The 55,587-nt window shown below is 69.3% G+C and carries 54 protein-coding genes (2 of these 54 running past the window's edge); 19 read left to right on the top strand and 35 right to left on the bottom strand.

The window, feature by feature from the left end; genetic code table 11:
* A protein-coding gene (locus tag ACH54P_RS16860; RefSeq protein WP_489913760.1) for a xanthine dehydrogenase family protein molybdopterin-binding subunit crosses the window boundary here: on the top strand, window positions 1-209 show its 3' portion. 1,996 nt of this gene lie to the left of the window's left edge; the window shows 209 of its 2,205 coding nt (coding positions 1,997-2,205); its start codon lies beyond the left edge, outside the window; it ends in the stop codon at window positions 207-209.
* 139 nt (window positions 210-348) lie between these two features.
* Here ACH54P_RS16860 and ACH54P_RS16855 read toward each other — a convergent pair whose 3' ends face one another.
* Window positions 349-867 (bottom strand): CGNR zinc finger domain-containing protein, encoded by a 519-nt coding sequence (locus ACH54P_RS16855; protein ID WP_489913758.1) that lies wholly within the window; start codon window positions 865-867, stop codon window positions 349-351.
* Between the two features lie 120 nt (window positions 868-987).
* On the opposite strand from ACH54P_RS16855, the gene ACH54P_RS16850 reads away from it, so the two are divergent.
* Window positions 988-3,066 (top strand): glycine/betaine/sarcosine/D-proline family reductase selenoprotein B, encoded by a 2,079-nt coding sequence (locus tag ACH54P_RS16850; protein WP_489913756.1) that lies wholly within the window; start codon window positions 988-990, stop codon window positions 3,064-3,066.
* A gap of 82 nt (window positions 3,067-3,148) precedes the next feature.
* Here ACH54P_RS16850 and ACH54P_RS16845 read toward each other — a convergent pair whose 3' ends face one another.
* The gene (locus tag ACH54P_RS16845; protein ID WP_489913754.1) at window positions 3,149-3,961 is read right to left on the bottom strand and encodes a FadR/GntR family transcriptional regulator; all 813 of its coding nucleotides are present in this window, start codon (window positions 3,959-3,961) and stop codon (window positions 3,149-3,151) included.
* A 343-nt stretch (window positions 3,962-4,304) separates the two neighbouring features.
* On the opposite strand from ACH54P_RS16845, the gene ACH54P_RS16840 reads away from it, so the two are divergent.
* From ACH54P_RS16840 to ACH54P_RS16830, 3 genes are read left to right on the top strand one after another with little or no spacing between them, the layout of a single operon-like run.
* Window positions 4,305-5,090: an MOSC domain-containing protein gene (locus tag ACH54P_RS16840; protein ID WP_489913752.1), complete on the top strand. Its 786-nt coding sequence runs from the start codon at window positions 4,305-4,307 to the stop codon at window positions 5,088-5,090.
* On the top strand, window positions 5,083-6,015 hold the full coding sequence (locus tag ACH54P_RS16835; RefSeq protein ID WP_489913750.1) for a PDR/VanB family oxidoreductase: 933 nt from the start codon (window positions 5,083-5,085) through the stop codon (window positions 6,013-6,015). The genes ACH54P_RS16840 and ACH54P_RS16835 overlap by 8 nt, the downstream gene beginning before the upstream one ends.
* 31 nt (window positions 6,016-6,046) lie before the next feature.
* Entirely contained in the window at window positions 6,047-7,483 is a 1,437-nt protein-coding gene (locus ACH54P_RS16830; protein WP_489913748.1) for an aldehyde dehydrogenase family protein, read from the top strand.
* 82 nt (window positions 7,484-7,565) lie between these two features.
* Here the strand turns inward: ACH54P_RS16830 and ACH54P_RS16825 are convergent, their stop codons facing one another.
* Genes ACH54P_RS16825 through ACH54P_RS16795 form a run of 7 tightly spaced genes read right to left on the bottom strand, consistent with a single transcriptional unit; the run spans window position 7,566 to window position 14,618 of the window.
* Window positions 7,566-8,453 (bottom strand): ACP S-malonyltransferase, encoded by an 888-nt coding sequence (locus tag ACH54P_RS16825; protein WP_489913746.1) that lies wholly within the window; start codon window positions 8,451-8,453, stop codon window positions 7,566-7,568.
* Window positions 8,454-8,455: 2 nt separating this feature from the next.
* A complete protein-coding gene (locus tag ACH54P_RS16820) occupies window positions 8,456-9,070 on the bottom strand; it encodes a malonate decarboxylase holo-ACP synthase (RefSeq protein WP_489913744.1) in 615 nt (204 codons plus the stop codon).
* The gene (gene mdcD, locus ACH54P_RS16815; RefSeq protein WP_489913742.1) at window positions 9,067-10,776 is read right to left on the bottom strand and encodes a biotin-independent malonate decarboxylase subunit beta; all 1,710 of its coding nucleotides are present in this window, start codon (window positions 10,774-10,776) and stop codon (window positions 9,067-9,069) included. The genes ACH54P_RS16820 and mdcD overlap by 4 nt, the downstream gene beginning before the upstream one ends.
* Window positions 10,773-11,090, bottom strand: a complete 318-nt coding sequence (gene mdcC / locus ACH54P_RS16810) for a malonate decarboxylase acyl carrier protein (protein WP_489913740.1) — start codon at window positions 11,088-11,090, stop codon at window positions 10,773-10,775. Before mdcC ends, mdcD begins: the two co-directional genes overlap by 4 nt.
* Before the next feature lie 35 nt (window positions 11,091-11,125).
* Window positions 11,126-11,962, bottom strand: coding sequence for a triphosphoribosyl-dephospho-CoA synthase (locus ACH54P_RS16805; RefSeq protein WP_489913738.1), 837 nt, complete (start codon window positions 11,960-11,962; stop codon window positions 11,126-11,128).
* Between the two features lie 6 nt (window positions 11,963-11,968).
* Window positions 11,969-13,630, bottom strand: a complete 1,662-nt coding sequence (mdcA, locus tag ACH54P_RS16800; RefSeq protein ID WP_489913736.1) for a malonate decarboxylase subunit alpha — start codon at window positions 13,628-13,630, stop codon at window positions 11,969-11,971.
* Between the two features lie 46 nt (window positions 13,631-13,676).
* A complete protein-coding gene (locus ACH54P_RS16795; protein WP_489913734.1) occupies window positions 13,677-14,618 on the bottom strand; it encodes an AEC family transporter in 942 nt (313 codons plus the stop codon).
* Between the two features lie 148 nt (window positions 14,619-14,766).
* On the opposite strand from ACH54P_RS16795, the gene ACH54P_RS16790 reads away from it, so the two are divergent.
* The gene (locus ACH54P_RS16790) at window positions 14,767-15,687 is read left to right on the top strand and encodes a LysR family transcriptional regulator (RefSeq protein WP_489913732.1); all 921 of its coding nucleotides are present in this window, start codon (window positions 14,767-14,769) and stop codon (window positions 15,685-15,687) included.
* Window positions 15,688-15,916: 229 nt separating this feature from the next.
* Here the strand turns inward: ACH54P_RS16790 and ACH54P_RS16785 are convergent, their stop codons facing one another.
* Window positions 15,917-17,290, bottom strand: coding sequence for an SMP-30/gluconolactonase/LRE family protein (locus tag ACH54P_RS16785; protein WP_489913730.1), 1,374 nt, complete (start codon window positions 17,288-17,290; stop codon window positions 15,917-15,919).
* Between the two features lie 20 nt (window positions 17,291-17,310).
* The gene (locus tag ACH54P_RS16780) at window positions 17,311-19,152 is read right to left on the bottom strand and encodes a ricin-type beta-trefoil lectin domain protein (protein ID WP_489913728.1); all 1,842 of its coding nucleotides are present in this window, start codon (window positions 19,150-19,152) and stop codon (window positions 17,311-17,313) included.
* A gap of 422 nt (window positions 19,153-19,574) precedes the next feature.
* On the opposite strand from ACH54P_RS16780, the gene ACH54P_RS16775 reads away from it, so the two are divergent.
* A complete protein-coding gene (locus tag ACH54P_RS16775; RefSeq protein ID WP_489913726.1) occupies window positions 19,575-20,876 on the top strand; it encodes an RICIN domain-containing protein in 1,302 nt (433 codons plus the stop codon).
* Between the two features lie 167 nt (window positions 20,877-21,043).
* Here the strand turns inward: ACH54P_RS16775 and ACH54P_RS16770 are convergent, their stop codons facing one another.
* The 5 genes from ACH54P_RS16770 to ACH54P_RS16750 all read right to left on the bottom strand — a co-directional run bounded on the left by ACH54P_RS16770 (window position 21,044) and on the right by ACH54P_RS16750 (window position 26,595).
* On the bottom strand, window positions 21,044-21,892 hold the full coding sequence (locus tag ACH54P_RS16770; RefSeq protein ID WP_489913724.1) for a 3-hydroxybutyryl-CoA dehydrogenase: 849 nt from the start codon (window positions 21,890-21,892) through the stop codon (window positions 21,044-21,046).
* Window positions 21,893-21,895: 3 nt separating this feature from the next.
* Window positions 21,896-22,699, bottom strand: a complete 804-nt coding sequence (locus ACH54P_RS16765) for a crotonase/enoyl-CoA hydratase family protein (protein ID WP_489913722.1) — start codon at window positions 22,697-22,699, stop codon at window positions 21,896-21,898.
* Window positions 22,696-24,831, bottom strand: a complete 2,136-nt coding sequence (locus tag ACH54P_RS16760; RefSeq protein WP_489913720.1) for an acetate--CoA ligase family protein — start codon at window positions 24,829-24,831, stop codon at window positions 22,696-22,698. Before ACH54P_RS16760 ends, ACH54P_RS16765 begins: the two co-directional genes overlap by 4 nt.
* 7 nt (window positions 24,832-24,838) lie before the next feature.
* Window positions 24,839-25,603: an enoyl-CoA hydratase/isomerase family protein gene (locus ACH54P_RS16755; RefSeq protein WP_489913718.1), complete on the bottom strand. Its 765-nt coding sequence runs from the start codon at window positions 25,601-25,603 to the stop codon at window positions 24,839-24,841.
* 113 nt (window positions 25,604-25,716) lie between these two features.
* Window positions 25,717-26,595: a MurR/RpiR family transcriptional regulator gene (locus ACH54P_RS16750; RefSeq protein ID WP_489913716.1), complete on the bottom strand. Its 879-nt coding sequence runs from the start codon at window positions 26,593-26,595 to the stop codon at window positions 25,717-25,719.
* A gap of 149 nt (window positions 26,596-26,744) precedes the next feature.
* Between ACH54P_RS16750 and ACH54P_RS16745 the strand changes: the two genes are divergently transcribed.
* The 3 genes from ACH54P_RS16745 (at window position 26,745) to ACH54P_RS16735 (ending at window position 30,292) form a co-directional block, all read left to right on the top strand.
* Window positions 26,745-28,154: an amino acid permease gene (locus ACH54P_RS16745; RefSeq protein WP_489913714.1), complete on the top strand. Its 1,410-nt coding sequence runs from the start codon at window positions 26,745-26,747 to the stop codon at window positions 28,152-28,154.
* Between the two features lies 1 nt (window position 28,155).
* Window positions 28,156-29,310: an acetyl-CoA C-acetyltransferase gene (locus ACH54P_RS16740; RefSeq protein ID WP_489913712.1), complete on the top strand. Its 1,155-nt coding sequence runs from the start codon at window positions 28,156-28,158 to the stop codon at window positions 29,308-29,310.
* 199 nt (window positions 29,311-29,509) lie between these two features.
* Entirely contained in the window at window positions 29,510-30,292 is a 783-nt protein-coding gene (locus ACH54P_RS16735; protein WP_489913710.1) for an SDR family NAD(P)-dependent oxidoreductase, read from the top strand.
* Window positions 30,293-30,396: 104 nt separating this feature from the next.
* Here the strand turns inward: ACH54P_RS16735 and ACH54P_RS16730 are convergent, their stop codons facing one another.
* Both ACH54P_RS16730 and ACH54P_RS16725 read right to left on the bottom strand, forming a co-directional pair.
* A complete protein-coding gene (locus ACH54P_RS16730) occupies window positions 30,397-31,257 on the bottom strand; it encodes an NADP-dependent oxidoreductase (RefSeq protein ID WP_489913708.1) in 861 nt (286 codons plus the stop codon).
* Window positions 31,254-31,697 carry a nuclear transport factor 2 family protein gene (locus ACH54P_RS16725; protein ID WP_489913706.1) on the bottom strand — a complete coding sequence of 148 codons (444 nt, stop codon included), beginning with the start codon at window positions 31,695-31,697 and terminating at the stop codon, window positions 31,254-31,256. Before ACH54P_RS16725 ends, ACH54P_RS16730 begins: the two co-directional genes overlap by 4 nt.
* A 120-nt stretch (window positions 31,698-31,817) precedes the next feature.
* Between ACH54P_RS16725 and ACH54P_RS16720 the strand changes: the two genes are divergently transcribed.
* Complete coding sequence (locus ACH54P_RS16720; protein ID WP_489913704.1) at window positions 31,818-32,618, top strand: LysR family transcriptional regulator; 801 nt, start codon at window positions 31,818-31,820, stop codon at window positions 32,616-32,618.
* 130 nt (window positions 32,619-32,748) lie between these two features.
* On the opposite strand, the gene ACH54P_RS16715 is transcribed toward ACH54P_RS16720, so the two are convergent.
* From ACH54P_RS16715 to ACH54P_RS16675, 9 genes are read right to left on the bottom strand one after another with little or no spacing between them, the layout of a single operon-like run.
* On the bottom strand, window positions 32,749-33,420 hold the full coding sequence (locus tag ACH54P_RS16715; protein WP_489913702.1) for a histidine phosphatase family protein: 672 nt from the start codon (window positions 33,418-33,420) through the stop codon (window positions 32,749-32,751).
* On the bottom strand, window positions 33,417-34,139 hold the full coding sequence (locus ACH54P_RS16710) for an HAD-IA family hydrolase (protein WP_489913700.1): 723 nt from the start codon (window positions 34,137-34,139) through the stop codon (window positions 33,417-33,419). Before ACH54P_RS16710 ends, ACH54P_RS16715 begins: the two co-directional genes overlap by 4 nt.
* Complete coding sequence (locus tag ACH54P_RS16705) at window positions 34,105-35,928, bottom strand: PEP-utilizing enzyme (protein ID WP_489913698.1); 1,824 nt, start codon at window positions 35,926-35,928, stop codon at window positions 34,105-34,107. The genes ACH54P_RS16710 and ACH54P_RS16705 overlap by 35 nt, the downstream gene beginning before the upstream one ends.
* A 9-nt stretch (window positions 35,929-35,937) precedes the next feature.
* Window positions 35,938-36,993 (bottom strand): PEP/pyruvate-binding domain-containing protein, encoded by a 1,056-nt coding sequence (locus ACH54P_RS16700; RefSeq protein ID WP_489913696.1) that lies wholly within the window; start codon window positions 36,991-36,993, stop codon window positions 35,938-35,940.
* Complete coding sequence (locus ACH54P_RS16695; RefSeq protein WP_489913694.1) at window positions 36,990-37,238, bottom strand: EutN/CcmL family microcompartment protein; 249 nt, start codon at window positions 37,236-37,238, stop codon at window positions 36,990-36,992. The genes ACH54P_RS16700 and ACH54P_RS16695 overlap by 4 nt, the downstream gene beginning before the upstream one ends.
* Window positions 37,235-37,573 (bottom strand): BMC domain-containing protein, encoded by a 339-nt coding sequence (locus tag ACH54P_RS16690; RefSeq protein WP_489913692.1) that lies wholly within the window; start codon window positions 37,571-37,573, stop codon window positions 37,235-37,237. Before ACH54P_RS16690 ends, ACH54P_RS16695 begins: the two co-directional genes overlap by 4 nt.
* A gap of 1 nt (window position 37,574) precedes the next feature.
* Complete coding sequence (locus ACH54P_RS16685) at window positions 37,575-37,871, bottom strand: BMC domain-containing protein (RefSeq protein ID WP_489913690.1); 297 nt, start codon at window positions 37,869-37,871, stop codon at window positions 37,575-37,577.
* Window positions 37,871-38,710, bottom strand: a complete 840-nt coding sequence (locus ACH54P_RS16680) for a DODA-type extradiol aromatic ring-opening family dioxygenase (RefSeq protein ID WP_489913688.1) — start codon at window positions 38,708-38,710, stop codon at window positions 37,871-37,873. Before ACH54P_RS16680 ends, ACH54P_RS16685 begins: the two co-directional genes overlap by 1 nt.
* Window positions 38,703-39,632 (bottom strand): DODA-type extradiol aromatic ring-opening family dioxygenase, encoded by a 930-nt coding sequence (locus tag ACH54P_RS16675; protein ID WP_489913686.1) that lies wholly within the window; start codon window positions 39,630-39,632, stop codon window positions 38,703-38,705. The genes ACH54P_RS16680 and ACH54P_RS16675 overlap by 8 nt, the downstream gene beginning before the upstream one ends.
* Window positions 39,633-39,734: 102 nt before the next feature.
* Between ACH54P_RS16675 and ACH54P_RS16670 the strand changes: the two genes are divergently transcribed.
* Entirely contained in the window at window positions 39,735-40,508 is a 774-nt protein-coding gene (locus ACH54P_RS16670; protein WP_489913684.1) for an IclR family transcriptional regulator, read from the top strand.
* Between the two features lie 46 nt (window positions 40,509-40,554).
* On the opposite strand, the gene ACH54P_RS16665 is transcribed toward ACH54P_RS16670, so the two are convergent.
* The 6 genes from ACH54P_RS16665 to ACH54P_RS16640 all read right to left on the bottom strand — a co-directional run bounded on the left by ACH54P_RS16665 (window position 40,555) and on the right by ACH54P_RS16640 (window position 46,553).
* Window positions 40,555-40,971, bottom strand: a complete 417-nt coding sequence (locus ACH54P_RS16665) for a RidA family protein (protein WP_489913682.1) — start codon at window positions 40,969-40,971, stop codon at window positions 40,555-40,557.
* Entirely contained in the window at window positions 40,964-41,680 is a 717-nt protein-coding gene (locus ACH54P_RS16660) for a 2-keto-4-pentenoate hydratase (protein WP_489913680.1), read from the bottom strand. The genes ACH54P_RS16665 and ACH54P_RS16660 overlap by 8 nt, the downstream gene beginning before the upstream one ends.
* Complete coding sequence (locus ACH54P_RS16655; protein WP_489913678.1) at window positions 41,677-43,116, bottom strand: 2-hydroxymuconic semialdehyde dehydrogenase; 1,440 nt, start codon at window positions 43,114-43,116, stop codon at window positions 41,677-41,679. Before ACH54P_RS16655 ends, ACH54P_RS16660 begins: the two co-directional genes overlap by 4 nt.
* On the bottom strand, window positions 43,106-43,747 hold the full coding sequence (locus ACH54P_RS16650) for an NADPH-dependent F420 reductase (protein ID WP_489913676.1): 642 nt from the start codon (window positions 43,745-43,747) through the stop codon (window positions 43,106-43,108). The genes ACH54P_RS16655 and ACH54P_RS16650 overlap by 11 nt, the downstream gene beginning before the upstream one ends.
* Before the next feature lie 293 nt (window positions 43,748-44,040).
* Window positions 44,041-45,426, bottom strand: coding sequence for a C4-dicarboxylate transporter DctA (gene dctA / locus ACH54P_RS16645; protein ID WP_489913674.1), 1,386 nt, complete (start codon window positions 45,424-45,426; stop codon window positions 44,041-44,043).
* Between the two features lie 14 nt (window positions 45,427-45,440).
* Window positions 45,441-46,553 carry a PrpF domain-containing protein gene (locus ACH54P_RS16640; RefSeq protein WP_489913672.1) on the bottom strand — a complete coding sequence of 371 codons (1,113 nt, stop codon included), beginning with the start codon at window positions 46,551-46,553 and terminating at the stop codon, window positions 45,441-45,443.
* 132 nt (window positions 46,554-46,685) lie between these two features.
* On the opposite strand from ACH54P_RS16640, the gene ACH54P_RS16635 reads away from it, so the two are divergent.
* The 5 genes from ACH54P_RS16635 (at window position 46,686) to ACH54P_RS16615 (ending at window position 52,025) form a co-directional block, all read left to right on the top strand.
* Window positions 46,686-47,612: a LysR family transcriptional regulator gene (locus ACH54P_RS16635; protein WP_489913670.1), complete on the top strand. Its 927-nt coding sequence runs from the start codon at window positions 46,686-46,688 to the stop codon at window positions 47,610-47,612.
* A 120-nt stretch (window positions 47,613-47,732) separates the two neighbouring features.
* Window positions 47,733-48,977 carry an alpha/beta hydrolase gene (locus tag ACH54P_RS16630; RefSeq protein ID WP_489913668.1) on the top strand — a complete coding sequence of 415 codons (1,245 nt, stop codon included), beginning with the start codon at window positions 47,733-47,735 and terminating at the stop codon, window positions 48,975-48,977.
* Between the two features lie 709 nt (window positions 48,978-49,686).
* Window positions 49,687-49,980, top strand: a complete 294-nt coding sequence (locus ACH54P_RS16625) for a hypothetical protein (RefSeq protein WP_489913666.1) — start codon at window positions 49,687-49,689, stop codon at window positions 49,978-49,980.
* An 81-nt stretch (window positions 49,981-50,061) separates the two neighbouring features.
* Window positions 50,062-51,555, top strand: coding sequence for a tRNA (N6-isopentenyl adenosine(37)-C2)-methylthiotransferase MiaB (gene miaB, locus ACH54P_RS16620; RefSeq protein WP_489913664.1), 1,494 nt, complete (start codon window positions 50,062-50,064; stop codon window positions 51,553-51,555).
* On the top strand, window positions 51,552-52,025 hold the full coding sequence (locus tag ACH54P_RS16615) for an Rv2732c family membrane protein (RefSeq protein ID WP_489913662.1): 474 nt from the start codon (window positions 51,552-51,554) through the stop codon (window positions 52,023-52,025). The genes miaB and ACH54P_RS16615 overlap by 4 nt, the downstream gene beginning before the upstream one ends.
* Before the next feature lie 19 nt (window positions 52,026-52,044).
* On the opposite strand, the gene ACH54P_RS16610 is transcribed toward ACH54P_RS16615, so the two are convergent.
* The gene (locus ACH54P_RS16610; RefSeq protein WP_489913660.1) at window positions 52,045-52,449 is read right to left on the bottom strand and encodes a hypothetical protein; all 405 of its coding nucleotides are present in this window, start codon (window positions 52,447-52,449) and stop codon (window positions 52,045-52,047) included.
* Window positions 52,450-52,692: 243 nt separating this feature from the next.
* On the bottom strand, window positions 52,693-54,006 hold the full coding sequence (locus ACH54P_RS16605) for a DUF349 domain-containing protein (RefSeq protein ID WP_489913658.1): 1,314 nt from the start codon (window positions 54,004-54,006) through the stop codon (window positions 52,693-52,695).
* Window positions 54,007-54,222: 216 nt separating this feature from the next.
* Between ACH54P_RS16605 and miaA the strand changes: the two genes are divergently transcribed.
* Both miaA and dapF read left to right on the top strand, forming a co-directional pair.
* Entirely contained in the window at window positions 54,223-55,134 is a 912-nt protein-coding gene (miaA, locus tag ACH54P_RS16600; protein WP_489913656.1) for a tRNA (adenosine(37)-N6)-dimethylallyltransferase MiaA, read from the top strand.
* Window positions 55,135-55,144: 10 nt separating this feature from the next.
* Window positions 55,145-55,587: the 5' portion of a diaminopimelate epimerase gene (dapF, locus tag ACH54P_RS16595; RefSeq protein WP_489913654.1), read on the top strand. Its footprint extends 385 nt past the window's final position; only the first 443 of its 828 coding nucleotides appear in the window; its start codon is at window positions 55,145-55,147; the stop codon falls past the right edge of the window.

Raw genomic sequence — 55,587 nt, 5'->3', positions numbered from 1 at the left:
ACGCCGACATCCCGGCCGACATCGACGTCGCATTCGTTGAAGAGTTCGACGAGCACGCGGGCCCGCTCGGGGCCAAAGGCATCGGAGAGCTGTCGGCTACCGGCACCGCTGCGGCCGTCGCGAACGCTGTCTACGACGCAGTGGGAGCACGGATCCGCGACTTGCCGATCACTCCCGCCCGGCTGTTCGAGGCGTTGCGCGCACAGTAGCCCTAGGCGGCCCGGATTCCGGGACCAGGCTGCGCAGGGGCGGCCTGGTCCCGGTCCCGCTGCTGCGACCGGGCGCGATGCTGTGGCCGGTCACGCCGCGGTCCGATTCGATGTCGTCATGGCGGAGTGGTTGCGCTGCTCAGTCGAGCCCGTCGTCGTCCTCGCTGCGCCGACGGGCCCGGTACGCGGCGGCGTGGGTGCGGTTGCCGCAGGCGCGGGAACTGCAGAAGCGTCGTGAGCCGTTGCGGGAGAGGTCGGCGAATACGTTCCGGCAGCCCTCGGCCGAGCACGTCCGCAAGCGCTCGGCGCCGCCGTCGGCGACCACGGAGAGCAGGGCTGCTGCGACCGTTGCGGTCACCCGGTCGACGATGCCGGCGCCGGGCCGGACGTAGTGCCAATGCCAGCCGCCGTCGTGGTCGGTGAGCTGTGGAAGCGCCCGCAGGTCGAACAGCGTGCGGTTGAGGCGCCAGACGGTCTCGTGTTCATCCTGGCCGCTGAACGCGCTTCTGAGCGTCTCGCGCAGACCACGTAGCCGTTCGAGTTCGTCTTCGGAGGGTGGGGCTTCGAGTACCCAACCGCGGTGTTCCAGTAGGACGGCTGCTGCGGCCGGGTCCGCGAGACCCTCGAGGCCGGTTTCCGGGTCCGCGGTGTTGATCAAGTCCACCGCGGTGAGTACCGCCCTCCCTGCGTAAGCACTCAAGTTCACTTGACTCCTGACGTCGCCCGTCCGTACCGTCAGGAGCTTAACTGATTTTGCTACTGACATAAGGGCGCGCTGATGGGGTCGAGTCTCGAGCTGAAATCCGTAGGGCCAGATGGCGCGGCACGCAGGCCGGTCCACTGCGATTGCGAGGTTCTGCCTCCGCCCTCTCTGGTCCAGGAGGTCCTGCCCGTCACCGCCGTCGGGCTCGGCGACATGACGATCTGGCAGGGCGGCGCCTTGAGGGTCGCTCGCGACATCGCCGGTGACCTCGACGTCCCGCTCGTGACTTCGGTGGTCGTCGATGTCATCGCCCCCGCGTCACGAAATGTGCTCACGGACACGATCCTCGACGTCGTACCCCTGGCCGTGAAGGTCGAGGGTGGCATCGGCCACGGCTCGACGCGGCTGGCGAAGGGGGTCGTGCTGGTCGTGACAGGGAAGGACGGTGACGGCGTGCAACTCGGTGAAGCGGGCAACTCGGCCGGGGTGCTGTCCGACCGCCTGGCAGACTCGGCCGCGGGTACGCCCGACGCCGGCGATTGGATCATCCGGATCGCGGCGACCATCGAGGCGGGACGGCGGATGGAACGCCAAGGACCGGCCGCGGCGCACCGCGCCGCCGACGTCGTCGCCGACAAGCTGCGACAGGCATTGCGGGAAGCGCCCTCCACTGCCACCGTCGAGCGGCGGACGCTCGAAGAGCCGATGGGCGCCGGGCCGCGCATCGCGCTGGTGAAGCTGGTCATGGGACAAGGCGCCATGCACGAGAACCTCATCTTCCCCGCCGAGCCGGGCGGCGTGCGCGGCGCGGCCTCCCTTATCGACCTCGGCAACATGCCTCAGCAGCTGAGAGTCAACGAAGTACGCGACGGTGCGCTGCACTCGCTGTGCTGTGTCGGACCATCCAGCAAGGAAACCACCCTGCACTACTACCGTGACCCGCTGATCGCTGCCCTTGCCGGTGACTCCGAGCTACACCTGACCGGCGTGATCGTGGTGGGCAGCCCGGCACAGGAAGCGGACAAGCGCTTCGTCGCCGGACGAGTGGGCGCGATGGTCGCGGCGGCCGGGGTGGATGGTGCGGTCGTGGCCACCGAAGGATTCGGCAACAACCACATCGACTTCGCGGCCGAGATCGAGGAAATCGCCAAGTACGGCACGCCGACCGTGGGAGTCTGCTGGTCCGCGGCGCGCGGCATGGTGGCGGGCAACGAATACATGTACTCGCTCGTCGAGGTGAACAAGGCCGACGGCGGCCAGGAGAGCGATGTTCTCGGCGAGAACACGGCCGACGAGGCCGACGCCCGTCGCTGCGTCGCCATGCTCAAGACGATGCTGTTCGGTGCGGACACCCAGCCCGCGCCGCAGTCGTGGGACCAGGAGGTGTTGCGGGCCAACCAAGGGCTCGTCGACAAGGCAGCCGCCGAGTACCACGGCCGGCCGACGTTCACCGCCGGCATCCGTAGCGAAGTGCCGGTGTCTGCGACTGCCCCGACACCACTTGCGTCGCTGACACGGCCGCTGAGCCAGGCCGCTGTGGCGCTGGTGTCCTCGGCCGGCGCGCATACCGTCGGCGACACACCTTTCCGTCCCTACGCCGATTACACCCTGCGCGAAATTCATGCCGGTGCTGCGGACGAGGAACTCACCTTCGCCTCCGGCAGCTATGACAACAGCGACGTCAACGCCGATCCCAACTGCCTGTTCCCGCTCGCCCGTTTGCGCGAACTCGTCACCGACGGGGTGGTCGGCGGCGTCAGTCCGGCGCACTTCGCGATGCAAGGCGGCGGAACGGAAATCGAACTCGTGAAAACCCGAACCGGCCCGGAACTCGTGCGCCGGCTGATCGAGTGCGGAGCCGAGGCGGTCGTGCTGATCGGAGCATGCGGCAGTTGCCACCGCTCTGCCGTGGTGCTGCAGCGGATGATCGAACAGGCAGGTATCCCGACCGTGATCATCGCGTCACTGCCCACTGTGGCCGCGCAACTGGGCGCTCCCCGGATCGCGGCGACCGACACCCCGATGGGTGCCGCGTTGGGTGCGCCGCACGACACCGCGCAACAACGACGCATTCTGGCCGGCGCACTTCGCTTCCTCGAGACGGCGAGGGAGGCGGGCGAGCTGACACGCATCCCCGAGTCGTACCGGAGCTGAGCCGCACGGTCTGCGCATGGCCGGGGCGGGTCAGCCGCGGCGAGCGTGGTGGACGTGCTGCGGACGTCGGCTCGCGGCGGGCTCAGGTGGGAGGAGGGCCGCCGCTTCCCGTGTATTCCTGCTGCGTCCAGTGCTGGTACACAGTCGCCATGTAGGTCGCGAGCAGCTCGATCGCGCTCTCTGCGTCGCGCGCTCTGATGCGGGCCGCGATCTCCGAAAGGGTTCGTGGGATGAAGTCGTCGCCGATCGGGCCGAAGGACAGGGTCAGGTCATAGCGGAGCTGGGCCAGGGAGCCCATGAGCATGATCAGAATCGGGTTCCCGGACGCTTCGGCCAGCAGTTCGTGGAATTCGATGTGCAGGCGGCTGCGCAGGTCGAGGTCGCGTGCGGCCGAAAGGCTCTCCGCGGCGGCGAGCTTCGCGTCAAGTGCGTCGAACAAGTCTTCGCCGGCGCGCTCGCAGACGAGCCTGATCACTGAGCTCTCGACCGTGAGCGCCGCTTCGGTGAGATCGGCGACGGTGAAGGTTCCCAGCGCCATGATGTCGGCCAGGTTGCGCGCGAGGAGGTCGGTGCGACCCGAAGTGATGAAGGCGCCACCCGTCGAACCGGTCTTCAACTCCAGGACGCCGTTGACTTCCAGCATCCGCAGTGCCTCGCGGACGGTATTGCGACCGACCTGAAATTGCTCGGCGAGTGCCCGCTCGGACGGCAGTCGATCGCCAGGTCGCAGCTGCCCGCTGCTGATCATGGCGCGTAGCTGGCCGATGATCACGTCGGAAGCGCGCGACGTCGCGACAGGCTTGAAACTGGCCTGCTGTCGGGCGCGGTCCGAGCCGCCCGCCGCGGCCTCGGCTGCGTCTGTGCCTGTCATGTGTGCCTGCTCCGCCCCCTTCATGCGTCTTGTCAGGCTAGCCGACCCGTGAGGGGGATTTGGCCGACCATCCCCTCGGAGGTATGGTTCTACCATTGATCCAAAATACCAAGATCTGAGACGAGGTGCCGTGGGCGCGGCTGCCGGGCGGCCCCGCGCGATTGCGGGCCGAGCTGCGAGAGCGGGTTGCCGTGGCGGTGAGAGGGCCGTGACCTGCTGGATTCCGCGCGACAACGGCCTGCTGCCCGAGCCGACGCCTCGGCTCGGCGCGTCCAGCTCACTCGCCGACGACGTCGTGGGTTCTCCATGCCTGACGCGTCCGGTATCCGCCCTGCTCGCACGGGAACGCCGAGAAAGGGAACGACCTATGGCCCACCTTGCGGATATCTACCGATATCCGGTGAAGGGGCTCAGTCCTGAAAAGCTCGATGAAGTGACTCTGCGAGCTGGTCAAGGGCTACCCGGAGACCGGCTCTACGCGCTTGCCCGAGCCGATGGCCGCTATCGGCGAGGACTGCGTGAGGGTTTGCCGAAGACCGAGTTCTTCGTTCTCGCCACGCACGAACGGCTCGCCGGCTTGACCACCCACATCGCCCCGGATCGGCGCTCCCTCACCGTGCTGGTGCGTGGACACCCGGTCCTGGAATGCGATCTTGGTACCGGGGCCGGCCGGGTCGCGGCGCAAGAGCTCTTCGCCCGTGTGCTCGACTGCCCCGAAGACAGCGCTCCGATAGTCGCGCACGAGCCCGGGCGGAGGTTCACCGACGCCGCCGTGCAGGGGAAACTCGGCATGGAAGCCGTATCGGTGATCAACCTCGCGAGCGTGCTCGACCTCGCGGAGCGGATCGGCGCTCCACTCGACCCGCTGCGCTTCAGGGCGAACCTCTACTGGGACGGGTTGCCGGCCTTCGCCGAGAACGACCTCGTCGGCGCCCTCGTCACGATCGGGGAATGCGTGTTCCGCGTACTCGCGCGGACCCCACGCTGCGCCGCCACCGAGGTCGCCCCGACATCCGGCCGGCGTGACCTGGCGGTGCTGCGTCTGATGGCCCACCATTACGGCCACACCCAGTTGGGCGTCTACCTCGACGTTCTCGCCGGGGGCGTCCTACGGCCGAACGATCTCGTGACGAGGCGTGCCGCCGGTGACTGATCAGCGCATCCGGGTCGTGGTCACCGGCAAAACGATGCTGGGCCGGCGGATCTGGAGGTTCGAGCTCCAGGCGTGGCACGGCGATCTTCCCCCCTTCACGGCGGGGTCTCACATCACCGTCACCGCGCCCAACGGTATGGCGAGGACCTACTCGCTCACGGATCCACCCGGCAGCGGCTACGCCATCACCGTCGGCCGGGAGGCCGGCGGCCGCGGTGGTTCTCGAAGCCTCGTCGACGACACTGCCGTCGGCGACGAGCTGCTCATCACGAAACCGATCCGTGGGTTCGTTCCCGCCGACGCCCCCTCGCACCTGCTGGTCGCCGGCGGCATGGGCATCACTGGTATCCGTGCGTTGCGCGCCGCCCTGCGCGGCGTCGAAGGGTGCCGTGTCCGAACGGTCTACCTGGCCCGCAACCGCGATGAGGCGCCGTACGCCGAGGAACTGACGAGCGAGGACGACCTCCTGCACCTCAGTGACGAGGCCGGCCGTCTCGATCTGTGGCCCTTCCTGGCTGTACCGGACGGAACCCACCTCTATTGCTGCGGCTCGCAGCGGCTCGTCGAAGAAGTGCGGGCACTGACGATGCACTGGAACCCGCGAACTGTGCACTTCGAGAACTTCACCAATGCCGATACTGCCGCACCGGCCGGTGTGCCGTTCACTGCGCAGTGGTATCCCAGTGGACGCGCCATTGAGGTGGCCGGCTCCGAGACTCTGCTGACTGCACTGCGAAGGAACGGCGTCGATGTCCCCTCGTCATGCCTGGCCGGCATCTGCGGCTCTTGCCGCCTGCGACTGGTGGAAGGCGATGCTGAGCACCGCGACGCAGTACTGGCCGAACACGAACGCGCCCACGCGATCATCCCGTGCGTGTCCCGCGCCGCAACGCCCCGGATCACCGTTGCCGTCGACGCGAGTTGAATCCCCGTCTTTGTCCCAAGGAGAGAGAGCAATGAACCCAGACACGATGATCGTCCCGGCCATCGATGCGCAGTTGACCATCGATGGCAAGAGCGTGACGACGCCTGGCCGGATCGAGGTCGTCGATCCGGCCACCGGAGAGAATTTCAGTTCTGTGCCGGATGCCGGCCCGGCGCAGGTCGATGCGGCTCTGGCCGCCGCGGACAAGGCGTTTGCAGGCTGGCGCGCAGATGAGAACGAACGCCGAGCGGCGCTGCGTAGGATGGCCGCGACGATCAGCGCGGCCGAAGACGAGCTGGCTCGGCTGCTGACTGCGGAACAGGGCAAACCTCTCACTTCGGCTCGCATGGAGGTCGCCGGCGCGGCAGGCTGGCTGAATTACTACGCCGATCTCGACCTGCCCGCAGAGGTCCTGCGCGATGACGAACAGGCAAGGGTTGAAGTGGTTCGTCGGCCGCTGGGTCCCGTCGTTGCCATTCCCCCGAACAACTTCCCGCTGTTCATCGCTTTCGCCAAAGTGGCCTCGGCTTTGCGAGTGGGCGACACAGTCGTGCTCAAGCCCTCGCCGTACACCCCGGTCACCACGTTGCGCATCGGCGAGCTGCTGCGCGAGGTACTGCCGCCCGGGGTGCTCAACGTGATCAGCGGGTCCGATGCGGTGGGGCCGCTGCTGACCGGCCACGCTCTGACCCGGGTGATCACCTTCACGGGATCGACCGCGACCGGCAAGAGGATCGCGACGTCGGCGATGAACGACGTGAAACGCCTCGTCCTTGAGATGGGCGGCAACGACCCGGCGATTGTTCTCGACGATGCCGACATCGACGCGATCGCCGACCGGTTGTTTGCCACCGCGTTCGACAACAACGGTCAGGCGTGCGTGGCACCGAAGCGCCTCTACGTGGCCTCGTCCCTGCATGACCGGCTCGTGGACGCGCTGGTCGACCGCGCTCGTGCGGTCCGCGTGGGCAGCGGGTTCGATCCGGCGACCGAACTCGGCCCGCTCACCACCGTCCTCCAGCGTGACCGCGTTGCCGAACTGGTTGCCGACGCCGTGGCGCACGGAGCCTCGGCGATTGCCGGCAAACAGGAGCCCGGTGACCGCGGGTTCTTCCACCGGCCGACGATCTTGACCGGGGCCACTGACGGCATGCGGGTCGTGGACGAAGAGCAGTTCGGCCCGGCGCTGCCGATCATTCCCTTCACCCATCTCGAGGACGCGATCCGGAGTGCGAACAGCGGTGCCTACGGTCTGGGCAGCTCCGTCTGGGGCACTGACACCGACCGGGCGCGCGCTGTGGCAACCCGGCTTGAGGCCGGGATGACCTGGGTGAACAACCATGTCGTCCTAGCCTTCGACGTACCCTTCGCCGGGAGCAAGCAGAGCGGTGTCGGTATCGAAGGCGGCCCGCGTGGTGTCGAGGGCTACGCCGACCTGCACGTCATCCACGAGACCCGCGCGTCCTGACCCACCCGGCCCGGACCAAACCGGGACCTGATCTCGACGGCAGATCAGGTCCCGCGCGGCCTGGCCGGCTCCGAGACACCGACTAGCGAACTCGGCGCGCGATCCCGTCCGGCGACGTGCCGTCGAAAGCTGTGCCGCGGACGGCGGGTGCAGTGGCGGCCAGCAGCCGGGTGAGGACTTGCCCCGGTGGCATTTCGACGGCGGTCGTCATCCCGAGCTCCACCATCAGACGGATCGCGTCGTGCCATCGCACGGGATGGGCGACCGCCTGGGCGAGGTCGTCGAGGACCGCGTCGGAGTCATCCAGGATTCGTCGTCCGCGGGTGTTCGTGAGGTAGGGGATCCGTTGCCGGCGGCGGGGGAGAGCGCCGAGGTGGGTGGCGAGCCGTTCGGCGGTTTCGGCTTGGACCGGGCCGTGGGACGCGACAGCGACGGGGAGCCGCTCACAGCGGCGCGCTCCGGCGTGCCGCGCTGCCTGCCCGGCAGTGGCGAGCGCGCGGCCGGTGCCCCCGAGCACGACCTGGTCCGCGGCGTTGATGTTGGCGATCCACAATGGAGCATCGGCACGCGATACGTCCTGGACCAGTGCCCGCGCGGCGGATGGCCGGATGCCGACGAGCGCCGCCATGCCCCAGTCGCCGGTGAGACACGCCCGGGTCATCAACTCGCCGCGCAGCTGCACGGCCTCGATTGCCTCGGGCAGCGTCAGGACCCCGGCGCTCACGGCCGCGGCGAATGCGCCGGCCGAGTGGCCGGCGACGAAGTCGGGAACCAGGCCGTGGCCCTCCATCAGTATCCGAGACGCAGCAACTCCGGCCACCAGCAGTGCGAGCTGTGTCCCGGTAGTCGACGCCAGTGCGTTTTCGCTGTCCAACTGCTCCCAGTCGCCGATCTCCGCGTCGGCGGGCAGGCGGTGCAGCATGCCGGCGCGCTGGGAGCCCTGGCCGGGGTAGAGGAATGCGAGCGCCATGGTCAGCTCTCCCGGGCCGGGAGCGGGACGAGGCGCGGTCCGGCCGCCGTGCGCAGCAAGACCTCGGTGGCACCCGAAACCAGTTCGTCCAGCACCACGGCGCCATCGGGCAGCTCGAGCCGGCAGTCCCCGTGCGTGGGCAAATCCTGCAAGGCGGTGTGGAGGGTGGTCAGGTCGGCCGGAAACGGCAACGTCGGACTCCGCAGCACCAGGTCGAGGTCACTGGTCGCGGTGACCGTGGGCACGCCGGTCGCGAGTTCGAACCCCACGCTGCCGCCCGGCCCCCACCGCAATCCGGCCGCGTCGAGCAGAGGCCGGGCCGCGGCAAGTGCTCGCGCCGCGGGAAGGGCGGGCATCGCGAGATCGCGCTCGGTGAGCTGCTCTGGCGTCACGACCTCGGCGATCGCATGGCTCCGCACGAGCAGCCCGTGGCGCTGAGACCGATTTCGGCCCCGAACGCCGACCGGCAGGAAGCCGTCCGGGGCGTCGGCCCGGCGGACCACGACCCATGGTGCGCGCCGCAGGGCGGGGCCGACCCAGCCGGGAGCATCGGCCGGGACCACCGCGCCGGGGGAGTCGAGCCGCAGAAGGTCGTGCGGGCGGGGAGGCAGGCTCATCGCGGTTGCTCATCCCACTGACGGACCAGCAGGTCTCGAACCCGACGGGACGCGGCGCGGGTGCGCCGGGCGCCGGGCGACTCCATCCGGTTCGACAGGTCCCGCGGTCCGCTGCGGGCGACGGCGATGGACGCTGTGATGGCCTCCCGTGCGCGTGCGGCGTCGGCCGTGGTCGGGTGGTCGGCGTCTTCGACGGTGAGCAGCCCGTCGCAGAACCCGAGGTTTGCCCAGTCGCGCACGTCGTAGCTCAGCGGTGGCACTGTCTTCGCCAATTCGTCGAGCTGTTCGACGGTGCGTCGTGTGATGGCGGCAGCGGCCGGCTTGTGCATGGCGTGGATCTCGACTCCGGGATCGTTGAGCGCGAGGATCTGCTGGGCCTGCAGCCCGTGGGCGAGAAAGCCGCCTGAAAGCGCATGGCCGACGACCAGCGCGACGACGGGGTGACCGGCGGCGCGGGCGGTCACGTAGGCGTCCACCGCCGTGGCGATCGCCTGGTGCAGGCCCGCCATCTCCTCGATCCGGCCGTAGGCCTGGCTCGGCAGGTCGACGACGGCCACGATCGCGCGCCGGCGGTCGGTGCCGGCGTCCTCGGCCACGACGTCTCGGATCGTGCGCGCCAGTGCGAGGCACTCGGTCAGGCCGACCTGACCTTCGCGGGCCCGGTGGAACGGGTTGGCGGGGTCAGGCACGACGGCGAGGTGGACGGCGTCTGCGGTGTCCGCGCGCAGTACGGAGGGAATCACAACCTGCGGCGTGGGTGCCCCGGACAGTGCCAGCAGCCAGCGCCGTCCCCGCCCATCGGAGGTCGAGGCACGCGGCTCAGGTGCGGAGGTGGTGCCGACGGGCTCGTAGGTGCTGCCCCAGAGCGATCGTAGGTCAGCCGGCGCCGGCGGGTGCGCCGGATCGAGCGAGCTCAGCCGCGACGCGAGGACGTCGAGCCGCTCGCTGCGGTGGCGCCCCGGTTCGGTGGGCCCGGCGGCGATCGCCGTACGGACCGCGTCGCGCATCGCTTCGGCGTCATCAGGGACAAGTTCGTCGGCCAAGCCGATCGCGTGGCGCTGGGCACCACCGTCGACGGCCCAGATCAGCGCGCGGTCGCCGGAGTCGAACTCGTCCACGCCGGCCTCGACCTCGATGACGGCGGGGCCGTTGAGCCCGATCCGGCCCTGCGGAGTCACCAGGAGCCGGGTGCACAAGCCTGCCGCGATACTGACTCCGCCGAAGGACCCGACCTCGCCGGCGACGACCCCGACGACGGGGGCCAGCGACCGCAGTTCCAGGACTGCGGAACAGATCTCGGCCACGGCGTTGAGGCCCAGGTTGGCCTCCTGCAGGCGGACCCCACCCGTTTCCAGCAGCAGGACCGCAGCTGTCGGGTTGCCGTTGCGTGAGTCCTCCGCGGCGAGCCGGAGCCCTTCACTGATCTTGGCCCCGGCAACCTCGCCGGTGCCACCGCCTTGGAAACCTTGTTCGATCGAGGCGACCACGACCCGGGCGCCGCCGATCGTGCCGCGGACCAGGACCACGCCGTCGTCGGCCTGGGGCACCACACCTTGTGGCGCCAGCCAGGGGGATTCGACGCGGTCGAATGGTCCGCACAGGACGCGGGCGGAGCCGGGGTCGAGCAGGCTCTGCGCGCGGCCGAGAGCGTCCTGTTCCAGATAGCTGCGGCGCTGCAGCAGCGTCCGCCAGTCGGTGGTGATCATGCCTGCTCCTTTCCGGCTCCGGCGGTGACCGCTTCGGCGGCCTGGCGCAACCGGAGTGCGACGACACCGGGGGTGGCGCCGAAGTCGTTGAGTTCCCAGCGCCCTTGCACCGGGCGGTGAGCGAAGAAACGGTCGAGGACGGCGTGCCACACGGTGTCGAAGCCGTCGACGCTCGTGCGGACCCGGACCTGGGCGCCGCGGTTGGCCGGTTCGGGGTCGACGAGGATTTCCAGGTCGCCCGAGGCGACCACACCAACGTGGGCTCGCTGGGCCGGCGGCCGGTCCGCGGGGAAGTGATAGTCGAGTGTCTGCATGGCGGAACTCTCTTTCCGGCGTGAGGGGTCGTGGGTCAGTGTGTGCGGATTGCGTCGAGGAACAGAGCGGCGGCCAACAGGTCCGCGCTGCCCCCGGGAGAAAGGCCGTGGGTGGCGGCCAGCCGGTCGAGCACGGTGAGGCGGTGGCGTCCGGCCCGGGTGGCGCAGCCCCCCGCGGCGAGGACTGCGGACGCGCCGTCCCGGACTGCGTTCAGTCCGGCCGTACCGCCTCGGTGCAGCAAACAGGTGTCTTCCAAGGTCGCCATCACCGCGAGCAGGGCGTCAAGCCGGGCGGACGCCTCGTCCGCGCCGCGGCGGCGAGCGCGGTACAAGGTGGGCAATGCCTGCCGCGTGACGTGTGGGAACCCGGCCTGCGCCTCGCCTGCCGCGCCCGCCGCGCCGTACCTGCGACGTGCGCGAGCTCCGTGCGAATCGGAAGATCCGGGAAGTGCGGAGTCGGGCAGCGTCGCAAGCTGTGCGGCGAACCGCACTGCGGCGGCGGGGGTGCGCCCGTGCACAGCTGCCGCGCTGAGCAGTCCGACGGCCCAGAGCGCGCCCCGGTGCGTGTTCACGCCCCCGGTTGTCGCGAGCATCCGGCGTTCCCCGGCCCTCCCGACCGCACCGACGCGGGCTCGAAGCTCCGGCCCCAGCGGAAGGTCCAAGGCGGCCTGGGCGCACGAGGCGAACGCCTCGCGCAGTGATTCTGCCGAGGCCGTCAGCAGGTTGAGGGTCATGTCGTCGTGGGCCCCCGCGCCGCGCCGGTCGACCAGTCCCGGTTTCGGGGTCAGTTCGGCCTCAGCGCGCAGCGCGGCGACCGCGGTGTCAGCGATTCGTGCGGTCTTGGTGCGGGGCGGAAGGGTGGTGATCGTCACGGCAGCTCACCAGTCCCGGAACTTCGCCGGCGGCTCGTAGAGCCCACCCGACCAGGCGACGAGATCGGTGATGCTGCGCGCGGCCAGCAGCGAGCGATCGGCTTTGCGCACGTCGACGCCGAGGTCTTCGGGGAAGGCCACCAGCCCGTCGGTACGCAGTCGCTCGACCTGCTCGGCAGTGACTTCACGGCCAATCGGCGTCACGCCGGCGACCGCGGCGAGCGCGGCCCGGCGGTCGGCCAGACTGGACGCCTTGTAGAGGTAGGCCACGCCTTCCTCGGTGACCACGTGGGTGACGTCGTCGCCGTAGATCATCACAGGCGGCACGGCCATGCCGGCCTGCGCGCCCACATCGACGGCGTCGAGCGATTCCACAAAGGTGGGTGTTCCTCCGCTGCGGAAGGTCTGCACCATCTGCACGACCAATTTGCGGCCGCGCAGGGCTGGAGCGTCACCGTGCAGGAGGCTTAGCCAGGCCGGGGAGGCGTGCCTGCGCCCGTGCGGGTCGTGGCCCATGTTGGGGGCGCCACCGAAGCCCGACAGCCTGCCGTCGGTGACGGTGGAGGAGTTGCCGTCGCGGTCGATCTGCAGGGAGGAGCCGATGAACAAGTCGACTGCGTACTGGCCGGCGAGCTGGCACAGCACCCGGTTGGACCGCAGGGATCCGTCGCGTCCGGTGAAGAAGATGTCGGGACGGGCGGAGGTGTAGCGCTCCATGCCCGCCTCACCGCCGAAGGAGTGGATCGATTCCACCCAGCCCGATTCGATTGCGGGAATCAGGGTCGGGTGCGGGTTGAGGGTCCAGTGGCGTGCGATCTTGCCCTTGAGGCCGAGTTGGTCCCCGTAGGTGGGCAAGATCAGCTCGATCGCGGCGGTGTCGAAGCCGACGCCGTGGTTGAGCGAGGTGACACCGTGACGCTCGTAGACCCCGCGGATCGCGAGCATCGCCTTGAGGATCTCGACGTCGCCGATGTGGCGGGGATCGCGGGTGAACAGCGGCTCCAGGGCGAAGGGCCGATCCGCTTCGACGACGAGGTCGACCCAGTCGCCGGGGATGTCGACACGTGGGAGTTCGCCGCGCTCGACGATTCGGTCGACCTGCACGACAACCACGCCGTCGCGGAACGCGGTCGCCTCGGCGAGGGTGGGGGTGTCCTCGGTGTTGGGCCCGGTGTAGAGGTTGCCGTCGCGGTCGGCCATGCTCGCGCAGAGCAGCGCAACGTCGGGGGTGAGGTCGGTGAACATCCGGGCATACAGCTCGACGTAGGTGTGGATGGCGCCGATGGTGACCGCGCCGTCCTCGACCAGCTGCGCGATTCTCACGCTTTGCGGGCCGGCGTAGGCGAGGTCGAGCTTCTCGGCGATCCCACGCTCGAACAGGTCCAGGTGCTCGGGCCGCGACACCGACGAGATGAGCATGTGCAGGCCGTGCACGCGGCGCGGGTCGCAGCCGGCCAGAGTGCGGGAGAGGAAGTCGGCCTGCTTCTGGTTATCGCCCTCGAGAGCGACGCGGTCGCCGGGGCGCAGCAAGGTCTCCAGCAGCTCGCCCAAGTGTCCGGGTGTGACGAGTTTCCCGTCGACGTGCGGCGCGACGGCCTCGAGCCGGGCCAGCTTGCGGGTGTGACGCCGATTCCAGACGACAGGGGTCTCTGTCGGTAGTGTGGTCATGTTTGTCTCCAGGATGGTCCTTGTCGGACTCGGGTGGGTTCTGAGGTCAGGCCGGGGCGAGGATCGCGACACCGATGGCGAGGGTGACTGCGCTGAGTACGGAGGAGACGATCAGCACGGAGCTGGCGTCGGCGGACTTGACGCCGTGGCCGCGGCCGAACACGACGCCGAAGAAGCCGCTGGGGATGGCGAACAGCAGCACCACGAGATTTCCGGTCGCGGTGTCGATCCCGGCGAGTCGCACCACTGCGAGGGCGACCAGCGGCTGGAGCACGTTCTTCACCAGCACCCCGAACCCGAGGTTGCGGGTAAGGCGGACGTGCACCGTGGAGAGCATCAAGCCGGTGGTGAAGAGGCCAAGGCCCGCGGTGATGTTCCCCAGCAGGGTGAGCGATCCGGTAGCCCACGATGGCAGCGGCAGGTCGACTCCTGAGGCAACCAGCCCGAGGACCGGGGCGAAGACGACCGGCTTGCGCGCGGTGGCTGCGAAGGCACGCGCGAATCGGGCCACGGAGCCGTGGCCGTCGCCGGACTTGCCGGTCATCAGGGCCAGGGTCAGAGGCGAGATTGTGATGGCACCGACCGCGAGGCTGAGGGAGGCAAACACAGCCGCCGCGCCACCCAGGACCGACCCGAAGACGCCCGATGCCAGTGGCAACCCTGCGGATGCGTAGTTCGGGAATGTTGCGGTCAGGGCGGTTGCCGAAGCGCTGTCGGTGTCGTTGTGGAACAGCCGGCGCTCCGCGAGGAACGTGATCAGGTAGGTGAGGATCGTGATGACCACGATCGCGCCGACCACGTTCAGGTGGGTCGCGATCTCGCGGCGTGGGGTCTTCGCCAGCACCAGAAACAGCGAGGCGGGCAGAGCGAAAGTCATCAGCACGGCGATGAGGCCGGAGACGTTCCCGTCGTCGACGATCCGCCACCGGCCGCTGAGGTAGCCGAGAGCCATGACGAGGAACACCGGCACGAGGATGGTGACCAGCATGGGCTGTGCTCCCGTGTCGTGTGGTGATGCCGGGTAGTCCCGGCGAACTGCACTCAGCGTCGCAAGTTGGCCCAGTTCGGCGGAAATGCTCAGATTGACGATCCTTATGCCTTCTTGGCATAGTTCGGCAGACGACGAAGGGCAGGTCATGACGTCTGTGCGCGGTTCTCGCCTCCCGGCCGAGGTGCTCGCTCCCCGCCTCGCGCAGTTCCTGGCGGTAGCCGAGTTCGAGAACGTGAGCCGAGCGGCTGCGCGGCTGGGCATCGGTCAGCCGGCACTCAGCCGCGCCATCGTGCGGCTCGAAGCCGACCTTGGGCTGACGCTGCTGGTGCGTCAGGGGCGCGCGGTGCGGCTCACCCCTGCCGGGCGGCAACTGCGGGAGCGGCTCGCCCCGTTGCTCGACCGGATCAACGCGGAGGTGCAGGGCGTGCTCGATGCCGCGACCCCGGCCAGTGGGCAGGTGCGGATCGGATTTCTCAAGAGCATGGTCGATGAGATCGCACCGACGATGCTCGCCGGGTTCCACCAGGTGCACCCGGGGATCCGCGTCGCGATGACGACAGGAAGCAGCGAGGAGCTCGGCACTGCACTCTTGTACGGCGAACTCGACCTCGCGCTCGTCGCTCCAAAGCCGACAATGCCGGGCATCGAGGCAGTCGTGCTGGACGCGCAGCCCTTGGTCGTGGAGGTCCCGCGCTGGCACCGCTTCGCTGGCGCCGGTCAGATCGCGTTGGCGGAGCTGGCGGAGGAGTCTTTCGTCGCCATGAGTGCCGGCTATGGCACTCGGCTGATCTTCGACATGCTTTGCGCCGACGCCGGATTCGCGCCGTCGGTGGTCTCGGAGGCTGATGACACACGCACGGTCCGTGCGCTCGTCGCCTCCGGCACGGGTGTCGCCTTGCTGCCGCCGGCGGGGACGCCGCACCCGGACATCGTGTCTCTGGAGGTCACGGGGCAGGCCGCAGGCCGCGAGTTCTGTCTGAGCTGGCGCGCGACGGCGTCGCACGGGCCGTCGGTGCTCACGCTGAAGGAGTTCCTCCAGCAACAGCGCGGGCGCTTGCTGGGCTGAGTGCCCAGGTCGTAGGCCTCACAAGACCGGCGCCGCGGCCGAGTGAGGATGAGATCGACTTTCATCCGGAGGCTTGCAACTCAAGTTGCATTGCTTTCCGAGTGGAAGGTCGCGGTCCTGGTCGTCGCATGGAGAGCGCTGGAGACGAGCGCACCGGTCGCCTCGACTCAACACGGACGCCGGACCAACCGCTGTGGGCCAGACGGATCGTCGGGCCCACAGCGATTGTTCAGTACGGCCAACCGGGAACGTCCAGTCGGATGCTGTACAGCGCGAAGTTGCCACTGTCGTCGCCGGTTGAAGGCGTGCCGGAGGTGATGTACAGCGTCTTGCGGTCGACGCCACCAAAAGCCGCGTTCGTCGTGTTCGCTCCTGCGGAGATCGTGCCGAGTGCCCGGCCGTCTGGGGAGAACACGTGGATCTTCCCGTCGCCGAACGTGGCTTGGTACACGTTGCCGGCGCAGTCGACCGTGCCGCCATCGGTGCCTGCCAGCGACGCGAAGTCGCTCCGAGGACCGGTGCTGCCATCCGGGTTGACGTCGTAGCGGTAGATTTTCCCGGTGGCATTGCCACCGACGTACAGCGTCTTCCCGTCCGGCGACAGCTCGATGCCGTTCGGTTCGCGGATGGTGTCGTCGATGAGCGTGACGACGCCGGCGCGGACCCGGAACACGCTGGTCTTGCCGCCCATCTGGTCGGGCCGGTCCGCGCGCTGGAAGTCCGGGTCGGTGAAGTAGACCGTTCCGTCGGGGCCGATCGTCACGTCGTTGGGCGAGTTGAACGCGTGGCCCTGGTAGCTCGCCGCAAGCGTCGTACGCCGGCCGGTGGGCAGGTCGTAGGACGAGACGCTGCGCTGATCGTGTGTCGCGGCGACGAGCGACTTCCCGTCCTGGCTGATGGCCAGCCCGTTGCTCCCCGCGTTCGGGAGGGCCGTGGTGAACGCGCCGGTCGCGGGCGTGAACCGCAGGACGTCCGATGGCTGGACGTTCGCGGACCCGGTGCCGTCGTGCATGTTCGTCAGCAGCAGGGTCAGGGACGCGCTGTCCCAGGTCGGGCCCTCGAGGAAGTTGACGCCGTCCTCGACCTTCGTCGCCGTCAGGCTCGGTGAGGGCAGCGGGTTGCCGAACGGCCCTTGCGGGCACGGCCCGGTTGCCGGGGGCGGAGCCGACGTGGGCAGCCTCCACTGCTGGTTCGCCCCGGTGGAGCACGTCCAGGTCTGCAGCGGCGTCCCGTCGGTGCTGGACGCGCCGGTGGCGTCCAGGCACTTGCCGGATCCGGTGTTGATCAGACGACCGGCGTCGGTGGTCCAGCGCTGGGCGCCGGTGCCGTTGCAGTCGTAGACCTGCACCGCGGCGCCGTTGGCCGTGGATGCGCCGGCAACGTCGAGGCACTTGCCCAGCGCCCGGATCGTTCCGTCGTCGGCTGCGGACCACTGCTGGGCCACTGAGCCGGTGCACGTCCAGAGCTGGACGCGGGCGCCGTTGACGCCGGCGCTTCCGGTGACGTCGAGGCACTTGCCGCCGAAGCCGGTGATCGCGCCGGTCGCCGTGACCGAAGCGCCCGTTGCGGTCAGGCTTGCCGTGGCAAGGATGGCCGCCGTCACGGCGGCCATCCTGCCGGTCGTCATGCGGGGACCGACCACTTCTGGTTCGCGGCGCCGGTGCACGTCCAGATCTGCAGCTTGGCGCCGTCCGCCGTCGACTGGTCCTTCACGTCGAGGCACTTGCCGCTGGCCGCGTTGACCAGGGTGCCGTTGGCTGCGGTCCACTGCTGGTTTCCGCCGCCGAAGCAGTCCCACAGCTGCACCGCCGTGCCGTTCGCGGTGCCGCTTCCCGTGACGTCCAAGCATTTGCCGAGACCACGGACCGTACCGTCCGAACCGAGGGTCCACTGCTGGTTCGGGCCGGACGAGCACGTCCACAGCTGGGGCAGGGTGCCGTTGGCGGTCGAGCCGTCGGTGACGTCGAGGCATTTGCCGCCGAGGCCGGTGATCGCGCCGGTTCCGCCGCCGGTGGGCGGGGGAGTGGTGCCGCCACCGGTCCCGGGCCAGGTGAAGGTCGCCATCGAGCCGCCGGGCAGCTGGTAGCCGAAGGACTGGCCGCCGAAGGAGACCTGGAAGTTCTGCGTGCCGCCGCTGTTGAGCGCGACGAGCACGATGGTGCCGTCGGGGTTGCGGAAGGCGACGTTCTGGATGCCGCCGTCGCCGTAGCCGGTGGAGTCGATGCGCACCGCGCCGGGCTTGACGAACTTGCTGAGGTGGCCGAGGACGTAGTACTCGGCGTTGTAGGTCACGTTGGAGCCGTTGGTGGTGACGACGCCCGTGCAGTTGCCGCAGCTGCCGATGACGGGGCCGTGGTTGTTGTCCAGTGCCATGTTCCAGGTCGTGACGGTCTTGGCCCAGTTGCGGGTGGCGCCGATGGCGAGGTTGGTTCCCTGCCAGCGCAGCGAGTCGGCGAAGGTGTTGCCCGACTCCGTGCCCGAACATTCGGTGAAGAAGATGTCCTTGTTCGGCTGGGCGTCGTGGACCGTGGACTGTCCGCTCGGGTTACCGCCGTAGCAGTGCCAGGCCGAGCCGACCACGTTGTTTCCGGCGCCGTTGTTGACCTGCTGGGCGTAGCTGGTGTCGTCCCAGTTGTGGTCGTAGCCCAACAGCTTGGCGTTCTGGCCGGCAGCTCGCAATTTCGGCACGAGGTTGTTGATGATGTTCACCTGCTGGGCGGCCGACATCGGCATGCCCGGGTAGCCGGGCGGGGAGAACTTGGGCTCGTTCTGCACGCTCAGGTAGTCGATCGGCGCACCCGCGGCGCCGTAGGCCTGGGTGAACTTCACCAGGTAGTCGGCGTAGGTTCCGACCTGGCTGTCGTTGAGGGAGCCGCCGATCAGGTTGTTGCTCGACTTCATCCACGCGGGTGCGCTCCACGGCGTGGCCATGATGGACAGCTGCGGGTTGAGCGCCTTGGCCTGTTTGACCAGCGGCAGGATGTAGGCGTTGTCGTGCGCGACGGAGAACCGCGTCAAGCCGGGGTCCGCGGCACCGTCGTCGTAGGTGTAGAAGCTGCGGGAGAAGTCGGTCGCGCCGATCGGCTGGCGCAGGAAGCTGAGACCGACACCGCTGCCGGGGTTGAACAAGGCGTTCATGATCTCGTCACGCCGGGGCGAGTTGAAGACGTTCCAGGCAGCGGCGTCGGTGAACGACGCGCCGAAGCCCACCATGGACTGGTAGGTGGCGTTCGGGTTCACGGTGATCACCGGCCCGCTGCCGCCGGTGCCGAACTGGACGTTTCCCTGCTGTCGCAGCAGGTTCGACCGGTCCGGGGTGGTGAGCCACACGCCGGCGGTGGTCGCCGCCAGCGCCGAGGGCGCCGTGGCGACGAGGGACGCTCCTGCTGCCGTGGCCGCAACGGCTGCGGCGGCTGCCCGCCGCCACGCCAGGCGGGGCGAACGCCGTTTCTTGGTTCGGGACATCGAGGACATGCCGCTCCTTCGAAGATGGGGAGCAATCTCCGCACAGTGGGTGCCGAATGATCGGCTCATCTGCGACAGTGGCGGCTGTCGGACAGTCCGTGGGACGCCTCGTTGCGAGGCGGTGCTCGCCCCGTCGAAGCGGAAGCCTGTGCCGGCAACGAGCTGGACGGGGCGAGCCGATCGTAAATAATTCTTACTTATGGTGTCAAGGTGGCCGGCGGTGAGGCGGGTGCGGTGTGTCCGGGCAAGGACCGTGCCGCCTGGGGCACCCGAATGGGGTACTGGCGGGGGTGTCGTCCCGCTCAGTGGGGCAATTCTGCCCTGAAGGTCTGGACCAATGACTTCATCTATGTATTAATTCAAGGTGTGAAGTTTCGCGCCGCGCGCCCTTGCCCGATCTGACTGGAAAGGACGGTGCCCGGATGTCCGGAACGAGACGTGGCCTCGGCTCCGCAGGGAAAGCGCTTGCGGTGCTCGGCGCGTGCGTTGGACTGGCGCTCGGTACGCCAGTTGCGACGTCGCACGCGTCCGCAGCGGCGCCGTTCAAGATCCTCGCGTTCTACAGCGCGGCCGACGACGCAGCGCACCGCAGCTTCGAGAAAGAAGCCAACGTCTGGTTCCCCCAGCAAGCTGCGGCCAACGGGTTCACCTACACCTCCACCATGGACTGGAACCAGCTCAACTCCATCACCCCTGACCAGTATCAGGTCGTGATGTTCCTCGATGACAAGCCGCACAGCCAGCAACAGTTCGACGGCTTCAAGCGGTACATGGATGCCGGCGGCGGTTTCTTCGGGTTCCACGTCTCCGCCTACTCCGACCCGAGCGACCAGCCCTACACGCAGTGGTATCACTACGACTTCCTCGGCTCCGGTCACCTCGCCGACAACAGCTGGGCTCCGACCGCCGAGACCCTCCGGATCGAGAACCACGCAAACCCCGCCACCGCGGGTCTGCCCGACACGATCCAGTCCTCGGCCAGTGAGTGGTATGCGTGGGAGAAGAACCTGCGGGACAACCCCAACATCACGGTCCTGGCTTCGCTGGACCAGTCGACGTTCCCGGTCGGCGACAATCCCGGTGAGATCTGGTACAGCGGTGACTACCCGATCGTCTGGACCAACAAGAACTACAAGATGCTCTATGCCAACTTCGGCCACAACAAGATGAACTACGACACCGACACCGCGCTGTCCTCGACGTTCGAGAGCCCCCAGCAGAACAAACTGATCCTCGACGGTCTCCGGGGCCTCGGCGGCGTGGCCGGCGGCGGGCCCACCACCCCGCCCGGTGACATCTCACCCGCGGCCTGGTATCCCGTGGTGAGCAAGGTGAACGGCAAATGCGTCGACGCGCGTGCGGCGGCGTCAGCCAACGGAACGGTCATCCAGCAGTACACCTGCAACGCCACGAACGCGCAGCAGTTCCAGTTCCAGCCGACCGGCGAGGGCTACACCCGCGTCAACAACCGCACCAACCCCGCGCAGGTACTGGACATTGTCGACGTGGCGACCACCGACAACGCCGGCGTGCAGCTGTGGTCCTACGGCGGCGGCGCGAACCAGCAGTGGCAGCCGGTTGCCGAAGGTGGCGGTTACTACCATCTCGTGGTCAAGCACAGTGGGAAGTGTCTGACGGTGCCGGCCGGGTCGACGGCCGACAGCGTGCAACTCGTGCAAGCGACGTGCAATGGCGGCGCGACCCAGTCGTTCCGCATCACCTGATCCCGCTCTGGAAACGGCGTCCGGAGCGACAGCGGCCGCCTCGAGGGTCTCCCCCGGGGCGGCCGTGCCTTACTCAGCCGCTCGCGCACAACGAGAGCGTGTCCGCATTGCGACCGCGACAAGACTGGGCGGCCTGACGGCCCTTATTGTCAGAGCGTTGTCGCCGTTCAGTACGTGAAGAACCCTTGACTGGTTTTGCGGCCCAGCCGGCCGGCGTCGACGAGGCGCCGCAGCAGCGCGGGCGGCGCGTACTGCGGTTCCCGGAACTCGGCGTAGAGCGATTCGGCGATCGCGGCTGTGGTGTCCAGTCCGATGAGGTCTGTCAGCGCCAGCGGCCCCATCGGATGCGCACACCCCAGTCGCATGCCGGCGTCGATCGCCTCGGCGGTGGCGAATCCGGACTCCAGCATCCGCACCGCGGACAGCAGATAGGGCACCAGCAGTGCGTTGACGACGAACCCGGCGCGGTCAGCCGCCCGGATCGTGGTCTTCCCCAGCTCCTTCTCCACCAGTTCCGCGACAGTTCGAGTGACCTCGGGATCGGTGACGAGAGAGGGCACGATCTCGACCAGGTCCATCACCGGAACGGGGTTGAAGAAGTGCAGCCCGACGACGCGGCCGGGGCGCGCGGTGGCCATCGCCAGCCGCATGATCGGGATGGACGACGTATTGGTCGCGAGCACCGCTGCCGGGTTCGTGACGACGGCGTCGAGTTCACGGAACACCACCGTCTTGGTCGTTTCGTCCTCCGCGACCGCCTCGATGACCAGGGTGCGATCGTGCAGGTCGGCGAGTTCGGCGGTGCAGCTGATGCGGTCGAGGGCGGCCGTGGAGTCCAGCAGTCGCTTGTGGACAGCTCGCTGCAGCGAGGCGCTGATGCGATCGCGGGCAGCAGCGAGCACCTCGGGCACCGCTTCGGCCAGAACCACGTCGTGCCCGGCACGAGCGAAGACTTCGGCGATCCCGCGGCCCATCTGGCCCGCCCCCACCACACCGACGCGGATGTGTTCGCTCATGGCTCAGCTCCCGGTGAACTGCGGCGCCCGGCGTTCGAGCAGCGCGGCGACGGCTTCCTGGTGGTCGGTGGTGTGGTGGGCCGCGGCCTGCATCGCCGCGGACAGCTCCAGCAGGCTGTCGAGGGACTGGTGGGCTCCTTCGCGCAGCAGGCGCTTGGTCATCCGCAGTACGTGCGGCGGGTTCGCGGCGACGCGATCGGCCAGGTGAGCTGCTGCGGTCAGGAGCTGGTCCGGCTCGGTTACCTGGGACACCAGGCCCCACGAGAGGGCGGTGGCGCTGTCGACGGGGTCACCGGTGAAGGCCATCTCCGCGGCCCGCGCGGCGCCGACCGCGCGGGGCAGGAGCCAGGCGCCGCCGTCGCCGGGAACGATGCCGACCTTGATGAAGCTCTCGGCGAAGACCGCGGTAGTGGCGGCGATGCGCAGATCGCACATCAGGGCGAGGTCGCAGCCGGCGCCGATGGCCGGGCCGTTGACGGCGGCGATCGTCGGTACTTCGCAGTGGTAGAGTGCACGTGGGATGCGCTGGATCCCGTGGCGGTACCCCTGCCGCAGCTCGGCTGGGCTGCCGCCGAACATCCCGGCGCGGTCGCGCATGTGCTTGACGTTGCCGCCGGAGGAAAACGCCGACCCGGCGCCGGTGAGGACGACCGCGCGCACGGTGAGGTCGGCGTTGACCCGCGCGACGGCGTCCTCCAGCGCGTCGATGACGTCGGGTTCGGAGATCGGGTTGCGCTGCTCGGGCCGGTTGAGGGTCCAGGTCTCGACGGCGCCGCTACGGGCGTGAAGCAGGGCGGTTTCGGTCATGCGGAGGTCTCCTCGGCGAGGACGACGCGGACGTCGACGGGGCAGATGCCGTCGGTGTTCGCGATCACGGGGTTGAGGTCCAGTTCGCGCAGCCGCGGAGTCGAGGCCGCGAAGTCCCCGACGCGGACGAGGAACCGGGCCAGGGCGTCGCGGTCGACGCGGGGGAGGCCGCGGTAGCCGCCCAACAGGGTGGCGGCTGTGGTTTCGCCGATCATCTCCAGCGCTTCGGCGTGGGTGAAGGGCGCGGCGCGGAAGGTGACGTCCCCGAGTGCCTCGACGAGCACACCGCCGGAGCCGAACGCCACGACCGGGCCAAAGATCGGGTCGGCCGTGACGCCGACGAGCAGTTCGACGCCCTGGCCCGCCATCGGGGTGACGACGACGCCGGTGATGTCCGCTCCCGGAACGGCCGTGGTCACCTTCTCCACAATGGACCCGAACGCGTTCCGCCCGTCGGTGACGCCGAGCTGCACCCCGCCGGCATCGCTTTTGTGCACCACCTGGGGTGAGACGACCTTGACTGCGCACGGACCACCGAACCGGGCGACCGCCGCCCGCGCGTCAGCGGGTGTGGCGGCAAAGGCCCACTCGCCGAGGGGGATGCCCGCGGAGCCGACGAGTTCCCGCGCGGACGGTTCGTCAAGCAGCACCGTCGCCCCGGACGGGGCTTGGGGCGCGACCGGCAGGGCCAGGTCCGAACGCTGCGCCGCCGTGGCCAGTCGGTGGCCCCGGCGGTGCAGCGCGGCGACCGCGCGGACGGCGTGGTCGATCGAGGACAGCACCGGGATCCCGCCGGCGCGCAGGAGGTCGTGGTTGGCGGGGGAGTCGGTGGCGTAGAGGCTCTGAACAACCACGGGCTTGCGGTAGCTCTCGCTCAGCTGGGTGAGGCGCTCGGAGGTGGTCTCCTCCTGTTCCTGCAGCTGTGGGTCGAAGCGCAGGTGGTAGCCGCCGTAGAGGCCGACGACGAGCACGAGCCCGACGGCGGGGTCGGCCAGCAGCAGGCGGGCGGCGTCGGCGAACCGGCCGGGATCGGTGTCCGTCGCGCCGGCGACGTCGACCGGGTTCGCCACGGCCGCGGCCGGCCCGAGCAGGGCGGCCAGCTGCTCGCGAGTCGCGGCCGAGGGTTCGGCGAGCGGCACTCCCGCCGCGGTGAGGGCGTCGGCGGCGAGCGTCGCGTGACCGCCGCCGTCGGAGAGCACGGCGATGCCGAGACCGTTGCCGACCGGCGCGGTGGTGCCGAGCACGCCCGCCACGATGGCGAGCTCGTCGGACCGCTCGACCAGTTCGATGCCCGCCTGCGCGAGTACCGCGCGGGCGACGCTGTCGGAGCCGGCGACCGACCCGGTGTGGGACAGCGCGGTGCGCGCGCCTGCTTCCGATCGCCCTCCGCGCAACAGCACCACCGGCCGCTTGCGCGCCGCTTCGGCCGCGGCGACGAGGAAGCCGCGCCCGTCTCGGAGGCCTTCGGTGTGCACGGCGATCGCGCCGGCACCCGGGCGGTCGGCCAGTTCCCGGATGCACTCGGCGTAGCCAACGTCGGCCTGGTTACCCAGACCGATGTAGCTGTGCAGGCCGGGCAGCCGGTGAGCGCGGGTGTCGGCGAGGAACGACAGCAGCATGTTGCCGCTCTGGGTGACCAGATCGACTGGTCCCGCCGGGACGTCCGGCGCTCCGACGAGGTTGGCGCCCGAGGCGACGGTGAGGATGCCGGAGGTGTTCGGGCCGACGACGCGGATGCCGGTCTCGGCGATCGCGGTCTTGAGCTCGGCGTCCAATGCCGCGCCGGCCGCGCCGATCTCGCCGAAGCCGTTGGCCAGGACCACGGCACCGGCGACGCCGCGCTCGGCGAGCCGGTGCAGCGTGCCGGGTACGGCCTTGCCGGGCAGTGCGATGAGGGCGACGTCGAGTCCGTAGGGCAGATCGGCGATGTCCTGGAGCACGGGCAGACCGAGCACGGTGCCGCCGCGCGGGTTGACCGGCACGATCGGTCCGCCGAATCCGGCGGCGAGCAGGGCGTTGACGGCCTGATAGCCGCGTTTGGCTGGGTCGGTCGAGGCGCCGATCACCGTGATGGATCGCGGGTCGAACAGGCGCGTCAATGCGGCACGGACAGCCTTGTCCACAGTGGTCATCTCGGCGTCACTTCCCTTCGAACTGCGGCGTACGACGGTCGCGGAAGGCGGTGACGCCCTCGGCCCAGTCGGCGGTGCCCATGATCGAGAGCAGGTCGGTGGCCTCGGTTCGCAGCACCTCGTCGAACGGTGCCTCGCTCAGCAGGGCGGTCTTGAGGCGCGCCAGGGAGATCGGCGCTTTGGCCGCCAGCTGTTCGGAGAGCTCAGTGACCGCGGTGTCGAGCGCGTCGGCGGGTACGGCGCGGTGCGCCAGACCCCACTCCGCGGCCTCCTTGCCGGTGAACCGTTCGCCCAGGACCAGGAGCTCGGTGGCGCGGCGCAGCCCGACCAGCCGGGGAAGCCGCCGGGTTACGCCACCGCCGACGTAGGTGCCGATGGACACTTCGGGAAAGCCCATCTTCGCGTCCTCGGCCATCACGAGGAAATCGGCGCTGGTGGCGATTTCGGCGCCCGCGCCGAGCGCGTAGCCGTGCACGGCGGCGATCACCGGTGTGCCGCTGCGCTGGATGCGTTCGCAGACCCGCCAGGCCAGCTCGACGTACTCCGCCTGCTGTGCGGGCGTGCGAGTTCCTTCGCCGTGGGCCTTCTGGTCCGCGCCGGCGCAGAAGGCGCGTCCCTCGCCGGCGAGCACGATCGCCCGCACCTGCGGGTCGGCGTCGGCGCGGCCGAGCTCCTCGAGCAGTCGCCGGTAGAGCTGCTCGCTCACGGCGTTGAGCCGGTCGGGCCGGTTGAGTACGAGCCGTGCGACCCGCCCGGTCCGCACTACGCGCACGCAGTCCATGGTGGTCTCCGCATCATCGGATGATCTGGGAACACCAGGAGTATGACGCAACTAGAGTTGCATGACAAGTTCACTATGCAACTATGATGTGCACTGATGAGGTGTCAGCCGTCGCTGTAGAGGCCGAACTCCTCGAGCATCTGCTCGTCGGTGGCCAGTTCGTCGCGGCTGCTCGTGCCCAGCTCGACGGCCACGGCAGTGGCCAGCGCCTGGACGAGCGAGGTGAACGCGGTGAGCGAGCGCAGGATGGTGACACTGCCGGTCTGGACGTAGAACACGACGTCCGCGCTGCGCGTCAGCGGCGAGGACGGATCGTCGGTCAACGCGATGGTGGTCGCCCCGGCGGCGCGGGCGTGGGCCACCGCCTTCACGGTGTCCACGGTGTAGCGCCGGATCGAGGCGGCCACGACCACGTCGCCCGCCGCGACGTCACGCAACTCGTCGACGAGCAGGCTGGAGGTGGTGGCGAGCTGGCGCACCCGCGGCCGGACCATGTGCAGCAGGTAGGCGGCGAGGTAGGCGACCGAGTAGCACTTGCGCAGACCGAGCACGTGCACGGCGGGCGCCTGGGCCAGGGCGGAGACCGCGCGCTTCCAGGTGTCCTGGTCGATCTGGGAGAAGGTGCGCGCGACGTTGCGGGTGTCGTCGTCGGCGATGGTGGCGAACAGCTGGGCCGGTTCGCCGTGCTGCTGCGCGTTCTCGAACCGGCGCACCAGCTGGGCCTCCGAGGCCAGCCGCTCGCGGCACAGCTTCACCAGCGCCGGATAGCCGCTGAAGCCGAGCATGGTCGCGAAGCGCACGAGCGAAGACCGGTGCACGCCGGCCAGCTCGGCGCTCTCACCGATGGTCCGCAGTGCGGTGCCCTCGGGGTCGTCGAGCACGAGCCGCGCGATGCGTCCTTGCCCGCTCGCCAGTTCCGGCAGCACCTCGAGCAAACGCTTGCGAAGCTCGTCGAACGTCGCCGGAGCGGTGGGAGTGGTCATCGGGCCTCCTCGGTCGTCACGCGCAACTGTAGTTGCGTGACGCGGCTGGGTGCGTCCATCAAGTCGCTGCGAGTCTTGACGATACTGCAGTTGCATGTGCAGGATGTCGCGCAACTGTTGTTGCGTAGCGATCCGAATCGAGGTGCTCGATGAAGAGTTCACCCACCGCACCACCCGCCGCCGCGCCCGCCGAACCCGGTTTGCGGCCCGCCCTCTCCGGCCGTCAGCTCACGATGATCGGCCTCGGCGGCGTCATCGGCGCCGGCCTGTTCGTCGGCAGCGGCAAAGCGATCGGCTCCACCGGCCCCGGCGTCGTCTTCGTCTACGCCGGGATCGGTGGCCTGATCGTGCTCGTCATGCGCATGCTCGCCGAACTGGCCGTCGCCTCCCCGGAAACGGGCTCCTTCTCCGCCTACGCCACCCGTGAGCTGGGCTCCTGGGCGGGACTGGCGATCGGCTGGCTCTACGCCTACCACTGGTGGGTGGTGATCGCCTTCGAAGCGATCGCGGGGGCGGCCATCGCGCACCAGATGGTGCCCGGCGTGCCGACCTGGGTCGCCGCGCTGCTGTTCATGGCCGCGCTCACCGCGGTCAACCTGTGCGCGGTGAAGTCCTTCGGACGCTTCGAGTTCTGGTTCGCCTTGATCAAGATCGCCGCGATCGTCGTGTTCGTCCTGCTCGGCCTCGTCGCCATCGCCGGCTTGCTGCCGCACGTGCCCGCCCCCGGGTTGAGCAACCTCACCGGACACGGCGGCCTTTTCCCCCACGGTGCCGCACCCGTGCTCCCGGCGCTGCTCACCGTGTTCTTCTCCTACTTCGGCACCGAACTGGTCACCGTCGCGGCCGGGGAGTCGGTCAACCCGGCCGAGACCGTACGCCGCAGCATGCGCAGCGTCGCCTGGCGCATCATCGTCTTCTACGTCGGCTCCATCGCCGTCGTGGTCACGCTGCTGCCGAGCGGGAGCACCGCCGTCACCGCCAGCCCGTACTCCGCGGTGCTGTCGCACCTCGGCATCCCCGGCGCCTCCACCATCATGAACGTCATCGTGCTGACCGCCGTGCTGTCGTGCCTGAACTCCGGTCTCTATTCCTCCTCGCGGATGACCTACTCGATGGCCCGCCGCGGCGAAGCACCCGCCTCGTTCGGCCGCGTCGGGCGTGCCGGGGTGCCGGCCCGCGCCGTGCTGCTGTCCTCGGGCGCGGGATTCCTTGCCGTCCTGGCCAACTACTTCCTGCCCACCGACGTCGTGTTCACCTTCCTGCTCAACTCCTCCGGCGCCATCGCCGTCGTGGTCTACCTCTGCATCGCCGCGACCCAGCTCGCCGGACGTCGCCGGCTGGGCCGGGCGGGCGCCCGGCAGCTGCCAGTGCGGATGTGGCTGCACCCCTGGCTCTCGATCCTCGTCGTGGTCATCCTGTTCGCGGTGCTCGTCGGCATGGCCGTCACCCCGAGCAGCCACCAGCCACTGGTCCTCACCGGCTTCGCGACCGCCATCGCCGTGGCCGCAGGGCTGGTGTGGCAGCGCCGAGGGCGCGTGGCCGCCGGCACGGAGGCCTGAGATGCCGAGCTCGGTGATCCTGGGCGCCGCTCGAACCCCGGTGGGCAGGCTGCTTGGAGCGCTGAAGGACCGGCCGGGAACCGAGCTGGGTGCGATCGCGATCGCAGCAGCCCTGGAACGAGCAGGAGTCGCCCCTGACGCGGTCGAATACACGATCATGGGCCAGGTCCTCACCGCGGGAGCCGGCCAGATCCCGGCCCGCCAAGCCGCTGTCGCTGCCGGCATCCCGATGAACGTCCCGGCGTTGACGATCGACAAGGTCTGCCTGTCCGGCATCGACGCCATTGCGCTCGCCGACCAGCTGATCCGCCTCGGGGAATTCGACCTGATCGTCGCCGGCGGCCAGGAGTCGATGACGCAGGCCCCGCATCTGCTACCCACGTCGCGGCGCGGCTTCAAATACGGCGATGTCACGATGCTCGACCACATGGCACACGACGGGCTGTTCTGCTCCTTCGACGGCATGGCGATGGGCGCGGCCACCGACGCGTACAACGCCCGCTACGGCGTAACCCGCCGGCAGCAAGACGACTTCGCCGCCCGCTCCCATCAGCGCGCGGCGGAGGCGACGCGGGCCGGGCGGTTCCGTGAGGAGATCGTCGCGGTCGGCGACCTCGACCGGGACGAGGGGATCCGGCCGGGAACCACCGCCGAGGACCTTGCCCGCCTGCGACCGGCCTTCGGCCCCAGCGGCACGATCACCGCCGGGTCGTCATCGCAGCTGTCCGACGGCGCGGCAGCGGTGGTACTGGCCAGCCCCGAGAAGGCTGCCGCACTGGGCGTTACCCCACTGGCGGAGACAGGAGCCCATGCCTCCGTTGCCGGGCCCGATGCGAGCCTGCACGAACAGCCGGCCAACGCGATCCTCCGCGCGCTGGCCAAAGCGGGTCTGCACCTGGGGGAACTGGATCTCGTGGAGATCAACGAGGCTTTCGCGGCGGTCGGCCTGGTTTCCACGACAAAGCTGGGCCTGGACCCGGCGCAGGTGAATGTGAACGGCGGAGCGATCGCACTGGGGCATCCGCTCGGAGCGTCCGGCGCCCGGCTGGTGGTGCACCTGGTGCACGAGCTGCGCCGCCGTGGCGGCGGTCTGGGTGCCGCGGCGTTGTGTGGTGGCGGCGGCCAAGGCGAGGCGTTGCTGTTGAGAGTGTCCTGACCGATGCTCTTCCCGCGCCAGGTGCCCGGGAGCCTGTGCACTGTGTGATGCCCTCAGGGCATCACACAGTGCACAGAAGGTCTTGGACGCCGGGCACGCTGCAGACGCAGAGTTGAACACGTACGAGAAACGATGAGCGGAGCCCCGCCTCGTCTATCGGTCACGACGATTTCACACGAGGACAACCAGGAGGTGCGGCATGGCTCGTATCCTGATCACCGGCTCCGCGGACGGGCTCGGCCTGATGGCGGCGGAGCTGCTTGCCAAGCAGGGACACGCCGTGACCCTCCACGCCCGCAACGACCAGAGAGCCGCCGATGCTCGCGCGGCGCTACCCGAGGCGACCGGCGTGCTGGTCGGTGACTTGATCTCGATCGCCGGAATCCGTTCGGTGGCCGAGCAGGCCAACGACGCCGGAAGGTTCGACGCCGTCATCCACAACGCGGGAATCGGGTACCGGGAGCGCCGGCGCATCGAAACGCCCGACGGGCTGTCGCACGTCTTCGCGGTGAACGTCCTCGCGCCCTACCTGCTCACGGCGATGATCACTCCGCCCAGCCGCTTGGTCTACCTCAGCTCGGGGATGGCCCGTGGCGGTGACGCGGACCTGGCTGATCCACAATGGACGTCCCGGTCCTGGAACGGGGCCCAGGCCTACAGTGACAGCAAGCTGCTCGATGTCGTGCTCGCCTTCGGCGTCGCGCGATACCGGCCGGGCACGCTGTCGAACTCGGTCGAGCCCGGATGGGTGCCGACCAAAATGGGCGGGCCGGGCGCTCCCGACGATCTGGACCTCGCTCCCGTTACGCAGGCATGGCTGGCGGTGAGCACGGATCCGTCGGCGATGGTCAGCGGACGGCACTTCTACCACCAACACGAGAAAGCCATTCCAGACGAGGCACGCTCGGTCAAAGCCCAGGATGCGCTGTTCGACTACTGCGCGGAACTGACCGGTGTGGCCCTGGCCGAGGCGACCGCCTGACGGGTCGTCGCGGGCCACCGTGACCACTCGGTGGGTGAACCGGGAGATACGGTTCACCCACCGAGTTTCCACAGTGCGGCGATGCCACGATGACCTGCTCGGTGTCAGTCGGGAATGAGCACGATTTTCCCGCCGGGCCGCCCGCGTTCCTGCCGGCGGTGCGCCTCCGCCGCGCGGGCGAGCGGCAACGTGGCTGCAACGCGCACCCGCAGCACGCCCGCAGCCGCCAAGTCGGTAACAGCCTGCAGATCAGCCCCCACCATGCGCGCGAACACCGGGGTGGCCTCAGGATGACCGGCGATCGAGACGATGCGTTCACCCGCCGGGACGTCTTGCCCGACGGTGTCCAGGACAGCGTCGGCGTGCGGTGTCGTACCGTACGCCGCGGGCTCGGCACCGAGCGACCGGACGTAGTCGTGATTGGACTCCGAGGCGGTCCCGATCACCTTCACCCCACGGGAGACGGCGAGCTGAGCCGCGAGCGATCCGACCCCGCCGGACGCGCCGTGGACCACCAGCACTTTACCTTCGGAGAGGTTCAGCGCGCGCACCGCCTGGTATGCGGTCAGCCCGGCCAGGGGAAGTGCTCCGGCCTCGGCCCAGGACAGGGGCGCGGGTTTGCGGACGAGGTTCCGGACGTCGGTGGCTACGCGCTCGGCGTAGGCACCGCTGCGGTGCATCACGTCGCCGCGGATGTAGCCGAGCACTTCGTCGCCGGGGGAGAACTCGGGTGCCCCCGGGCCGGACCGTTCGACGACGCCGGCGACATCCCAGCCCGGCACCACCGGAAAATACGTTTCGACCGCCTCGTTCAGCGCGCCGGCCCGCAAGGCGAGGTCAGCGGGATTGATCCCGGCTGCGCGGACACGGATCAGGACGCTGTCGACGTGCGTTTTCGGCTCGGGCACGTCCGTGAACTGCAGCACGTCGGGGTCGCCGAACCGGTCGTGGACGACGGCTTTCACGGCTGAGCCGCGGTGGGGAGCACGTCCATCAGGACGCGGTGGCCGGTGATGCGCCACTCGTCGCCGACCAGGACCAGGTCGATGTCGTAGTACCCGGCCTCGGCGGGGCGGATGGTCGCGTCCGGGCGGACCTCGAACATCACGAACTGGGCGTTGAGGTGCGCCGTGGTCCCGTGGACTTCGATGATGGGGTCGGCGGTCACGTGGTGGCTGGAACCGCCTTCAGGGTGCGGGAGCATGAGGTTCGCCACCGCGTACTCGACGCCGGCGCCGCCGATCAGCGGTTCGCCGAGCGGCTGATATGAGCCCGACCCGTCCTTGACCAGGATCTGTACCACGGCGTCGTCGGTGAACAGGGCACCTTGAGCCTTCCCGTCGCGCGCATCGGTCGCTCGCACGTAGGCGGCCAGCACCTGCTGGACACGCCGTTCCTCGTCCATGTTCCTCGTTCTCCTGGTTGATCGTCTGTTGACGCAGAGGGCGTCGCTGTCGTATCCAGCACACCAGCGTTCAGCCGGGAGAACCATGATCACTCTGCCATCGACCGTTACCCTGGAGGTATGGATCGACCGGAGATGCGCGAGCTCGAATACTTCGTCGCGGTCGCGGAGCACTTGCACTTCGGGCGGGCGGCGGATCAGGTGGGCATCGCCCAGCCGCCGCTGTCCCGCGCGATCGCACGGCTGGAACGCCGGCTCGGCGTGCGGTTGTTCGACCGCACCAGCCGACGAGTGGCACTGACCGAGGCGGGCAGCGTTCTCCTCCGGGAAAGCCGAAAGACCCTCGCTGCGGCGGACAGCGCGGTGCGGCACACACGGGATGCCGCCCGGCCCCGGCGCCTGGTGCTGGCCGTGCGCTCCGGGACCGGCGCCGGCGTGCTGGCCAAGCTGGTCGAGGCCTACCGTCGCGAACCGGACGCAGCGCCGTTGGAAGTCCTGTTCACCGCGGACCAGCCGGCTGCACTGCGGGACGGCTCAGCGGACGTGGCGGTGTTGTGCGACACCGACGATCTCGCCGGATTCGACACGGAAGCCGTAGCCGACGAGTCGGCGTTCGTGCTCCTGCCCCTCGGACACGAACTTGCCGGCCGAACTCGGCTCAGCGGCGCCGAGGTGTATGCCGATCCGATGTTCCGAGCGCAGTGCCCGCCGGTGGGGTTGGACGAGATCATCGACCGCGTCGCTCTCGGGGCCTTGGTCGTGGTGGTCGGGGAAGGTGCCGCCCGCCGGGCGGATCAGGTCGTCGCGACCGTTCCCGTGACCGACTTGCCGGTGTCGCGGATCGTTCTCGCCTGGCCACACGATGTTCCTTCGCCGGCTCGTGATGTGCTGCTGCGTGCGGCGCGGGCGAGCGCGGCGTAGTCGCGCGCGTGAGCCGTACACGGCGAGCACCGGAGCAGGGTGCTCGCACCTCGGGCGGCGTTCACCTGTCGGTCGTCATTTCGCCGGATGGCTGCGCAACCGGCTGGAGGAGAAGTCCCCGGCGGCGTTGTCAGATCGCGCTCCCGTACGGAGCGGGTAGCTCGAGACTGACCGCGACACCACGGTGGGTCACCTCCACTGTGTCGTCGTCGACTGTCAACGTCACCTCTTCGGCGTTGTCCGGTTCACCAGGATCACGACCCCATGCCCACGCGACGATGGCGCGTAGGCAACCGGAATGAGTGGCGACCACCAGGTGCGCGGATGAGTTCCGGGCTGCGACCGCGGACAGGAAGCGTTTGACCACGTCGGAGGGGCTTTCGTGCCACAGCAGCGGAGTGGTCAGCCAGAACCGCATCGCGTCGCCGCGCTCATGCGCCTGCCAGAATCTGCGGGCCTCGATCGCCCAGCCACGGTGACCCGTGGTCTCCGCCTCGACCCGCACCTGGGCGGGATCGCGTTCAATCCCGTCCACCGTGACTTGCAGGTTTCGGTACTCGGGCAGACGCAGGGGCTCGTCGACGTGCAGCTTCTGATCCTGGCTCAGTGCCGAATGCAGGACAGCCGCGGTCTGACGGGTCCGTTCTGTGGGTGCGTAGCCGATCTCTACTTGTGCGCCTTCGGGGAGACTGCGGTGTAGTGCGGTGCCTCGTGCCTGGGCCTGGCTGATGCCGGTCGGTGTCAGTCCCAGATCGGCGGCGTAGCCGATGGTCTGGCCGTGCCTGATCAGGTGGACGATCATGGACGGAACACCCTCCTTGCCTCGGTGGGTGGTTGCAGCCCGACCCGGTCGAGGATGCGGCGCACCGATTCGGCCGGATCTCGTACGTCGAAGAGCTGAACCTGCATGCCCACCGCGCGTGCGCCGGCCAGATTGCTTGGCAGGTCGTCCACGAACAAGCACCTGTCCGCTGATTCGCGGAGTCGTCCGAGCGCCCAGCGGAAGGCCGCCGGGTCCGGTTTCAGCACGCCTGAGCGGACTGCTTCGAGCAAGGTGTCGAACCCCGCGAACTCGGGGAACCGGCGTGTCCATTCCGGGCCGAACCAATGTGCCATGTCGTTGGTCAGCGCGGCCAGGCGCACCCGGCCGCCGACTGCGGCCAGCATGTCTTTGATCTCGTCGCGCACGCCGAGACGGGTGCGCATGAGCTGACCGATGTCCAGGGACGGCCTGGCCTTCGCCAGGGCTGCCCAGTAGTCGCGTTCCTGCAGGGTCCCTCCCTCGACCTTGGCGTAGCACTGATCCGAACCGAACGGTCCACGGGGGAAATCCGGATCTTTGACGACCTCGAAGAGGGTCGGCACGACCACGCCACCGAGGTCGAGCAGGATGGTCGTGAGGGCCAGCCTGTCGTTGCTGCCGTAGGAGCGGGCCGCGACAGCGCGCCGGAGCGCGCGGCCGCGGTCTGCTCGCCACGGCGAGCGATCAGGCGAGGACGGTGACGACACCGGTGTTCCCATCGACGCGGACCCGTTGACCTGTGTGGAGAGTGGAGACCGCTCGGCCGGTGCCGACGACTGCGGGAAGGCCGTACTCGCGGCACACGATGGCGGTGTGGCTCATGATTCCGCCGACATCGCTGACCGTGGCGGCGATGCGGGAGAACACCGGTGCCCATGCGGGTGATGTGGCCGGGCAGACCAGGATGTCGCCTTCCTGGATCTCCCCGAGCTGGTCGGCCGACCGCACGACCCGTACCGGGCCTTCCACGATGCCCGGGGATCCGGCGACCCCGCGCAACGTTCCGGGATCAGCTCCTTGCGAGTCGGCGAGCCAGCCTGCGACCGAGTCGGTCGTGATGCCCCACAGCATGACGGTGAGCGGTTCGGTGACGGCTTGCGGCGGCGGCCCGAGGGCCGGTGGCGGTTGCCAGGCTTCAAGCGCCGCGAAGATCTCACGTCGCCGGGTGATGATGGGTTCCCAGTAGGTGCGTCCGCGGCCAGGTGCGCCGGTCGACCACGCGGCGACGGTGTCGAAGATCAGCTCACTGACTTCGCTGCGACGGAGGAAGAACATGTCCTCCGGGTCGGCCAGGACGCCCATCGTCGCGAGCGAGCCGGCCAGCACTTTCGACTTGCCCCAGAACGCCGCCCACATCCAGTGTTCGATGTAGAGCACGTGTTCCTCGATGTAGACGAACACTCTGCGGGCCAGCGCCAGCAGCTCGTCGAAGGCGGCCACGTCGTCGGGGTTGAGCAGTGCACGATACTCGCTGGTGATGCGTTCACGTTCGGCCAGCACCTGCTCGGTCGGGCGGTCGATGACCTCGCCGGCCCGCAGTCGCCGGATGTAGTTCTGTACGGCGGTGTAGGGGATCCCGGGGTGGTCGTTCCAGGTGCCGTACCGATGGTCACCGCCCGGGTGGCCGGGGTCGCTGTTGATCTGGAACCACGGGTCGCGGGTGGTTTCCCAGTCTTCGATCCAGGCGCGGCCGTTCTCGCCGGCGGCCAGCTTCTCGAAGGCTGCGGTCACGTCGTCGTGCGCCAGGATCAGGTCACCGACGCCGAGCGTCTGGGCGTTCTTGGCCAGTCGTTTGAGCTCGTCGTCCGGCCGGTAGAGCTCGACGTGCAGGCCGCCGACCATGCGCGAGACCGACTGGTCGCCGATCCCGGGGAAGGCCTGCTGACAGAACTGGAAGAAGGTCAGGTAACCGGCGTAGCCGATGTTGAGCAGCTCGAAGTGCCACTGGTAGGTCTCGTACATCGCGTTGACCATCAGTGCGAAGTCGCGTTCCCAGCGGAATCCGGCTGAGTGCCCGACGTGGCCGGTCACGGTGGCGACCGGCTCCTGATCGGGTAGTGGCTGGAACGACAGCGATCGCAGAAGATCCAGGCGGTCGAGGACCTTGACCTTCCACTCGGCGTAGATGCTTTCCCAGTTCTCGTAGTAGTGGCCGGCGCGTTCGGCGAAGTGCTCGGCGCGGGCCGGGACGTCGGCCTCAGGCGCGGCGACGGGGGAGACGTAGAGCCTGCCGTTGAGGATCCGCTGCTCGAGTCCCAGGGCCGGGGGTACGGTGAAGATCCGGGTGTTCATCACGCCGAGGGCCTGCCACCAGCACTCGCACTGGATCTCGTCGTACGGGTGCATCACATAGGGGTGGTGCAATGCGTCCTGGAACCAGAACTTGTTCTCGTCGGCTTTTCGGCGGTCCTCGCCGAAGAGGTGGTACCAGTTGTACATGGATTCCCAGCCTTCGGCGCCCGGTGGGGGTTCGATGTCGAACGGGCTGGGGAAGGACGAAACGGCCATCGGGTGTCCTTAGTGGTTCTGGGGATTGCTGCCGGTTATGGCACGCAGGACGTGGGCTATGGCGGCGGATTTGCCGTCGGTGACGCGGCTGACGGGTTTGGTGCTCCACACGGTCTCCGGTCGCGCCTGGACCAGGTGGATCGCTGAGTCGTCGATCGCGAACTCGCCGTCTTGCGGCGTGCCGGCGTGCTGTTCGACGGTCCGTGCGATGTCGAGCAGCGCCAGGATTTCCTCGTCGGTCAGGGAGGGCCGGTCGTGGTCGGCGGTATTCACGGCGACCGTGGCGATCCCTCGTCCCGTGGATGGGCTCCGGGTCGCACGTTCGGTTTTGATGGTCACCTCGCGAGTGATGATTTCGCGCGACACCTTGTCGATGACGAATCTGTCGGGGGTGACGGTTCCGCTCACCAGCGGCTCGCCTAGGCCCCAGACGGATTCGATGACGACTTTGGAGCGGTCGCCGTTGACGGGGTTGAGCGTCATGAACACCCCGGCGGCCCGGGCATCGACCATGCGCTGCACGACGACTCCCATCGCGTCGCCCGGGACGCCTTCCCGGGCGCGGTAGCTGATGGCGCGGGCGGTGAACAGGCTTGCCCAGCAGCGGCGCACCGCGTCGCTGACCTCGTCTGCGCCGAGCACCCACAGGTAGCTGTCGTGTTCACCGGCGAAGCTGTGCTGGGCGGAGTCTTCGGCTGCCGAGCTCGACCGGACGGCGACTGCGAGGTCTTGCTGGCCTGTTCGCTCGGCGAGTTGCCGATAGCAGTCGCGGATGGCTGGATCGGCGTCGTGGCCTTCGGTCTCGGCGTAGAGCCAGTCCCGGATGGACTGGGCTGCCGCGTCGAACTCGGTCATGTCCGCGTCGGGGTGCAGGAGCGCGACGCGGCGATCCAGTTCCCGCGTCAGCGCACCGGCGACTGCGGCGCGGTAGGCGTCGGTGGTCACCACGAACGCCTCCGGTACGCGCAGTCCCAGGCGGTTGAGAGTGTCCAGCGAGCGGCCCTTGCCGCCGGCGAGTTCCGTGGTCAGTCCGTCTCCGACCCAGGCGGTGTACTGCGTTGTCATCTGCCCTCCTCGTACTCGCTCACGAGTGCGACCACCGCCGCGTCGACGGCGGACACCCCGGACGCCGCGGCGGCGGCCTCGTCTGTCGCCACCAGGACGGTGACCCCGACACCCACATCGAGCAGGTCCACCGCCACCGTCGTGGTGTCCGTGGTGAGGTGCTTGACCAGCAGAAACCGTTGCCCGGCCAGCGGTGGCACTTGCCGGTCCGACCAGGCGCGGCCGACAACCTTGCCGAGGATCATTGCCCGCTCCCGGTCGGCAGTGCCTCTCGGAAGGTGGTCGAGCGCCGGGTGTCGAGCAGCTGGGCGGACTCGCTGCTGGGGCGCGCGTAGATCTGGGCCGCGCGCAGGGTGCCGTAGCGTTTCACCGCGTCGGTGCCTGCTTCCAGGGCCTGCCGGACCGCCGCGAGCTGGCCTTCGATGGCGGCCACCAGGTAGCCGCTGGAGACTCGGTCCACCGAGATGCACCGCACGTCGGCGGTCTTCATCATCGCTTCGATACCGGCTGTCAACGCGACGATTCCGCGGGTCTCCAGCAGAGCGATGGCACTGATCTTGCCGTGAGCGGCCTCAGCCATGTCAGTTACCTTCGAGTAGGGCGGTGTGGGCGGCGAGCGCGGCGACGGGGTCGCACGGGTTGGCGAACACGATCGAGCTGACCGGCCCGCCGGAGACGGCTTTGGCCGTCTCCTCTCCGATCTCGGCGGCTTCCTCGACGGTGGCGAGGTCGCCGGAGATCGCGACGGCGACCAGCCCGCCGCCGAGCCGCACGACGCCTTCGACGACGACGTTGGTCGCTTTGACCATGGCGTCGACCGCGTCGAAGATCGGTACGAAACCTTCCACTTCGATGAATCCGACCGCTTGATTGGCCATCAGTTGTCCCTTTCGAAGGTGGCCGCCGGCCAGTGCACGACGGCGGCGCCGGTCCCCCAGATGGGGCCGTAGGCGAGCAGCTCGGCCGGTCTGCCGAGCACACCGGCGCCGAGCAGGAAGGCCAGAGCCCGGAACTGGCTGTCAGCGGCAGCCTCGCGGGCGAACGCCTCCCGGGATTGCAGGGCGGTCTCGGTGTCGCCGGCCGTCACGGCGTGGAGCATCCGGCGGTTCCAGGCGTCCTGCTCGGGCGTGGCGATCCGATCCTGTGACGGGTCGATCCACTGCTGGATCAGGCCGGAGGACAAGCCGGAGACCACGACGACGCCGACGCGTTTGCCGATGCCGGCCGCCGCGGTGACAGCGGTTTCGCCGAGCGTGGCGATGGTGTCGACCTCGGCGTACAAGTTGCACGAGACCAGCGCGAACTTGAATTGCCTGCCCGGGTCGAGCAAAGCGGACACCGTCACCGTGCCGGTGTCGATCGGGAAGCCGTCGTAGCGGGTTCGGCGCGCTTGCAGCCCCTGTGCCGCCGCCTGCTCGACCCAGCGGTCGGTCAGGTCGGTGTCGATGCGCAGGTCATAGTCGATGTGGCCGTAGTCGTAGGCGTACCAGTTCTCATCCAGCCGGTGCCCACGCGGGTTGGGGTCCAGCTGGAACTGGTGCCCCAGGACGGTGAACCACTGTGTCGAGAGCAGCACAACGGTGTCCACATCGGCATCCCGGAATCGCTCGCCGACCTGCTCGACGCCTGCCCGCAAGTCCGCCCAGCTCGGCGCCGGATCTCCGGCGAGCAGCTGGGGCATGCCGGGCAGAAGCGCGGCACTGACGACGTCAGCCATCGGTGCCTCGCCATTCGATGACGGCGTTGCCCGTGCCGATGATGGTGCCGTAGCCGAGGATCTCGCCGGTCGTGGCCGGCCAGTCCAAGGCGGACAACAGCCAGGTGAGGCTGCCGGCTTTCGTCTCGGCCTCGGTGGCTGCGATGTGCTCGGGGATGGCGGTTCGCAGCGCTGGCGACGGCTGGGTGCGTACCACGTCCAGCAGAGTCATGTCTGCCCGGTACTGGGCGTTGTTGTACGGGTACTCACGTCCCATGTCCTCCGGTGGGTCTGTTTCGCGGTCGAAGTGCAGGTGCGACAGCGAGTTCGAGGCCAGCAGGACCGCACGCCGGCCGGTCTGCTCGATGGCCTGGCGCGTGGCGCGGCCGAGGACTTCCATCTGGCCGAGTTCGGCCTCGGCGTAGAAGTACGGGTTGTTGTTGGCGCTGATGGACACGACCGGGATGTCCCAGTCCGGGTTGACCATGTGCAGTGCTCCGATGGTCGCGTAGTCGACGCGCACGCCCGGCTCCCGCATCGCGCTGGTGACCAGGCCGTGCGCCTCGAAGCTGGTGACCAGGGCTTCCGCCAGTTCGACGTCGGTACGGAAGTCGTAGTGGTAACGGAACAGGTTCGGAAAGATCGGTTCGACCGAGACTCCGCGGGGGTTGGGCACGCAGTTGACGTGGTGACCGACCATCGTGATCCAGTGCGGCGCGTGCACGACGAGCACGTCCGGGCTCAACTCCCGCACCCGGCGGCGGACCTCGTCGTAGGCCCAGCGCAGCACTTCCCACCCGCCTGTGCTGCGGGGCTCGTTCTGCGGTGGGTTGTCGGCGTAGATCAGGTGCGGCGGATGGGGCGACAGGTACCCGGCGACCACGCCGCCCGCGGTCGGGGGACGTTCCGCGGCGCCGGGCTGCAGGCGGAAGACGCGAGACATGACAGGGACGCTAGCTGCGGAAACCCACGGCGTCTGCTCGCGTGTCCCGTGCCACCGGACACACTTTGGACGAGGTGGCGCGGCTCGGCCTACAGTCTGAGCGTGCAGGAAACTGGTATTGCCCCGGTGGTGAAGGCGATCAAGGTGCTGCGGGCATTCACCCCCACGGTCGGGGCGCTGTCGGTGCGCGAGATCGCCACGCGCACCGGCATCCCGCGCAGCACAGCTCACGCGTTGTGCCAGACCCTGGTCGCCGAGGGGATGCTGCGGTCAACCGACGAGGGCTACCAGCTCGGGCCTTTGGTCTTGGAGCTCGGCGGCCTGGTGATCGAACGAACCGGCGTGGTGCGCGCGGCCGAGGGACTCCTCGAGCGCCTCGGCCGGGTGCCTGAGCAGGAAGTGCACCTGGGACAGCTGACCGAGGGCTGGGTCGTCTACCTCAACCGCAACGCCGGGTCGCGCCGGCCGCCCATGCACAACCGGGTGGGGCAGCGGGCACCTGCGCACCTGACCGGTTGTGGCAAGGCCGCGCTCTCGTGGCTGCCTTTCGACGAGGTCGTCGCGCACGTGCAGCGATGCTGTGCCGAACGTGACGTGCCGATGCCGGACATGGCCGCCTTGGAAGCCGAACTGGTCACGGCACGCCAAGACGGGTACGTCGTGTCGACGTCGTTCCAGCGCGACCGCACATCCGTGGCCGCGGCCATCCTGGACGCGGCAGGCCGGCCGGTCGGCGGCGTATCACTGGCCGGGCCGGGCGGCATGTTCTGCTCGGCGGTCATCGCGTCCTCACGCGCCGCGGTGATCGAGGCCGCCGGTGTGATCAGCTCGCGGCTGATCAACGGCTCACGGCTGTGGATGTCCCGTCCCGCGTGACGGGACGCCACCTGCAGAGGCTCGGTGACGCACGTGTGGGTGTCGGTCAGGCCTTCGATCGGACAGCGATGGCCTGGATTTCGATCAGCAGATGCGGGTGCGGCAGCTGGTGCACCGCGACCGTGGTCCGAGCCGGACCAGCCTCGTCGAAGTACTGGCCGTAGACTTCGTTGTAGCCGCCGAAGTCGTTCATGTTCACCAAGAACGCCGTCACCTGCACCACATCGTCGAGCTCGCAACCGACGTCCCGCAGGATGCCGCTGATATTCTCCAGCACGGCTTCGGTCTGCACTCCGATGTCCAGTCGCGTCGTGCCGAACTCGTCGACCGACGCGCCCGCGATCGTGTTGTCCGGCCTTCTGCTGCTGGTTCCGGAGACGAACACCATGTCGCCCGCTAGCTTCACATGGGGGAACCGGCCGCGGGGGACCGCCTGGCCCGCGACAACCCTGGCATCACTCATCGACTCGCACCCTCACCTCGTCGAACCCGGCTATCCTCGCCGTCACCGTCGCTCCCGCCCTCAACGCGACAGCCGGTGTCGCGGCACCGGCCAGCAGAATGCTCCCGGCGCGCAGCGCGATCCCATGGGTCCGCGTGAGCCGCAGCGCCGCCCCGACCGCCTGCATCGGATCACCGAGGATGTCGGCTGTCGATCCGATCTGCGCCACGGTGCCATCGACCTCGAGCACGACGCCACGGTGATTCAGGTTTTCCACCGGACGCCAGTCACCGAGCACGAATCCCGCGGCCGAGGCGTTGTCGGCCACCACGTCCGACAGGGCGAACCGGAAGTCCCGGTACCGCGAATCGATGATCTCCAACGCCGGCGCCACCGCGTCGGGACCACCGCGTGGCCCCATGCGGAACGCGAGTTCGGGTTCAATCCTCGGGTGGATGTAGGTGGCGAGCGAGATCGCCTGGTCCACCGCCATCTCGGCCGTCAACTGACCGGCGATCACGTCGGCCACGCCCATCTGGGCTGCTTTCGCCGGGCTGGTGAAGCCCAGCTTCACCCCGGCGAGCCGCTCACCCCTGGACACCCGGCGATTCACCACGCTCCGCTGCACTGCGTACGCCATGTCGAGAGACATGGCGGGCAGCTGTGGGCACGGTGTCCGGTGCACGGCCGCGTCGTCGAGCAGCCGAACGAGCCGTTCGTCGACGCTCATGACCACCCGACGCAGACGTTGGTCATTTCGCTGTAGAAGTTCAGGGAATGCACGCCGCCCTCGCGGCCGATTCCGGAGATTCCGGCGCCGCCGAACGGCGAGCGCAGATCGCGCAGGTACCACGTGTTCAGCCAGGACATCCCGACCCGCATCGCGCCGGCGACCCGGTGACCGCGCTGCAGATCGGTCGTCCACACCGCCGCAGCGAGCCCGTACTCGGTGTCGTTGGCCAGCCGCACCGCGGCTTCTTCGGTGTCGAACGGCACCAGCGCCGCGACCGGTCCGAAGATCTCCTCGCGGAGGATCCGGCTCGAATTGTCCAGGCCGGTCCACAGTGCAGGTTCGATCCAGCTGCCCTCGTCGAAGTCCGGACCGAGCTGGGGGACACCGCCGCCGACCAGCAGTTGCGCTCCCTCCTGCTCGGCGATGTCATAGTAGGACAGCACCTTTTCGCGGTGCTTTTGCGAGATCAGCGGTCCCGTCGTGGTGCTCGGATCGTCCGGCTTGCCGTAGCGCAAAGCCTTCGCCCGTTCGACAAGGCCAGCGCACACCTGGTCGAACACGCCGCGCTGTACATAGATGCGTTCGGTGCACAGACAGATCTGGCCGGTGTTGGTGAATGTCGAGCGGGCCAGCCCGTCAAGCGTGCTCTCCAGATCTGCATCGTCGAAGACCACCGCCGCGTTCTTCCCGCCCAGCTCGAACGACACCGGGACTACTCGGGACGAGACCGTTCGCATGATCGCTGATCCGGTCTTGGTTTCTCCGGTGAACGTGACCGCGTCGATGCCCGGATGCTGTGTGAGCAGCTCACCTGCCGAGCCAGATCCGAAGCCGTGCACCACGTTGTAGATGCCCGGCGGGCCGCCGGCCTCGGCGATGATCGATCCGAGCAGTGTCGCGGTTGTCGGGGTCTCCTCCGACGGTTTGACCACGACGGCGTTGCCGCATGCGAGCGCGGGGGCGACCTTCCACGTCAGCAGCAACAGGGGGAGGTTCCACGGCACGATGACCGCGACTACACCCAATGGCTTGCGCACGGCGTAGTTCAACGCCCGCTCCGTCAGATACGCGTCGACGTTCTGTGAGGCAAGAACGTCGGCGAAGGCGCGGAAGTTCGCTGATGCTCGCGCGATGTCCAGGGTGCTCGCCAAGGTCACCGGCTTGCCGGTGTCGGCGACCTCCGCCGCCAGCAATGAGTCGGCACGCTGCTCGATCGTGTCCGCGATCCGGCGTAATAGGGTGACCCGTTCGGCTACCGTGAACCGGCCCCAGGTGCCCTCGAATGAGCGCTTGGCCGCTCGTACCGCGTGGTCCACGACGGCGGCGTCTGCCTGGGCGACCGTGGTGATCAGGGAGCCGTCGACCGGGTTGCGATTGTCGAACGGTTCACCGTCGCCGACGACGAACTGATCGTCGACAAAGTTACTCAGCATGAGTCGGCCCGACGAGCTTCCATGCGCTCTGCCACACCCAGTCGTTGCCGGCGTTGAGAACGATGTTGAGCAACGCCATCTCTTCGAGAGCGCGAGCGAACCGCAGGCCACCTGCGTCGACCGGACGATATCCGAGCGAGCGCACCAGTTCCGCCACGACGGCCTTGGCATCGGCGTCGTCGCCGGCGAAGTAGGCGTCCAGCGGCACGCCCTGCTCGCTGGGGGCCGCGTGCCGGGATGCGAGAATTGTGTTGAAGGCCTTCACAACGTGCGCCCGCGGGATGCGACGTTGCACGTCGCTGCCCCCGGATTCGCCTTCGATCACCAGGTCGCTGAACGACGCATTCAGCGGATTGGTCGCGTCGACCACCACCTTGCCATCGACCGCCTGAGCGATCTCAGTCGCGACGTCGCCGACGACGTCACCGGGAACTGCCAGAACGACGACGTCGGCGCCGACCACGGCATCCACATTGGACGAGGCCGTGGTCGCTCCGGTCTCGGCGGCCAGCGTCGACACGTGGTCACCGTCGGCGTTTGCGGCGGTGATTGTCACCTGGTGACCGGCCTTGGCCGCGGCACGGCTCAGCGCCCCGCCGACATTGCCTGCCCCGATGATCGCGATATGCATGGTGATGTGCTCCTGTGGTCGGCGAATCGACTGTGGTGCCGACGATAGAGGGCAACCCGGACCAGGGGCGCGGTAAGCGTCCGGCCTGACGGGACGGCAAATTCGAAGTCAGTTCCTACATTGCCGAAGGCTGGGCAAGCAGACTCGGCGAGAAGGGAGGGCTCGGCCGCAAACTCCGCCTCGATCGCGGCAGTCGCCATCTTTGCCAGCAGCGGTTCGTCGGCCCGCCTATGCGGTTGTCGTCACTGCCGGGTGGGCCGAAGCGCGCGCTCCGGGCCCACCCGACCGTGCTCTCAGCGACCGGCGGGAACTGGCTCCGCAGCTGGCTCTCGCGTTGCCTTGGGCAATGCCACGGCCGTCGGAGTGGGCACGAACGGCGGTTCGCCCCGCAGGACCGCTTGTGCGCGGGCAACGTCGAGCTGACGGTCCCAGCGGGCGACGGCCAGTGTCGCGACGCCGTTGCCGACCAGGCTGGTCAGGGCCCGGGCCTCGGACATGAACCGGTCGATGCCGAAGATCAAGGCGAGCGCGGCCACCGGGACGTGCGGGATGGCACTGAGCGTGGCCGCCAGCGCGACGAACCCGGAGCCGGTCACGCCCGCAGCCCCCTTCGACGTGAGGAGCATGACGGCAAGCATGGTCAGCTGCTGGGTGAAGCTGAGCTGGATGCCGAGGGCTTGGGCGAGGAAGACGCCACCCATGGTCAGGTAGATCGCGGTGCCGTCGAGGTTGAAGGAGTACCCGGCGGGCAGGGTGATGCCGACGACCGGCTTGGCGGCGCCGACGTGCTCCAGTTTGGCCATCATGCGCGGCAGGACCGGCTCGGTGGACGACGTGCCCAGGACGATGAGCAGTTCCTCCTTGATGTAACGCAGGAAGGGCAGCAGTCGAAGCCCGTTCAACCGCATGACCGAGCCGAGGACCAGCAGGACGAACAGCAGCGCGGTCAGCCAGAAGGACCCGACCAGGAGGGCGAGGTGGCGCAGGGTGCCCAGGCCGTAGTTGCCGATGGTGAAGGCCATCGAGCCGAAGGCGCCGATTGGGGCCAGCCGCATGATCCAGCGGATGATCGTGAACAGGACGCCGGAGAACTTCTCCACCCCGCGGGCCACGCCCGCACCGGCCCCGCCGCTGGCGTGCAAGCCGAATCCGAACAGGACGGAGACGAGCAGCACCGGCAGGATTTCCTTGCCGGTCAACGCACTGACCAAGGTGGTCGGAATGATGCCGAGCAGGAAATCGGCGAAACTCTCGTGGGTCTGGCTCGCTGCCGCCGGCAGGTGCTCGGTGGACAGGGTGGCGACGTCGACGTGCAGCCCGCTGCCCGGCTGGACGACGTTGACCACGACCAGTCCGATCACGAGGGCGATGGTGGTCAGGACCTCGAAATAGATCAGCGCCTTGACGCTGACCCGACCGACCGCGCGCGCGTTGCCCATCGTGGCGATCCCGTGCACGACCGTGCAGAAGATGATCGGCGCGATCAGCATCTTGACCAGCGCGATGAACCCGTCGCCGAGTGGCTTGAGACCGGCACCGACCGAAGGCCAGAGCCAGCCCACCGCGGCGCCGAGGAGCACCCCGATCAGGCACTGGATGTAGAGGTGGGACAGCAGCCGCCGGACGCGGTGCGGGAACAGGGGAGGGACAGTGCCGATGGCGGCGGCGTTGCGGCTCATGGCGGGCTTCCTTTCTACAGCGGCGCGGGGACCGGAACGTGGAGTTCCGCGCGGGCGATGCGCCGGGCGGCACGCCGCAGCAGCACCGTGGCGGACGAAGGTGATTTCCCGGGCACCATCCGGGTGGTGAGCACGCCGGCGGGTGTGCCGAGGCGTAGCGTGCCGTCAGCGGTCGGCCGGGCGGCGCGGTGGGCGAGGGTGCCGGGGGTGGCGGCCGCGGTGGCCAGCGCGACCGCGGAAGTCAGGCCGATCGCCGGGTGGGGCGCGTGCATGGAGACCATGCGCACGGCCAGGTCGTAGGCAGCCGCGTCGATTTCGAGGCCGTGGGTCGTGCGGTAGGCCACCGGAGGCGCGACGACACCGACCTTCGGCACCGCGTGGCTGACCGGGTCGCCCGCCCGGGCCAGCCCCATGGCGAGCGCCGCCTCCCGGCGCAGCGTCGTCAGCACGGGCACCACGTCCGCGAAGCGTGCCGCGGGCTCGGAGCCGTCGAGGCCGAAAGCCTTGGCCTCGAACAACGCGGCAGGCGCCCCGGCGTCCACAAGCGACACTTCGAAGACCCCGTCCGGCCCGGCCAGGGTGTCGATCGGGCGGCCGGTCGGCAGTGCGGTCCCGGTCGTGGAGCCCGCCGGGTCCTCGAAGCCCAGCAGCACCGGCACCCCCGGAGCCGCGGTTCCGGGCACCGTCGCTTCGCCTTCGTCCGGGGCGACGCCGCCGGGCGTGGGAATGGTGCCGGTGAGTCGGGCACCGGTGTTGGCGTTGACCATCCGGACGGTGGTGGTCTGCGCACCGAGCACAACCAAGCCGTGGTGAACCGCGTAGAGCGCCACGGCGGTGGCGCAGTTGCCGCAGTTGCTGGCCCATTCGACCCGCTCGTCGCCGATGCCCACTTGAGCAAAGGCGTACTCGATGTCGGTCCCGGGTTCGGCCGTGATCCGCACGATCGCGGCCTTGGACGTGGTCGAGGACGCGCCGCCGACGCCGTCGATTTGCCGGGGGTCGGCCGCGTTGAACGCGGCGCGCAGCAGGATGTCGACGTCCACATCGGCCGCGACGACGTCGTCGTGGTCGAAGATCCAGCACTTGCTTGTTCCGCCGCGGATCATCTCGCCCTGCAGATGCAGCACAGCGGGCTCCTTCGTGGATTCGGGCGAGCTCTCCGCCTGCCTGTGCGTTCCACCATCGGCGATCCAAGCGTGAAGTACAATCTCGGAAATCTGCATGGGTATTAACTTGAACTGAACGGTCTTGGTGAAGTGATGCTGGACGTCCGACGGGTGCTGCTGCTGGCCGAGGTGGCCCGCCGCGGCTCGGTGACCGCGACCGCCCGCGCTCTGAACTACACCCCGTCAGCGGTCTCGCAGCAGATCAGTCGTCTCGAGGCCGAGGCCGGGCAGCCGCTGCTGGAGCGCCACGCCCGCGGCGTCACGCTCACCGATGCCGGCCGTGCTCTCGTCGACCGGGGAGAGCGCATCGAGCGCGAGCTCACCGCCGCTGAAAACGAGCTCGCCGACTTCGCCGGGCTGCGCGCGGGCACGCTGCGCATCGGCACCTTCCCGACGGTCGGCTCCTCCCTGCTCCCGCCGGCGGTGATCGCCTTCAAGGAAGCGCACCCGGAAATCCGGCTCACCGTGCGCAGCAGCCGCATCGCCGGGCTCTGGCGAATGCTGGAGAACCGCGAGATCGAACTGTCCCTGATGTGGGACTACGACTGGTGCCGCATCGATCGCGGCGACGCCACCGTCACGCCGCTGCTCGACGATCCGCCCGCGCTCCTGGTCGGCGACCGGCACCCGCTCGCCTGCCGCCGAAGCGCCAGCCTCGCCCAGCTCGCAGACGACGCCTGGATCACCCGTGCCGACAACCACCCGGTGGCCGAAGCGCTGACTCGCAGCTGCCGTGCCGTCGGATTCGAACCCCAGATCGCCTACGAGGCCCACGACTACCAGGAAGCCCAGGCCATGGTCGCCGCCGGCATCGGTGTCGCGCTCGCGCCGACCCTGGCACTGGACGGCGTTCGTCCGGGCGTCAAGGTCCTGCCCTTGCGGCCGCGCACCGCGGTTCGCCGAATCCTCCTGGTTCGCATGACCGACCACGCCCTGACACATGCCGCACAAACCTTCGCCGAGCTCTTGCGCCGCAGCGCCGCGTTTCGTGGCGGTGAGTCGTCTGGGCACGGTCATTAGCGAACCCGGATACAGCTGCGCTGACGACCCCCGCCTTACGCCAGCTTCGGCTGACAATGCGGCGCGGTCGCGGCGCAATGCACACATAAGATTCTGACAATCGGTTGCTAGGTTTCGACCATGCGCATGATCATGGCAGTGGCTGCCTTGGCCGCCTCGACGGTGACGGGTCCCCCGGCGGCTGCCGCGGAAAGCGTCAACCAGTCGGTGAACACCCTCGTTTACGACCTCGGCGACCAGGTTTTCCGGCCACCGGCGGCGATCGGCTACGACGGCGCGAACGAGCTGAACGGGATCGTCTACTACCCGGCCGATCTCGAGCGCGGGAACCACCGGCTGATCATGATCCAGCACGGTTACTGGCAGACGTGCGCCGATCGGGTGGCAACGGAGCGGAACGCGGCCGCGCAAGCGGCGTTGAAGGCTGCCCAGCAGGCGGGCGACGACCAGGAGGCGGCCCGCCAGGAGCAGATCCTGATGGAGACCTCGACGCTGATGAACCAGTGGCCCTGTGCGCCGGGGACGCCATCGCTACCGAGCTTCGCCGGCTACGACTACCTGGGCAGGCAGCTCGCGAGCCGCGGGTTCGTGGTGGTCTCGGTCGGGGTCAACGGGATCAACTCGACCTCGCCCGGGCAGGCGCCGAGCGTCTACTACGCCAGGGCCGCGCTGTTGAACACCCAGCTCGGCTTGTGGCAGCAGCTCGCCTCGACCGGCCAGGGCCCGTTGCGCGGCCGGCTCATCGATCCCCGGACCGGCCGGCCGGCCGGTGTCGACTTCCGCGGTCACATCGATCTCAGCGACGTCGGGACGATCGGGCATTCGATGGGCGGCGGCGGGGTCATGCAGCAGGCCGCCGACAGTCGGCACGGGGAGTGGCCGGCCGGGGTCAGGGTGCGAGCCGTCTTCGCCTTGGCTCCGACAGACAATTGGAACGGGGAGGCGGTCACGCAGGTGCCGTTCGCGGTCATGTGGGGTACCTGCGACCAGGTCAACACGGGCGGTTATTTCGCATCGAACGCCGGGCGCAACACTGTCCCGATCTACCGCTACACACTCACAGGCGGAAACCACGACAACTACAACACCCAGTGGTCACCGGCAGGTGGTCAGGTCGGCTCCCACGACGACGCGATCCCCGGTTCCGCGCCCGGTACCTGCCGGACGCAGTTCCCGGACGGGCCCCAGTCCGATCAGCGAAAGCTGACCGAGGACCGGCAGCGCGCGGTCACCTCTGCCTACGTCATGGCGTTCTTCCAGCGCCACCTCGAGAACCGCACGGACTTCGACGCGATGCTGACCGGTCGCCGGCGTCCGCCGGGCATCCCCGACGTCGTCACCGCCGAGTTCTCCGCCGCCCACTGACACGAGAGTCGCTCGATACGACCGCCCGGACACTGCAGAGGCGGCCTGAGTGCCCGATAAGCGACGGAGAAGGCGGTCGGGCGCGACGAAACGACGGGCGACCCAGTGGCCGTCGGCTCCCGCTCGCGCGCACGCGATGAGCCCGGTGCCCTCGACCCCGTGGCTTCCGCGCTCGGTGAGAAAGGCTTCGGCCTGCCCGAGCACGTGCTCGGGCAGCAGGACGCCGTACTCGGTCATCGCTTTCCCGCCTTCCTCGACAGGTGGTCGGGTAGTTCCGCCAGACGAAGTGTGTAGCGGACCGTGTCCCAGCTTTCCTGGAGATGGCTGGGGTGGCTGTAGTACTCCGCGCACCCTCGGTGACGGTCACGCCGAAGGGCCCAGCGTCGAACTTCGCCCCGTCCAGCACCAGGAGCAGCGGGCCGCCGTCGGGTGCGGACAGCGGCACGCGGATCATCGAGCCCACGCGCTCGATCCCGGTTGCCCGGTCCCCGAGCCGGGACCGGGCGACCTCGACCTCGTCGTCGAGCAGCTGCGCGAGCAGCGCGGGATGCGTCGTCATCCGTCGACCTGCGGGTCCGCGACGACCAGCACGCACACGGTCCCGGCCACCACGCCCGCCTCCTTCAGCCGTCGCCGACGGGACCAGCGGCACCGACGTGGAGCCCTCCAGCTTCTCCAGCCGGTAGTTCCCCGCGGCCAGCTCGCCACGGTGGATGAAGTGGAGCTCGGCCTGCCGGGCGAGCTTCTCCACCTTCTCTTGCGGGTGGACCCGGAACCGGGCTTCGAACCCGGCCGGCGTCCGCACTTCGACCACGTGGGCCTTCTTGCGTCGCTCCTCTCGCTCGTTCGCCGCAACCTCGTCGATCTCGATGAGATCCACGTCGACTTCCTTGACCTGCTCGTCGGCGCTCATCGCCGCTCCTTCCGTGGCCCCGTTGCAGGGCCTCGACCAGCTGGCGAGCGAGCCCGAGGTCTTGTAACCCGAGACCCGAACCTCTTTTAGCGCGGCGGGCACCGGGCGGGCGGGGAACAGCCAGGTAGGCGGCGGCTTTACCTGGTCAGCAAGGGGTTACCCTGAACTACGATGAGCGAGAATCAGGTTCGCAAAACCTTCCAGATCCGCACCTTCGGCTGCCAGATGAACGTGCACGACTCGGAGCGGCTCGCCGGGCAGCTCGAAGAGGCCGGGTACGTCCCGGTGAGCACCGGCGCCCAGCCCGACCTGATCGTGTTCAACACCTGCGCGGTCCGGGAGAACGCGGACAACAAGCTGTACGGCACCCTCGGGCACCTGCGTCCGGACAAGGTCGCGAACCCGGACCTGCAGATCGCCGTCGGCGGGTGTCTCGCGCAGAAGGACCGCGGCGAGATCGTCAAGCGGGCGCCGTGGGTCGACGTCGTGTTCGGGACGCACAACATCGGGTCGCTGCCGACGCTGCTCGAGCGCGCCCGGCACAACGCCGAGGCCGAGGTCGAGATCCTCGAGTCGCTCGAGACGTTCCCCTCGACGCTGCCCGCGCGCCGCGAATCGTCCTACGCGAGCTGGGTGTCCGTTTCGGTCGGCTGCAACAACACCTGCACCTTCTGCATCGTGCCCGCCCTGCGCGGCAAGGAGCGCGACCGGCGGCCGGGCGAGATCCTCGCCGAGGTCGAGGCGCTCGTCGCCGAGGGGGTGCTCGAGGTCACCCTGCTCGGCCAGAACGTGAACTCCTACGGCGTCGAGTTCGGCGACCGGCTGGCGTTCGGGAGGCTGCTGCGGGCGACCGGCACCATCGACGGCCTCGAGCGGGTCCGCTTCACCTCACCGCACCCGGCCGCGTTCACCTCCGACGTCATCGACGCGATGGCCGAGACGCCGAACGTCTGCCACCAGCTGCACATGCCGCTGCAGTCCGGGTCGGACCGGGTGCTGCGCGAGATGAAGCGGTCCTACCGCTCGGCGCGCTACCTGAAGATCCTCGACGAGGTCCGCGCGGCGATGCCGGACGCGGCGATCACCACCGACATCATCGTCGGCTTCCCCGGCGAGACCGAGGAGGACTTCCAGGCGACCCTGGACGTCGTGGCGCAGGCCCGCTTCTCCAGCGCGTTCACCTTCCAGTACTCGAAGCGCCCGGGCACCCCGGCCGCGACGATGGCGGGCCAGCTGCCCAAGGAGGTCGTGCAGGAGCGCTACGAACGCCTGGTCGAGCTGCAGAACGCGATCTCCTGGGAAGAGAACAAGAAGATCGTCGGCCGCCGCGTCGAGCTGCTCGTCGCCGCCGGCGAGGGCCGCAAGGACGCCGAGACGCACCGGATGAGCGGCCGGGCCCGCGACGGGCGGCTCGTGCACTTCACGCCGGCCGGCTCGGCCGTGGACCGCGCCGTCCGGCCCGGCGACGTCGTCGAGACGGTCGTCACCTACGGCGCGCCGCACCACCTGGTGGCCGACGGCGACCTGCTGTCCCACCGGCGGACGCGGGCCGGCGACAACGCGGAGGCCGGGTTGCGGCCGAAGACGAGCGGCGTCACGCTGGGCCTGCCGGGCTTCGGTGCCCCGGCGGCCCTGCCTGAGCCGGTGAGCGGGTGTGCGCTGTGACGGAGTCCAAGGGCAACGGTGAGCTGGCCGAACTGGCCGCCGAGATCGACGAGGTGGGCGACCGCGCGTCGCGCACGGTGGAGCTGGGCCGCCGCGGGTTCACCATCGCGGTGTTCGCGTTCGTGCTGCTGATCTGCCAGATCCTGCCGTGGGTCGGCGACCACGCGGGCTGGCAGGTGCTGGCCGGCGAGGGCGGCGGCATCCCGCAGCTGTTCGCGGCGACGTCGACCGGGATCGGCATCCTCGCGACGGCGCTGGCCCTGGTGACGCGGCGGTGGTGGCTGGCGTGGGTCTGCGCCGCGGGCGGCTGGTTCGCCTCGGTGGACGGGCTGCTGGCCATCTGGTCGCAGCAGTCGTCGCACGCGAGCGGCGCCGCGGGCGGCGGACCCGGGTACGGCCTGATCATCGCCTGGATCGCGATGATCTGCCTGGCCGTGCAGTGGATGCGGACGGCGTTCTCGCGGTCCTGAGGGCCGGTGGGGACCGGGTTCAGCCCACTCGGAGGGTGAAGGTGCTCGCCGAGTACGCGGCGGCGTACAACGTCGTTTCGGGGTGGTAGAGGCGCAGTGAGACCGTCGCGCTCAGGCTGAAGCTGAGGCTGAACGAGAAGCCCCCGTTCGGCCGGCACGAGGTGCTGGCGAGGTTCACCCACGCCCCGGCCTGCAGCTGCTGCACGATGACGGTTTCAAGGGTCTCGATGCCGTCGGTGCGGGCCTCGAGCACCTTGAGATTGCCCTTGAGGTCGACCTTTTCACCGACCTTGACGTGGTCCTTCCCGAGCTTCCCGTCGAGTTTCACCTTGCCCTTGCCGGCTTCGGCAGAGGCAGTGATCGGCGCGGCGGTGGCCGGAGAGGCAAGAGCCGGAACCAGCCCGGCGACGGCGATGCTGATCACCAGAGCGGAGAGGATCCTTCTGGCGCTGAGGGGTGTCCTGGTCATGATCAAAGTGGAGCACCGGGAGTGGCACAACGCGCCCCGAAACCCCCGGAAGTGGCGATGACCGGCCCCCTTCGGGCGACCTGTCAACCCTCCGCTTGCCGAGCCGTCGAGAGTCGTGGGGGCCGTTCGGAGTACAAAGCCCGAGCGGCAGGCTTGTCCACATCACGGCCGTGCTGTGGACAAGCCCGCTCGAAACCCTCAGCGGTCCGCGACCGCCGCCTCCGCGGCCTGGAGCCACTCGCGCCACTGGGCCGCCTGCTCGTCGGCCTTCTTCGCGCGCCGCTCGTCGCCCGCCGCGCGGGCCTTCTCCGCCTGGCTCTCGAACTGGGCCACGCGCTCGCGGAACTGCGCGGCCCTCGCCTGGGCCTCCGGGTCGGTGCGGCGCCAGCGGCTGTCCTCAGCCGACTTGACCGCGTCCTGGACCGCCTTCAGCCGGCCGTCCAGCTCGCGGATGCGCTCGCGGGGGACCTTGCCGATCTCGTCCCACTGCTCCTGGATGCGCCGCAGCGCGCTCTTCGCCGCCTCGAGGTTGGCCGCCGCGTCGATCTTCTCCGCTTCGACCAGCAGTTCCTCCTTGCGGGCCGCGTTGGCGCCGAACTCCGCGTCGCGCTCGGAGAACACCGCGGACCGGCGGGCGAAGAACTTGTCCTGCGCCGCGCGGAACCGCTGCCACAGCGCCTCGTCGCTGTCCTTCGGCGCGCGGCCGGCGGCCTTCCACTCGGTCATCAGGTCCTTGTAGCGGCCGGCGGTCTCGCCCCAGTCGTCGGACTCGCTGATCGCCTCGGCCTCGGCGATGAGCTCTTCCTTGCGTTGCTTGGCCGCGGCGCGCTGCTTGTCCAGCTCGGCGAAGTGCGACCCGCGGCGGCGGTTGAACCCCTCGCGGGCCTTCGAGAACCGCTTCCACAGCTCGTCGTCGGTCTTCCGGTCGACGCCCTTGACCGTCTTCCACTCGTCCAGGATCGCGCGCAGCCGGTCGCCCGCCGCCTTCCACTGCGTCGAGTCGGCGGCGATCTTCTCGGCCTCCTCGGCCAGCTCCTGCTTCCGGGCGACCGCGGCGGCGCGCGCTTCCTCGCGCTCTTGCTTCGCGCTGGCCAGGGCCTTCTCGGCGTGCGCGATGACGTACTCGAGCCGCGCGGCGAGGGCGGCCAGGTCGCCGACCACGGCGGCCTCGGCGAGCCCGTCCCGGATCTGGGTGGCGCTCGACAGCGCGTGCTTCGGGTCGCCGGCGCCGGAGATCAGCCGGGTCTCCAGCAGCTCGACCTCGGTGCGCACGTCGTCGAAGCGGCGGGCGTAGTGCACGAGGCCCTCGTCGGGGGTGCCTGCCTGCCAGACGCCGACGGCGCGTTCACCCTCGGCGGTGATGACGTAGACGGTGCCCTCTTCGTCGATGCGGCCCCAGGTGGACGGGGTGGGCTCGGCGGGCGGCACGGGCGGGGCGGCGTGCCCGGCGTGCAGCGCGTGCGGCACCGGGTGCGGGGCCGGGGTACCGGTGGAAGTGTTCTCCTGGGCCATCGCAGGCTCCTTATCGCCTGTACGCCCGCTCGCGCGGGCGCCCCGCCGTCGGCGGGGCCGGGTAATGCGGTCGTCACGGGCCGTGCTCGGATGCTACGGCCCCACGCGGCATTCAAGCAGCTCAGCGCGCACCGTGGAACCGGATGAGCTACTCGAAGCTCGTGATCCTACTTCCGGTGGACGCTCCGTGTCGGCCCGCCGGTATCGTCAGCCGCCGTGAACAGCCTCATCGCCGGGGTCGCGGTGGTCGGGCCGACGGCCACCGGCAAGACCGCGCTGGCCGTGGAGCTGGCGCTGCGGCTCGGCGGCGAGGTCGTCAACGCCGACGCGCTGCAGCTCTACCGGGGGATGGACATCGGCACGGCGAAGGCCACCGAGGCCGAGCGCCGCGGCGTCCCCCACCACCTGCTCGACGTGCTGGACGTGACCGAGACGGCGTCCGTCGCCGCCTACCAGCGCCACGCGCGGGCCGAGATCGAACGGCTGCTGGCCGCCGGCCGGGTCCCGGTGCTGGCCGGCGGGTCCGGCCTCTACGTCCAGGCCGTGCTCGACGACCTGCGGTTCCCGGGCACCGACCCGGCGGTGCGCGCCCGGCTCGACGCCGAGGCGGCGGAGCTCGGCACCCCCGCGTTGTACACCCGGCTGGGGGAACGCGACCCGGCCGCCGCGGCCGCCATCCTGCCGACCAACACGCGCCGGATCGTGCGCGCCCTGGAGGTCATCGAGATCACCGGCGAGCCGTTCTCGGCGAACCTCCCCAAGCCCGGCCCGGCCCGCTACGGCACGGTCCTGATCGGCGTCGACCGGGAGCCCGCCGAGCTCGACGAGCGCGTGAACGAGCGCGTCCGGCGGATGTTCGAGGCCGGATTGGTCGACGAAGTGCGCGAGCTCGAGAAGCGCGGCCTGCGCGACGGCAAGACGGCGTCGCGGGCCCTCGGATACCAGCAGGTGCTCGCCGAGCTGGACGGCGAAGGCGACTTCGAGGCGGCCGCCGCGGCGACGGCGCAGGCGACGCGGCGCTTCGTCCGGCGGCAACGGTCCTGGTTCCGGCGCGACAAGCGGATCCACTGGTTCGACGGCGCCGATCCCGGGCTGGCCGCACGCGTCCTGGATACCCTGGGCCGGTAATCTTGACCCCATGGGCGGAATCGAGTTCCTCAAGGGGCACGGCACGCAGAACGACTTCGTGCTGCTCCCCGACCCGGCGGGCCGCCTCGAGCTGACCGAGGCGAGGGTCGCCGCGCTGTGCGACCGCCGTCGCGGCCTCGGGGCCGACGGCGTGCTGCGCGTCGTCCGCGCCGCCGCGCTCGGCGAACCGTCCGCGGGCGAGTGGTTCATGGACTACCGCAACGCCGACGGATCGATCGCGGAGATGTGCGGCAACGGCGTGCGCGTCTTCGCCCGCCACCTCGTCGACTCCGGCCTCGCCGCCGAGGGCGAGTTCGTCATCGGCACCCGGGCGGGCGACCGCCCGGTGGTGGTGCACCCGGACCGCTCGGTGACCGTCCACATGGGACCGGCGACGATCACCGGTACTTCGGTGACGGTGGTGGCCGGCCGGCCGTTCTCCGGCGTGGCCGT

It is taken from the genome of Amycolatopsis sp. N2S4-7, from assembly GCF_058119595.1.
This window is presented reverse-complemented; position numbering and strand designations above follow the sequence as displayed.

Bases quoted from the DNA above. Each gene is read 5' to 3' on its own strand.
- ACH54P_RS16850 (WP_489913756.1), top strand. From the start codon at position 988: ATGGGGTCGAGTCTCGAGCTGAAATCCGTAGGGCCAGATGGCGCGGCA.
- ACH54P_RS16845 (WP_489913754.1), bottom strand. From the start codon at position 3,961: ATGAAGGGGGCGGAGCAGGCACACATGACAGGCACAGACGCAGCCGAG.
- ACH54P_RS16840 (WP_489913752.1), top strand. From the start codon at position 4,305: ATGGCCCACCTTGCGGATATCTACCGATATCCGGTGAAGGGGCTCAGT.
- ACH54P_RS16830 (WP_489913748.1), top strand. From the start codon at position 6,047: ATGAACCCAGACACGATGATCGTCCCGGCCATCGATGCGCAGTTGACC.
- ACH54P_RS16825 (WP_489913746.1), bottom strand. From the start codon at position 8,453: ATGGCGCTCGCATTCCTCTACCCCGGCCAGGGCTCCCAGCGCGCCGGC.
- ACH54P_RS16820 (WP_489913744.1), bottom strand. From the start codon at position 9,070: ATGAGCCTGCCTCCCCGCCCGCACGACCTTCTGCGGCTCGACTCCCCC.
- mdcD (WP_489913742.1), bottom strand. From the start codon at position 10,776: ATGATCACCACCGACTGGCGGACGCTGCTGCAGCGCCGCAGCTATCTG.
- mdcC (WP_489913740.1), bottom strand. From the start codon at position 11,090: ATGCAGACACTCGACTATCACTTCCCCGCGGACCGGCCGCCGGCCCAG.
- mdcA (WP_489913736.1), bottom strand. From the start codon at position 13,630: ATGACCACACTACCGACAGAGACCCCTGTCGTCTGGAATCGGCGTCAC.
- ACH54P_RS16795 (WP_489913734.1), bottom strand. From the start codon at position 14,618: ATGCTGGTCACCATCCTCGTGCCGGTGTTCCTCGTCATGGCTCTCGGC.
- ACH54P_RS16790 (WP_489913732.1), top strand. From the start codon at position 14,767: ATGACGTCTGTGCGCGGTTCTCGCCTCCCGGCCGAGGTGCTCGCTCCC.
- ACH54P_RS16780 (WP_489913728.1), bottom strand. From the start codon at position 19,152: ATGTCCCGAACCAAGAAACGGCGTTCGCCCCGCCTGGCGTGGCGGCGG.
- ACH54P_RS16775 (WP_489913726.1), top strand. From the start codon at position 19,575: ATGTCCGGAACGAGACGTGGCCTCGGCTCCGCAGGGAAAGCGCTTGCG.
- ACH54P_RS16770 (WP_489913724.1), bottom strand. From the start codon at position 21,892: ATGAGCGAACACATCCGCGTCGGTGTGGTGGGGGCGGGCCAGATGGGC.
- ACH54P_RS16765 (WP_489913722.1), bottom strand. From the start codon at position 22,699: ATGACCGAAACCGCCCTGCTTCACGCCCGTAGCGGCGCCGTCGAGACC.
- ACH54P_RS16760 (WP_489913720.1), bottom strand. From the start codon at position 24,831: ATGACCACTGTGGACAAGGCTGTCCGTGCCGCATTGACGCGCCTGTTC.
- ACH54P_RS16750 (WP_489913716.1), bottom strand. From the start codon at position 26,595: ATGACCACTCCCACCGCTCCGGCGACGTTCGACGAGCTTCGCAAGCGT.
- ACH54P_RS16745 (WP_489913714.1), top strand. From the start codon at position 26,745: ATGAAGAGTTCACCCACCGCACCACCCGCCGCCGCGCCCGCCGAACCC.
- ACH54P_RS16740 (WP_489913712.1), top strand. From the start codon at position 28,156: ATGCCGAGCTCGGTGATCCTGGGCGCCGCTCGAACCCCGGTGGGCAGG.
- ACH54P_RS16735 (WP_489913710.1), top strand. From the start codon at position 29,510: ATGGCTCGTATCCTGATCACCGGCTCCGCGGACGGGCTCGGCCTGATG.
- ACH54P_RS16725 (WP_489913706.1), bottom strand. From the start codon at position 31,697: ATGGACGAGGAACGGCGTGTCCAGCAGGTGCTGGCCGCCTACGTGCGA.
- ACH54P_RS16720 (WP_489913704.1), top strand. From the start codon at position 31,818: ATGGATCGACCGGAGATGCGCGAGCTCGAATACTTCGTCGCGGTCGCG.
- ACH54P_RS16715 (WP_489913702.1), bottom strand. From the start codon at position 33,420: ATGATCGTCCACCTGATCAGGCACGGCCAGACCATCGGCTACGCCGCC.
- ACH54P_RS16710 (WP_489913700.1), bottom strand. From the start codon at position 34,139: ATGGGAACACCGGTGTCGTCACCGTCCTCGCCTGATCGCTCGCCGTGG.
- ACH54P_RS16705 (WP_489913698.1), bottom strand. From the start codon at position 35,928: ATGGCCGTTTCGTCCTTCCCCAGCCCGTTCGACATCGAACCCCCACCG.
- ACH54P_RS16700 (WP_489913696.1), bottom strand. From the start codon at position 36,993: ATGACAACGCAGTACACCGCCTGGGTCGGAGACGGACTGACCACGGAA.
- ACH54P_RS16695 (WP_489913694.1), bottom strand. From the start codon at position 37,238: ATGATCCTCGGCAAGGTTGTCGGCCGCGCCTGGTCGGACCGGCAAGTG.
- ACH54P_RS16690 (WP_489913692.1), bottom strand. From the start codon at position 37,573: ATGGCTGAGGCCGCTCACGGCAAGATCAGTGCCATCGCTCTGCTGGAG.
- ACH54P_RS16685 (WP_489913690.1), bottom strand. From the start codon at position 37,871: ATGGCCAATCAAGCGGTCGGATTCATCGAAGTGGAAGGTTTCGTACCG.
- ACH54P_RS16680 (WP_489913688.1), bottom strand. From the start codon at position 38,710: ATGGCTGACGTCGTCAGTGCCGCGCTTCTGCCCGGCATGCCCCAGCTG.
- ACH54P_RS16675 (WP_489913686.1), bottom strand. From the start codon at position 39,632: ATGTCTCGCGTCTTCCGCCTGCAGCCCGGCGCCGCGGAACGTCCCCCG.
- ACH54P_RS16665 (WP_489913682.1), bottom strand. From the start codon at position 40,971: ATGAGTGATGCCAGGGTTGTCGCGGGCCAGGCGGTCCCCCGCGGCCGG.
- ACH54P_RS16660 (WP_489913680.1), bottom strand. From the start codon at position 41,680: ATGAGCGTCGACGAACGGCTCGTTCGGCTGCTCGACGACGCGGCCGTG.
- ACH54P_RS16655 (WP_489913678.1), bottom strand. From the start codon at position 43,116: ATGCTGAGTAACTTTGTCGACGATCAGTTCGTCGTCGGCGACGGTGAA.
- ACH54P_RS16650 (WP_489913676.1), bottom strand. From the start codon at position 43,747: ATGCATATCGCGATCATCGGGGCAGGCAATGTCGGCGGGGCGCTGAGC.
- dctA (WP_489913674.1), bottom strand. From the start codon at position 45,426: ATGAGCCGCAACGCCGCCGCCATCGGCACTGTCCCTCCCCTGTTCCCG.
- ACH54P_RS16635 (WP_489913670.1), top strand. From the start codon at position 46,686: ATGCTGGACGTCCGACGGGTGCTGCTGCTGGCCGAGGTGGCCCGCCGC.
- ACH54P_RS16630 (WP_489913668.1), top strand. From the start codon at position 47,733: ATGCGCATGATCATGGCAGTGGCTGCCTTGGCCGCCTCGACGGTGACG.
- miaB (WP_489913664.1), top strand. From the start codon at position 50,062: ATGAGCGAGAATCAGGTTCGCAAAACCTTCCAGATCCGCACCTTCGGC.
- ACH54P_RS16605 (WP_489913658.1), bottom strand. From the start codon at position 54,006: ATGGCCCAGGAGAACACTTCCACCGGTACCCCGGCCCCGCACCCGGTG.